We start from the raw sequence: 57671 nt of genomic DNA on the forward strand, positions 1-57671 counted from the left end.
ACAGACTCTTTCGTTTGCTGCGCTGTCACTTGTTTATCATCATCCCCTTCTGGTGAGGCGATGGCTTCTCCGTTTGAAAAATCGATAAAGCAGAGCGGCGGAAATAACACACACCACCAGTTGGCACCGTCTCCTTCTCCAAGCGTAATTAAAATGGCTTCATATTTCCCAGCAGGATAGACGAGATTTCCATAGAGCTTTGTTGGAAATGAAGCTTTTTGAAAACTGACCGATACGGATTGATCAATGTGCTGTTCCTTCAATTTCGCTTTAGCAATACGATTGATTTCTGGCAGCTTTGATCGAATGACACGTCTTGCTTCTTCAATGGATGTGAGGTCTTTGACCCACTCCGTCATATTCGCATTGACCTCGTCACGAATACTTCTTTTCACATCCTGATCCGCTGAACGATCACTATTTGCTAAAATGCGTAATCGAATCGCTTCATCTGGTATGACAACAGGCTGATTTGCAGAAGCAGCGGCTGTCTCCTCCTTGCCAAGGTTTGCAAAAGCACCGCATAATAATAGAAACATATAAAGACAAATCATCGTTTTACTTTTCAACATTGTGTGTTCCCCCCACTTTTTCTCTTCGCTACAAACATTGTGTCCAGGAAACTCATTTCATAAACAGTCAATATGAATTTTTTAATAGATTATGAGTCAAAACAAAAAAGCCGTTCTCATTAAGAACGACTTTTGAGTGAGGATTGGTAGTCAGAAGGGTATAGTCTCCCATCCCAATCTCGGCTGATTTTTAAACCAGATTCTGTTTTGATGACAGTCATGGCTCCTTTTTTCTCGATTTCTTTTTTGACTTTTCCTTTTTGATCGATAAATTGGATCACCATTTCATAGTTAAATTCAATTCTGTCATCGCTTTCATCTGAAGGCGAAAACATAATTTTTTTCAGCTTAATTTGACAATCTTGATCCTTCGCCGCTTCTAATATGCTCGGGAACATGCTGTCTTGTGTATATTCTTGATATTCATGTTCGGTTAAATAAACCTTCAGCTTCTCTTTCATGTCAGATAGGTCATCCGTTCGATTCACTGTGTATTGTGCTTTTTTATAGCTTTCTCCAAATGCTGCTGCCTCTTTTTTAAAGCTCGGTTTACCACAAGCACTCACAATCAATAGTACACTGACGATGACCAACACCATCGCATACCTTTTGTTCACACCATTCGCTCCTTCAAAACAAATTTATGTAAAAAATCATGATCAGAATGTTCATTCTTCTATATATACGTTTCTCTTTTACCATAAGTTTCATCTTTACATAATAAAATAGTCCGGCTTTCTTCAGCCGGACTTTCCGTTTTGAATGTGTGCGCAAACAGCTCGATCTTTTCCGTTAATATCTTTGACGATGCAGACATCCGCTTTAGGAAATGCCTGCTCAAGTAGCGCTGTGACATCTTGACCTTGCGTATGTCCAATTTCAAAGACAACAACTGCTTGATCACTCAGCACGCTGGGAAGATCATGAACGAGACGCTGATAAAACCACAAGCCATCGCGTCCGTCCGTCAGCGCATTCACCGGCTCATGCTTCGTCACAACCTCAGACAGACTGTCCATTTCTTCCGCCGCAATATAAGGTGGATTGGAAATAAATACATCTACTTTAATGCCTTGAGCTATAACCGGTTCAAGCAAATCTCCATGTAAAAAATGAACGTCTGCACCGAGCGCTTGTTGATTGCGTTTTGCTACCGCAAGCGCTTCTTGTGAGATATCAGTTGCTGTGACAGATAGTGATTTTTTTTCAAGAGCCAGCGTAATCGCAATGGCTCCGCTTCCTGTGCCAACGTCAACTGCTTTGAGCGGCTGACCGGGCGGGAAAACGTCACCTACCAAATTGAGCGCCGCCAGAACAACTTCTTCCGTTTCAGGACGAGGAATAAGAACATGCTTGTTCACCTCGAAAGGACGTCCGTAAAAGAATTCAATACCCGTTAAATGCTGAACAGGAACACCCGCCTTATGCTGTGTCACAAATTTGCTGAACAGTTGATCTTGCTCCTCAGGCAGCGCATCATGAAATCGTGCAAGAAGCTCACTTCTGCTCCAGCCGAGCACATGCATCAACAGGAGTTCTGCTGCATTTTGGTCTCTGCCAGCTTCCGTTAACAAAGAAGAAGCCCATTTAAGGGCTTCGAAGATTGTTCGCTCTTTATTTTGCATCTTGAAGCTTTCTTGCTTGGTCTTCCATAATTAGTGCATCAATGACCTCGTCAAGTTTTCCTTCTAAAATTTGATCAAGCTTTTGAATCGTCAATCCGATGCGGTGGTCTGTTACACGGTTTTGCGGGAAGTTGTACGTACGGATACGCTCTGAACGATCCCCTGTTCCAACCGCAGATTTACGTGTTTGATCATATTCAGCCTGTGCTTCTCGCTGGAATTTATCATAAATTCTCGCACGAAGTACTTTCATGGCTTTTTCTTTGTTTTTAATTTGTGATTTCTCATCCTGACAGGACACAACAACACCTGTTGGAAGGTGAGTTAATCGAACAGCAGACATGGTCGTATTGACACTTTGTCCGCCAGGTCCGCTTGATGCAAATGTATCCACACGGATATCTTTTTCATGGATATCAATTTCAACTTCCTCAGCCTCAGGTAATACAGCGACTGTCGCAGTAGATGTATGGATCCGTCCGCCTGATTCTGTTTCTGGAACACGCTGCACGCGGTGTGCACCATTTTCAAACTTTAGTTTGGAGTATGCGCCTTTCCCGCTGATCATAAAGATGATTTCTTTATAACCGCCTGTGCCAGTGACACTCGCTTCCATCACTTCCGTTTTCCAGCCTTGCATTTCAGCATAACGGCTGTACATACGGTAAAGGTTTCCTGCAAAAAGAGCAGCCTCTTCTCCACCCGCTGCACCACGAACCTCCACAATAACGTTCTTATCGTCATTCGGATCTTTCGGGATCAGCAAGATTTTCAGCTCGTCTTCTAAACGTTCCGTTTCTACTGTGAGCTCTGAAATTTCTTCTTTGACCATGTCGCGCATCTCGGCATCCAGCTTCTCTTCGAGCATTGCTTTTGCATCATTCAGCTGGTCGTATGCCGCACGATATTGTCTATATACCTCAACAGTTTCTTGAATATCAGATTGTTCTTTCGAATATTCACGAAGCTTCTTAGGGTCGTTCACCACTTCAGGGTCACTTAAATATTCATTTAGCTTTTCATAGCGTTCTTCAATTGATTTTAAACGGTCTAACATGGTCTTCACCTCTGTTTTGTGCGTAACAGTCTAATTATAGTATAGCGGGGTATGACAGTCAAAAAAATTTCCAAAACAATTGAATTCCTGCAATTTTTCGCTAGAAAACACGATCTTTGGCGATTGGTTACTTGTTTTGTCTAACGTGAAGGAACAGGAACTCTTAAAAGAGAATGGTACTTGTAATTGAAAAAAGGGAGGGCATTTGGTTTGAATACAAATGAGGTTGCAAAGGAAATTGGTGTTTCTTCAAAAACGATTCAGCGCTGGGTCAAACAGCTCAACATCCCTGTCGCCCGGAATGAACTTGGACATTATGAATTTCATGAAGATATCGTACAGCTGCTCAAAGAGGTCAAACACCAAATGAGTGAAGGTGTGATCCTCCAAGACATTCAACTGCCAATCCATAAGGAAACCGTTCGTCAATCAGCACCTGCTGCCGAAACTGATGTCTCCATACAACGGATTGAAGCATTAGAAAAGCAAGTGAAAGAGCTTATTCAGCAGCAATTACACGTCACTGATGTAGAAGACCGCCTGCAAGAGCTTGAACGGAAATTGGCTAAAAAAGCAGATGAAGGTGTATCGTATCAGCTGCTTCAGCACCGCAGAGAAATTGAAGACTTATCCACAAAATTTGACCGCCTCGCCGCAGCCTTGAAACAACCGTCACAAGTAGAAGAAAAAAAGGAAATCGCACACCCCGACATCAAAAAAAAGCGTGTACTCTTCCCTCTGTTTCATTCATTTCGCTAAGAAAGGCTGCCTCGTTTGGCAGCCTTTCTACTATATTATACGGTAAGTGCAATAATGATCGGTAATGTGATGAGTGACATGATGGCACTGATCACAAATGCGGATGCAGTTTCCGCCTCTTGTTTTTCAAATCGTGTTGCGATCATTGCTGCAACAGCTGAACCTGGGAAGGCTACAAGTAATACAGCTTTTGTAATTTCATCAGCCGAAAGACCCATAAGAACAGCAATAAAATACATAAGTAATGGTTGTACAGCTACTTTTAGCAATGCAATACTGAAGGCTGGCAAGCTTAATTTAATTTTGCGAATACCAACAGTGACACCGACTGCGAATAACGCAACCCCTGATGTGACGCTGCCAATTTCCTCTAACATTTCATGTCCGATTGCAGGAAGTTTAAATCCTAAAAGAACAAGAATGATACTGGCTAACGGTGCAAGTGCAAGCGGCTCTGATAAACCGTGCAAAATTGCTTTTGTCGTCATTTTTAGGAAGCTTTCGCCTTCTTTGGCTTTTCCTTTTGTTTTTTCACCGACAGTTGACACAATAATAGCAATTGGATCAAGCAATGCATTTACAACTATTCCGGTAATCGCAATCGGAATTGCAACCTCTTGAGCTCCAAATAAACTGCCCAAGACCGGAATCCCCATAAATGCAAAGGTCGGTTGTGCTGAGTTTAACGAGAAAACAGAAGAATCTGTTAAATCATATTTAAAAGCAAATTTCGTAACTAAAAGGATAATGATATAAAAACCAACGATTCCGAAAATCAATGCAACGAAAAATGGAATTTGACTATAGAATTTATCTTTTGGTGTTGACAGAATACTGGCGATAAAGTGCGCTGGTAAAGCATACTTTGTAACAAGTGTACTTACACCTTTTGCAGATTTAGCGTCATAGCTGCCGAAGTTCCCTGCGAACCAACCCAGCGCGATAACGAAAAAAATCGGTGCTAGGAGGATCAAAATATTTAAAAAGTCCATCTTACTCTTCCTCCTTAAATCCTTTACATGTTTCTTATTTATTGCGGCATTGCTTAGATTACCCGAAGCAATGCCGCGTTACACATTTTATTATGCTCTTACAATTTTTTTATATTCAGGAATCCACATTGCGTCTTTCACAGCTTGTTCGATGTTGTCAGGCGTTTTTCTTGCGACACCATCTTCAATTGCTGCTTTCGCTACTTCAACAGCTACATGAATTGACACTTCTTGCAATTTATCAATACTTGGAAGAAGACCAGCACCTGGTTTCTCATGATCAACCATTTCAGCAATTGCATTCGCAGAAGCAACGAACATGCCTTTTGTGATGATTTTTGATTCTGTTACGATTGAACCAAGACCAAGTCCAGGGAAAACGAACGCATTGTTTGATTGTCCGATTTCATGTTCAATTCCGTTATACTCAACGTTTTCGAACGGGCTTCCTGTTGCAACAAGCGCACGGCCGTCAGTCCATTTGAATAGATCCTCTGGCACAGCTTCAGCAAGCGGTGTTGGGTTAGACATTGGCATGATCACTGGACGCTCTGTATGAGCTGCCATTTCTTTAATGATTTCTTCAGTGAATGCGCCGCCTTGACCTGATGTACCGATAAGGATGGTCGGCTTCACCCTACGAACAGTTTCAGCAAATGAGATTTGCCCTTTTTCATCGCGTGCCCAACCTTCTACTTCATCAGAAGTACGCAGGTATGGTTTTTGGAAATCAAGCACTTCATCTTCAAATTGATCTGTTAGCAATCCTCTGTAGTCTAATGTCCAGAATGCATTGTTTGCTTCTTCTTCTGTTAGACCTTCAAGAACCATTGTGTCACGCATTTGATCTGCGATTCCAATACCAGCTGATCCAGCTCCGAAGATGACAACACGGTGATCTTTCAATTGAGTACCAGTTTTCTTGACAGCTGCAAGAACACCCGCTAAAGTAATGGCACCAGTACCTTGAATATCATCGTTGAAGGTTAAGATGTTATCGTTGTATTTTTTCATGATGTTACGCGCATTTTTGTTTCCAAGGTCTTCCCAGTGAAGCAATGCTTTCGGGAAGAATTTAAGTGCTGCTTTCACATAAGCATCAATGAATTCTTCGTATTTTTCACCTTGTACACGTTTATGATGGTTCCCAATGTATAATGGATCATTCAATAATTTTTCATTGTTTGTTCCAACATCTAATACAACTGGAATCACGCGGCTAGGATCAATACCTGCTGCAGCCGTGTAAACAGCTAATTTACCGATTGCGATGTTGATACCACCAACACCCCAGTCACCAATTCCAAGAATACTCTCAGAGTCAGTTGCAACGATGAGGTCAATATCTCCAGCAGTTGCGTGCAAGTTTTCAAATGCTTTCTCGATTCCGTCAATGTCGTCGATTGAAAGATAGACACCATGAGGTCTTCTGTATTCATGGCTGTATTCTTGAATCGCTTCACCAACAGTTGGTGTGTACACAACTGGAAGCATTTCACGAAGCTTTTCTGTTAGAAGCTTGTAGAACAATACTTCGTTACGGTTTTGCAAATCACTTAAGTATACGTTTTGACGAAGACGATCCGGCTGAGCTAGAAACTGCTTGTACGCTCTTTCCGCTTGCTGTTCTAAAGTTAGAACCGTTGGAGGAAGTAAACCTTCTAGTCCAAGCTCTTGTCTTTCTTCTTCAGAGAAAGCAACGCCTTTGTTCAACGTTGGAATCGATAATACATCTTTACCTGTCAAAGTGGTTTCGAGGTACCCTTCTTTTGTTTTCTTCACGTTGTTCATCAAAAACTACCCTCTTTCTAAAATATAAATAAAGTGAACTATTAATCCAAAGAACGATTAAGGAGAAAAATCCTTAATCAAAAAAATTATGACAAGAAATCGAACTTTTCGTTTAAATGCTTTACACTACAGTTAGTCATTTTATGCCTGCTTATGACAAAACGCAAGCGTTGAAAATTAGATAATTTAATCGTAGTGTTATTTAATTTATTTAAGTACAAATGATGGGTGTTCAGCCAAAATCTCGAAAAACGAAACACAGCGGCATTTGCTATTTTTTTATTTGTCAAGTGTTGTACCAACATCAAGTCTTGGTACTTCATGGTGATGTCTGCATCGTGCTTCGTATGATTCCTGCGCACCTACTAAAATAATAGGATCATCATAGGATGCGGGTTTACCGTCGATCAAGCGTTGTGTTCTACTCGCTGGGGAGCCGCATACCGAACAAACTGCTTGAAGTTTTGTTACAAGCTCTGCACATGCCATTAAATGCGGAACAACACCAAATGGCTCTCCTCTGAAGTCTTGATCCAGGCCTGCAACAATGACTCGATAGCCTTGGTCAGCCAATTGAGTGACAATGTCAATGATTGTCTCATCAAAAAATTGCACCTCATCAATGCCAATGACATCGGTTCTTTCTGATATGTGCGTTATTATGTCTTTTGGTGAGGCTACTGCAATCCCATCTAATGATGAACCGTTATGTGACACAACTGAGCTTGTACTATATCGGTTATCAATCGATGGTTTGAATATTTTTACTTCTTGTTTGGCAAAGGTGGCCCTTTTGGCTCTCCGAATCAATTCTTCCGACTTTCCAGAAAACATACTGCCGCAGATGACTTCAAGCCAACCGCTTTGTTTCATCACATACATAAGGTCTTCTCCCCCGTTTTAAAGTTCCATCAATCCACGTAAAAAAACAGGCAAGAACGGATTCCTGCCTGTTTATTGTATCTATTATTACTTAAGACCGTATTTTTTGTTAAAGCGGTCAACACGTCCATCAGCAGAAGCGAATTTTTGACGGCCTGTATAGAAAGGATGGCACTCAGAGCAAATCTCGATGCGTACCTCTTCTTTTACTGATCCAGTTTCAAACTCATTTCCACAAGCGCATTTGACTGTAGCTTTTTTGTAGTTAGGATGAATTCCTGTTTTCATCTACTGTCATCTCCTTCCGCCCTGAATCCAATTCGGAAACAGAGTTAATATCTCAGAAATAAATTCTGAAACGCACATGATAAAATTATAACAGTGTGAGTCTATGATTGCAAATGTATTTTTTCAGAGAAACTATCTTCTTGATGCAGACATATTGGCTTGTTTCCATTCTTGCGTTAAAATATCGAAAAATTCTTGGTTTGTCTTTGTTTTTCTCATTTTGCGCATGAACTTCTCAGCGAAGTCAGGTGTATCTGACATCGATTTTCTCATCGCCCATAAACGATCAAGATGCTCTTTTGGCACAAGCAGTTCTTCTTTTCTCGTACCAGAACGGCGAATGTCGATCGCAGGGAAGATTCTTCTTTCGGCCAAAGAACGGTCCAAATGAAGCTCCATGTTCCCAGTTCCTTTAAACTCTTCATAAATTACGTCATCCATACGTGATCCTGTATCAACAAGTGCAGTGGCTAAAATCGTCAAGCTTCCGCCTTCTTCAATGTTACGCGCAGCACCAAAGAAGCGTTTTGGACGATGGAAAGCCGCAGGATCAATACCGCCTGAAAGCGTTCGGCCGCTTGGCGGAATCACAAGGTTGTATGCACGAGCAAGCCTTGTGATGCTGTCCATTAAGATGATGACATCTTTCTTATGTTCAACAAGACGCATAGCACGCTCTAAAACAAGCTCTGCTACTTTAATGTGGTTTTCCGGTACTTCGTCAAAGGTTGAACTAACAACATCCCCTGCAACAGAACGTTCGATATCTGTTACTTCTTCTGGGCGTTCGTCAATCAAAAGGACAATCAGCTCTGCCTCTGGGTGATTTTCAGAAATGCTGTTGGCAATTTCTTTAAGCAAAATGGTTTTCCCAGCCTTAGGCGGTGCAACGATTAAACCACGCTGTCCAAATCCAACTGGCGCCATCATGTCCATAATTCTAGTAGACAGGTGATTAGGCTGTGTTTCAAGAATCATTTGACGGTCAGGAAATAGCGGTGTGAGTGCAGGAAAGTGAACACGTTCCTTTGCTGATTCTGGGTCGTCCCCATTTACCGCTTCTACATGAAGGAGGCCATAGTAGCGTTCATTCTCTTTTGGAGGTCGTACCTTTCCAGACACTTTATCTCCATTTCGTAAATCAAAGCGTCTGATTTGTGAAGCTGAAATATAAATGTCTTCAGAACTTGGGGAGTAGTTAATCGGTCTTAAGAAACCAAATCCCTCAGACTGAATAATTTCAAGAACCCCTTCCATAAATAAGAGATCCTCTTGCTCAGCGTTCGCCTTTAAGATGGCAAAAATTAATTCTTTTTTTGTTAGTTTGCTGTAATAAGAGATTTTGTATCGTTTTGCTAACTCATACAGCTCTTTTAATTTCATATTTTCCAAAGATGAAATCGATACATCTTTCAATATGGACACCACACTTTTCTAGTCAATGTATTTCTTTACAAATGCATGACCATTGTATTTGATTAGCTTTTAATTCCGTTGTTGTTGGAATGACCTCGCTCTGATGGTAACGCTCCCACTCGTTTTATCGTGAAAGATAGGAACAATGTGAAATAGAGCTTTGTCAACATAGAGAAGGATAATGAGTATATCGTCATGATGCGGCAGTATTTAAACTTGTTGAAGCTTAAAAGAAGTAAATTCGCAGAAAATTTCGCAGCACTCTTTAGTTTTACCTCATTTGCAGAGAATATTCAACTTTTAAAAGAAAATGATATACATTTGACACCTATATGAAAAGCGGGTAATGAATACCCGCTTTCAGATTACGGACGAATGACAAGATTCGGTTTTTTCTTTAAGCTGTGTCTGCCGTCTACGAAACGAACCGTACCTGATTTCGCACGCATGACAACACTATGTGTTGTTCCAACAGAGCCTTTGAATTGAACACCTTTAAGTAATTCTCCGTCCGTTACACCTGTCGCTGCAAAAATGGCGTCATCTCCTTTTACGAGATCTTCCATTCTGAGGACTTTCCCAACATCCAGCCCCATTTTCTCACAGCGTCTTAGTTCTTCTTCACTTTGAGGAAGAAGCTTACCATGAATTTCACCACCAAGTGCCTTTAACGCAACAGCAGAAAGGACACCCTCAGGCGCTCCGCCTGAACCAAATAGAATATCAACACCTGTGTGATCAAATGCTGTATTAATGGCTCCTGCAACGTCACCATCGTCGATCAGTTTAATTCTTGCTCCTGCTTCTCTCAGTTCAGCAATAATTTTCTCATGTCGATCTCTGTTTAAAATCGTTGCAACCACATCTTCAATATCTTTGTTTTTTGCTTTTGCAACAGCGCGAAGATTATCAATGACAGGCGCTTCAATGTCGATGCAGCCTACCGCTTCTGGACCTACTGCGATCTTATCCATGTACATATCAGGTGCATTCAGCAGGTTGCCATGATCTGCAACTGCAATGACAGCTAAGGCATTCCAGCCGCCGCTTGCCACAATGTTTGTTCCTTCTAATGGATCAACAGCGACATCCACGCGAGGTCCATATCCGTTCCCAAGCTTTTCCCCAATATAAAGCATTGGTGCTTCGTCCATTTCTCCTTCGCCAATGACCACTGTTCCCTTCATCGGAATGGTATCAAATACATCACGCATTGCACTTGTTGCAGCATCATCCGCTTCGTCTTTTAATCCTCTTCCCATCCAACGGGCAGATTTTAATGCAGCTGCTTCTGTCACCCGTACTAGTTCCATCGATAAACTTCTTTCCATTTTTGTCCAAATCTCCTCTCACAGTCAAAGCCTTATGAATTTTGAAGTTCTTCTATTTCTTGGTCATTCAGCTTTTCACGCCAGATGGTTGCACCCAAGCCTTCAAGCTTCTTCTCAAGCAAACTATATCCTCTGTCTATATGTTCAAGCCCTGTGATTTCGGTCACACCGTCTGCCATTAACCCTGCGACAACAAGACAAGCGCCTGCACGCAGATCACTTGCTTTAACCTTTGCTCCTTGGAGCTGTGTTTGTCCGGTAATAATAGCAGATCTTCCTTCGACCTTCATGTTTGCACCCATTCGACGCAATTCGTCAATGTGCTTAAAGCGGGCTGAGTAGATCGTATCTGTGACCACACTCGTGCCTTTTGCTTTTGTTAACAGCGCCGTCATCGGCTGCTGAAGGTCAGTCGGAAAGCCCGGATACACAAGGGTTTTGATATCGACAGGCTTGAGTCCTTCGTTTCTGCCAACGATCAGCATCTGATCGTTGCTCGTTTCAATGGTGAACCCCATTTCTCTAAGTTTCGCCGTAATTGATTCTAAATGAGTTGGGATCACATTATCAAGTACAACTTCATCACCCATCGCTGCACCAGCTATTAAAAATGTTCCTGCTTCGATGCGGTCAGGGATGATTGAATGCTTACAGCCATGAAGAGATTCTACACCTTCGATTCGAATGACATCGGTACCCGCACCTTTGATTTTGGCTCCCATGCTTGCAAGCAGTGTCGCTACATCAATAATTTCGGGTTCCTTTGCAGCATTTTCAATCACGGTTTTTCCTTCAGCCAGTACGGCTGCCAGCATGATGTTGATCGTCGCACCTACACTGACAACATCAAGATAAATCCGGGCTCCGACTAATTTTTCAGCACGCAAATAAATCGCACCCTGCTCGTTTGTCACCTCGGCTCCAAGTGCTTCAAAGCCTTTGATATGCTGATCGATCGGCCTAGGTCCTAAATGGCATCCTCCTGGCAGTCCGATGACAGCCTGCTTAAATCTGCCCAGCATGGCGCCCATTAAATAATAGGATGCACGCAGTTTCTTCACTTTTCCATTAGGAAGCGGCATACTGATCATGGAAACAGGATTCACAACCATTTCACCTTTTTCAAAAGTGACCTTTCCGCCAATTTCTTCTAACAGATCTCGTAATGTGTCGATATCTGATATATGCGGAAGGCCTTCAATGGTTACTGGAGAATCAGCAAGAATCGTGGCAGGAATCAGTGCCACAGCACTATTTTTCGCACCACTAATATGTACGGTCCCGCGCAAGGGATCACCGCCGGCAATGTTTAACTTTTCCATATTTGTCTCCCTTCTTAAAGAAGATCACTGTTGGAGTTATACTGTTTGTGGATGTCGCGCTTTAAAAGGTCTTGTCCAAAATTTAGCCAATATCAAGAGAAAGAATACAGGTTAAACGAAATTTGTCGGAAGAAAAATAATCGAAGCTTTGCGAGGCTGTGATGTTCTCTTCTTTGCACAAAACATTTCTTAGCGTTTATAAGGAAAACTGCGGCAAACGAGAGACGATCCCGCCTGCCACAATCATTTATTTATTCCAGTCTGCTAAAAATTGCTCAATGCCTGCATCCGTTAATGGGTGTTTCGTCAGCTGCTTGATGACTTTCAGCGGCATTGTGCCGATATGAGCACCTCTAAGCGCAGCTTCTGTCACATGCTGCGGATGACGAATAGATGCAGCAATGATTTGTGTATCTAATCCATGAACATCAAAAATAGTTTTCACTTCGCTGATGAGATCAAGACCATTTTGGCCAATGTCATCTAAGCGGCCAAGGAATGGAGAAACATACGTCGCACCAGCTCTAGCTGCTAGAAGTGCCTGGTTTGCACTAAAAATCAATGTGACGTTTGTTTTAATTCCAAGGTCTGTTAATGCTTTGACAGCTTTAAGGCCATCTGTAGTCATTGGAATTTTGACCGTGATATTCGGTGCGATGGCAGCTAGCTCTTTTCCTTCTTCAATCATTTCCTCTGCTTTTAAGGAAATCACTTCTGCACTGACAGAACCTGATACCACGTCAGTGATTTCGCGAAGGCGGTCGTGGAATGAGACGTCCTTTTCTTTCGCTACTAAACTAGGGTTTGTTGTGACGCCTGCTAAAATGCCAAGCTCGTGCGCCTCTTTGATGTCTTCAATATTCGCTGTATCTACGAAAAATAACATAACTGTGCCACTCTCCTATCAATAAATTGTCTGAAATGTAAATTTGATTGCGCTTTCTCAAGATATGGAGAAAACCGCCTGTGACTCAGGCGGCTTTCGGTTCTCATCAAATTATGCTTGGTTAGAAGAACCAAATTCGCGCATTTTGCCGATAACAGTCGCTTTAATTGCGTCACGAGCTGGTCCAAGATATTTACGTGGATCATACTCTTCTGTTTTTGCAGCAAGTGTTTCGCGTACTGCTTTCGCAGAAGCAATTTGGTTTTCAGTGTTTACATTGATTTTTGCTGTACCAAGTGAAATTGCACGCTTGATGTCAGCAGTTGGGATACCTGTTCCGCCGTGAAGAACAAGTGGAAGACCAGTTGTTTTACCGATTTCTTCCATTTCAGCGAAACCAAGGTTTGGTTCACCTTTGTATGGACCATGTACTGAACCTAATGCAGGTGCAAGGCAGTCAATACCAGTGCGTTCTACAAGCTCTTGGCACTCTTTTGGATCAGCATAAATAACGCCTTCAGCGATGACGTCATCTTCTTGCCCACCAACAGTTCCAAGTTCAGCTTCTACAGACACACCATGGAAATGTGCAAGTTCAACGACTTTCGCAGTTGTTTCCACATTCTCATCGAATGGATGGTGAGAAGCATCGATCATGACAGAAGTAAATCCTGCATGAATCGCTTTTGCACAAGATTCAAAGCTTGAACCGTGATCTAAATGAATCGCAACAGGAACTGTTACATTATATTCTTCGATTAACGCTTTAACCATTGCGACAACTGTTTTGAAGCCGCCCATGTAGCGTCCTGCTCCTTCAGATACTCCTAAGATAACAGGAGATTTCTCTTCTTCAGCAGCTTGTAAAATCGCTTGCGTGAATTCTAAGTTATTTAAGTTAAACTGTCCAACAGCGTAACCTTTTTCCTTTGCGTCTTTCAACATTTCTGTCATTGAAACTAAAGGCATGATGAAAAATCCTCCCTATGTAGCTAATTTGCTTGCTAAAAAAAGCTCTCCACCCTAGCATGACCAGAATTTCTCGCCATATGTAAACTTTCAAAGTCAGATCGCTTTCTTCTTCTTTTCTAGAATACCAATTATTCGACAAATCGGCAACAGAATGACTCGATTCAATCATTTCCATCTAGCCATTTGTTTCAAGCGGCAGGTATTCTTTAACAGCATCTCGGATTTCATCAATATCAAAAGGCTTAGCGAAGTGCGTCAATGCACCGAGTTCTTTGGATTCTTGGATCATATCTAATTCTCCATAGGCTGTCATAATGATGACACGAATGTCTTCATCAATTAATTTCATTCGTTTTAAAATTTCGATACCATCCATTCCGGGAATTTTCATATCAAGCAGGACAAGGTTCGGTCTATGGTTTTTCACAATATCTAATGCCTGAAGTCCATTGGCAGCTTGAAAGGTTTGATAGCCTTCTTTATGAAACACTTCATTCAATAATATTCTAATACCGTACTGATCATCGACAATTAAAATTTTCTCATTCATCTGTTACACCCCATTGCTTTCATTTTTCGCCATAAAAAGAGCTGTTGTTAAATAATTCTGTTTGATTTTCACATTTCCTTTAATTATAATAGTTTACTTTACGACATTTTCTGAGCATTTTTCCTAATATTCTCTTTATATTCTATTATAAAATGATCTGACCGAAGGAGGAAATGAGTCTTGTTAAAAATTTTTACGACCCAGTTATCAGGTATTTTTTCACGTATTGGAGAAAAGCAGGCTGAAGCGATTGAGGACGGTGCACGCCTTCTTGCACAGGCTGTGGTCAGTGGACATGCCGTTTATTTTCATGGAAAGAATGAACTGGCTGCTGTCGCCCTAGAGGCATCTGAAAGCAAGGAGCCATTTCCCGGTGCGAAGGTACTGCCCCTCGATCAAAAGGAGCGCAGCTTACTTCATCCAAGTGACAGGGTGCTGCTATTTTATTCAGACCCAGAAGATCCAGAAATTCAATCTCTTGTCAAAGAACTGCACGAACAAGGGACACCCGTTGTTGGTGTAGGACCGGCACAAAAGGAGCCGTCCACGATTGAAGAGCATTGTGATGTCCACATTGATTTCCAGCTCAAGAAACCGCTTGTGCCCGCTGAAGATGGGACAAGGTTTGGTTATCCTGCTTTAATGACCTGCTTATACGTCTACCACGCTCTATCGTTTACTGTGAAGGAAATCGTTGAGGAATATGAATAAAAAAACTGCCGAGAAGTGATATTCTCGGCAGTTTTTTGTTTTATTTTGATTCAGATGCTTGGAGTGAAGCACCAACGAAATCTCTAAATAACGGCTGTGGTCTTGTTGGTCTTGAAACAAATTCTGGGTGGAACTGAGAAGCAAGGAACCAAGGGTGATCCTTCAGCTCAATAATTTCAACAAGACGTCCGTCTGGACTTGTACCTGAGAAGACAAAGCCTGCTGCTTCCATTTGCTGTCTGTATTCGTTATTAAACTCGTAGCGATGACGGTGGCGTTCGTAGACCACTTCGTCATTGTATGCAGCAAATGCTTTTGAGTCTTCATTTAATTTACAAGGGTATAGACCGAGACGAAGTGTTCCGCCTAGATCATCTACATCCTTCTGTTCTGGAAGAAGGTCAATGATTGGGAATGCTGTTTCAGGATCAATTTCCGCTGAATGAGCTCCCTCAAGGCCTAATACGTTTCTCGCGTATTCGATAGATGCCACTTGCATTCCTAAGCAGATTCCGAAGAATGGCACTTTGTTTTCACGGGCATATTGCGTAGCAATGATTTTCCCTTCTACTCCGCGGTCTCCGAAGCCTCCAGGAACAATAATACCGTCAACATCTTGTACGAAATCAGCGATATTCTCTGCTGTCACTTCTTCTGCATTGATCCATTTAATTTGAACATCTGCATCAAACGCATAACCAGCATGACGAAGTGATTCAACGACTGAAATATAAGCATCTTGCAGCTCAACATACTTCCCTACAAGACCAATTGTGACTTGTTTCGAAAGGTTTTGCACTTTATCAACAAGCGCTGTCCACTCTGTCATGTCCGCATCTTGGCAGTCAAGTTTCATATGTTCACATACTAGCTTGTCCAGCCCTTGTTTTTGTAAATCAAGCGGAATGGAGTATAGCGTGTCTGCATCCTGACATTCGATAACAGCTTTTGTATCAATATCACAGAATAGCGCAATTTTGTCCTTCATATCTTGCGTCATTGGCATTTCCGTTCTGACCACGATGACGTTTGGCTGAATACCAAGACTGCGAAGTTCTTTTACACTATGCTGTGTTGGTTTTGTTTTCAATTCACCCGCTGCACGGATGTAAGGAACAAGGGTACAATGAATGTACATCACGTTTTCACGGCCGATGTCACTCTTCATTTGACGAATGGCTTCAAGGAATGGAAGGGATTCGATATCTCCTACTGTTCCGCCGATTTCTGTAATGACCACATCTGCACCCGTTTCTTTTCCGGCACGGTACACGCGGTCTTTGATTTCATTTGTAATGTGGGGAATGACCTGTACTGTTCCACCTAAGTAATCACCGCGGCGCTCTTTCTTCAGAACAGTAGAATAGATTTTACCAGTTGTGACGTTGCTGTACTTATTTAAGTTAATATCAATGAAACGCTCGTAGTGACCTAAGTCAAGGTCTGTTTCCGCACCATCATCTGTGACAAAAACCTCACCGTGCTGGTATGGACTCATTGTCCCTGGGTCTACGTTGATGTATGGATCGAATTTTTGAATGGTAACATCCATCCCTCTATTTTTCAGAAGGCGGCCTAACGATGCAGCCGTGATTCCTTTTCCAAGTGAGGAAACAACTCCTCCTGTTACAAAAATATACTTTGTCATTTCGTATGCTCCTCTCTTTTTTACCCTTGCATGTCTACACATGCACAGCTTCATCCTTTTTAGAGTGTATCCCTAAATCTCTTGAAAAATAAGAAAGCTCCCTTTCAAATAAATGAAAGGGAGCGTAAATGAACGTATCTTTACGTACTCTTTTTTAGAGAGCCCAAAATACATACTACATAGTTCGCTCAGGAAAGTCAAGACGGTTTTGTCCTGTTTTGAGGACCGGTTTGAGAGGGTTATTTCTCTTCCTCATCATCGTCTAAATCGTCTTCATCAATCTCCGTTAAGCCGTCATCATCATCATCATCATCTTCGTCGAAGTCTTCAAGATCTTCTTCGATTTCTTCATCATCGTCTAGGTCGAGATCATCGTCGTCTTCTACAAGATCAAGGTCTTCTTCAAGCTCGTCGATTTCTTCTTCCTCTTCGATTTCATCGAAGTCGTCTTCAACGACAGCTGCTTTTGATTTTTTCTTTTTCGCTTTTGTTTTCACAGCTGGCTGAACTTCTTCTTCGATTTGATCAACTGGATACCAGCTGCGAAGTCCCCATCTCTGATCACCTAACGAAATAAAGCGGCCATCTATATTTAAGTCTGTATAAAATTGAGCAAGTCGATCATCAAGATCGGATTTTTGTATTCCTTGCAAACGGACAATTTCATCTATTAACTCGGAAAACGTAATTGGTGTTTTGCTGTCTCTGAAAATTTCATAAGCAAGTTCAACTAAAGACATTTGTTTGAGCTGTTCCTGTGAGTATTCTTTCAAACTCAAGGTCAGACACTCCCTTTCTATTACATGTATGTATCCATTTATCAGTGAAATAATAAGTATTTATACCTTATTCTTACGACAAACCATACCTCTCATTATAAACAAATTAGGGGAGTTTATGCCACCTTTATTGATGTTAATTTTTGATTTTTCTCACGGGGAGCACCTAGAGTGTGTACGGCATGCTTTTTGTCGTTCCGTTTTTTCTCGTCTGTTTTAAAATGGGATGTTCTGAATGAGTGAGACAACGATAGGAATCGTGAATAACATTCCAGCAGACATGAGTACGATTAGTTTTCTGCGGCTGTTTTCTTTTTCTTCCTGCTTTTTTGGAGATTTCGAAAGCTCCGCGGACACCATGATCCAGATCACCATCGTGACGATTGCCAAAATGCCCATAAATGTTGAGTTCATCATCATAACCTCCATATTGATATTTTCCCTAATTTTAACATAACACGATGATGTTATGGATGAACATTGACAATGCGCTTACATTTGAAAACTGCATGACGAACGAAAACAGACCACCTCACGTTCAGGCGGTCTTTGCTTGTTTTCTACATATCTAGCAGTTTCCTTGAGATGACCAGACGCTGGATTTCCTGAGTTCCTTCATAAATTTGAGTGATTTTCGCATCACGCATGTATCGTTCGACTGGGTAATCCTTTGTGTAGCCGTACCCGCCGAAGATTTGAACCGCTTCTGTCGTCACCTTCATCGCTGTATCACCGGCAAAGAGCTTGGACATGGCTGATTCCTTTCCATACGTTAGGCCTTTCGTTTCAAGCCATGCCGCCTGATAAGTAAGCAGCCTTGATGCTTCAATCGCTGTTGCCATATCAGCCAGCTTAAAGGCGATCCCTTGCTGCTGAATGATTGGTTTGCCAAATTGTTTACGTTCCTTGGCATAATCAACCGCCGCATCAAGAGCGCCTTGAGCAATCCCAACCGCCTGTGCAGCAATGCCGTTTCTGCCGCCATCGAGTGTCATCATGGCTATCTTGAACCCTTCTCCTTCTTGACCGAGCCGGTTCCTTTCATGAATTCGGCAATCTTCAAATCGAATTTCAGTTGTTGGCGAAGAACGTATGCCCAGTTTGCTTTCCTTTTTGCCAACGGAAAAACCAGGTGTCTCTTTTTCTACAATAAAAGCAGTTGTATTTCGAGATGAAGCTTCTTGGTCTGTTACGGCAAACACAATATAATAATCTGCAATGCCTCCATTTGTAATAAAGATTTTCGCCCCGTTCAGGACATATTCACTGCCTGCCTTGACGGCCGTTGTCTTCATTCCGCCAGCATCTGAACCAGAACCGCTCTCAGTAAGTGCGTATGCTCCCATCTTCTGCCCTTCTGCAAGCGGTTTTAAGTAGGTCTCTTTTTGTTCCTTTGTTCCGAATGTATAGATTGGCCATGAAGCAAGAGATGTATGAGCGGACAGGGTGACACCTGTAGAGGCGCACACTCTTGAAAGCTCCTCAACTGCTATGACGTAGGCTAAATAGTCACTGCCAATTCCGCCCACGTCTTCCGGCCAAGGGATACCCGTTAAACCGAGCTCCGCCATTTTGCGAAAAATAGATGGATCATATGTCTCTGTGTCGTCTCGCTTTGCTGCTGTTGGCTCCACTTCATTTTTCGCAAAGTCTCTCACCATTTTTTGAATCATTTCATGTTCATCACTTAATTGGAACTGCATCGTGAGCCACCTCGTTTCATATTAGCTGTTTACAGATGACCAGCCTTTGAATTTCACTTGTTCCTTCATAGATTTCACAAATTTTCGCATCACGAAAGTAACGTTCTGCTTGATAGCGATTCGTATAACCATCCATGCCTAGCAAATGGATCGCTTCTGTACTGATCTCTACCGCCGTTTTTGAAGCAAATAGCTTTGCCATTGATGCTTCCTTTGTGACCGGTCGATTTGCCTCTTTGAAAGAAGCCGCTTGATAGACGAGTAGTTTGGCTGCCTCAAGCTTCGCCGCCAAATCGCCCAGCCGAATGGTCGTTTCAAGACCTGCTGGATGCTTCTTTAAATAGACCACTGCCTCGGTTAAAGCGGCTTCTGCAATGCCAAGGCTTTGAGCCGCAATTCCGATTCTCCCTGCATTTAGGCTGGACATGGCAATTTGAAAGCCCTCTCCTTCTGCACCGAGCAGCTGATCTTTTGGAATCCGCACGCCATCAAAATGAAGCGTGACTGTTTTTGAACCGTGCAGTCCCATCTTTTTCTCATCTTTTCCAATCGTAAATCCCGGCGTATCTTTCTCGACAATGAACGCCGATATATTTTTTCTCGCAGAAGCTGGATCGGTCACCGCAAAGACAAGATACAGTTCTGCTTCTCCGCCGCTTGTGATAAAGATTTTCGTCCCATTTAATACATAATCGCCGCCCCTCCGCTCTGCTCTTAACTGAATACTGGAGGCATCTGATCCGGCCTTTGGTTCAGTCAGACAAAAGGCGCCCAGCTTCTTCCCGGATGCAAGCGGCGGCACATAAGTTTCTTTTTGTTCCTTCGTTCCAAAAGTCAAAATAGGCATCGTCACAACAGATGTATGAACGGACACAATGACACCGATGGTCGCACTCACTTTCGATAATTCATGGATTGCAATGATATACGTTGTAAAATCTGCTCCTAAGCCTTGATACGAAGCTGGTATTGGAATTCCTAGATAGCCTTTCCGCCCCATTTCACTTAAAAGGGTGTTTGGAAACCGGCCTTGTTCCATGGCTTCTACTTCAGGGAATATACGCTGGCGTGCAAATTCTGCTGTCTGTTCTCTCCAGAGACGCTGTTTATCCGTAAGCAAAACATCCATCTTGACTCCCCCTATGAGTGGTCGTGGTATGTGTAAAAACCTCTCTTTGTCTTTTTGCCCAGCCAGCCTGCATTCACGTATTTTTTCAAAAGAGGACAAGGCCGATATTTGCTGTCTCCAAGTCCCTCGTGAAGGGTATTCATAATAAATAAACATGTATCCAGTCCGATGAAATCAGCTAGACGAAGCGGCCCCATTGGATGATTCATCCCAAGTGTCATCACGTCATCAATGCTTTCTGCATCTGCTACGCCTTCATACAGGGTGTAAATGGCTTCATTGATCATTGGCATCAATATGCGATTTGATACAAACCCCGGGAAGTCTTCCACTTCAATTGGGGTTTTGTTTAATGTCTTCGCTGTTTCATAAACAACTTGATATGTGTCATCACTCGTTTGCAGTGCTCGAATGACTTCAACCAGTTTCATGACAGGAACCGGATTCATAAAATGCATGCCAATCACTTTCTCCGGTCTGCTCGTCACAGCTGCTAATTCTGTGATCGACAAGGAAGACGTGTTTGTCGCAAATATGGCCTCAGCCTCTGCAAATTGATCAAGTGTTTCAAAGATTTGTTTTTTCACACTCATTTGTTCTGATGCGGCTTCTATGACTAAATGAGCCTGTTGCATGTCTTTTAAATCTGTGGAAACGGCAAGCCGCTGCGTAATATCTCGGACTGCCTGATGTGCCAGCTTTCCTTTTTCTGCCCGCTTCGTCAGTTGTTTGGTCATGGAGGAAATCGCTCGATGAATCTGCTTTTCTGATACATCATGGAGCAGAACTGTATAGCCTGACTGAGCAAACACTTGGGCAATGCCTGATCCCATTTGACCAGCCCCAACGACCATAACGGTCTCTTCTATACTCATCAATAAACGCCTCCCTTTTCATCTACCTTTATCATGATGGCGTCTCCTTGACCGCCTCCGCTGCAAATCGCCGCAATGCCAAGGCCTCCGCCTCTTTGTCTTAATGCATGAATCAATGTCAATATGACGCGTGTTCCGCTTGCCCCAATCGGATGACCGATTGCGACAGCCCCCCCGTTGATATTCATTTTCCGCCGGTCGATCCCGGTTATTTTTTCACATGCCAAAGCCACAGCTGAAAAGGCCTCATTGATTTCAAACAAATCAATATCCTCTAGGCGCTTTCCTGTTTTCTTTAAAAGCTTCTCGATAGCAAAGGCTGGTGTTTTCGGAAAATCCTTCGCCTCTACAGCAATCTGAGCATGACCGAGAACGACTGCCATTGGCTTTACGTCATGCCGTGCAGCATACGTGTCTTTCATTAAAAGGAGCGCACTTGCACCATCATTGACACCTGGTGCATTTCCAGCGGTGATGGTCCCCTTCTGATCAAAAACAGGCATGAGCTTTGACAGCCGTTCATATGACGTATCACGCCGCGGAGACTCATCTTCTGTGATCAGCCGTTCTCCCGTTTTTATTTTGACGGTGACGGGGGTGATTTCATGTTGAAAAAAGCCGTTTTTTTGCGCTTCGATGGCCCGTTCATGACTTCTGAGTGCCCACAGATCCTGCTCTTCGCGCGTGATGCCGAGCTCCATTGCAGCCATACTTCCATACTCACCCATATGAACGCCTGTAAACGAACAGGTTAACCCATCTAAAATCATCGCATCTTGTACTGCACCATCTCCCATTTTGTAGCCCCATCGCGCTTTTTTTAGCAGATAAGGAGCGTGAGACATAGATTCCATACCGCCCGCTGCGATGACCTCAGCATCTCCGGCTCGAATGATTTGATCTGCTGCAGTCACACTGCGCATTCCGGATGCACAGACTTTATTGATGGTTTGTGTTGGAACAGACCAAGGAAGATCAGCATATCTTGCTGCTTGCCTTGAAGGAATCTGCCCTTGCCCTCCTTGTAACACACATCCCATGATGACCTCATCTATTTCATGAGAACCCGAAACTCTTTCCAGTGCAGCCTTGATCGCTATACCGCCTAGTTCTGCGGCAGTCAAACCACTGAGAGCACCGCCTAGTTTTCCAAATGGTGTTCTTGCTCCAGATACAATGACCGTCGTACTCATATATGCCCCTCCCCGTTTGTTACCGCTTACATATCATTTAGGCAGCTGATGAAGCAGCGCCATGGATAAGCCGATGAACATCCTATTCATCGGCCTGTCATGTTTACGACACCTGCTTTCCAGGCTCACCAAACACTGATTTTTCAAGAAGTTCGGCGACATCAAATGTGCCTACCTGCTCCTCTACTTCCTTCGCCTTCGTCCCATCTCCCAGCATCGTTAAGCAATAAGGACACCCTGAGCTGATGATGGACGGCTGTACCTGTAACGCCTGCTCCGTTCGTGCAGTGTTAATCCGGGTACCCGTCTCTTCTTCCATCCACATTAAGCCCCCGCCTGCTCCGCAGCACATACCAGTTTCACGATTGCGCTCCATTTCTTTCAGCGTCACACCAGGAATGGCTTTTAAAATGTCTCTTGGCGGGTCGTACACTTCGTTATATCTGCCTAGGTAGCAAGAGTCGTGGAAGGTAATCACTTCGTTTACTTCATGTACAGGTGTTATTTTCCCTTCTTTCACTAACTCTGCCAGTAATTCTGTATGATGGTACACTTCTGCCTCAAGTCCGAAGTCTGGATATTCATTTTTAAATAAGTTGTAGGCGTGTGGATCAATCGTGACGATCTTTGTAACGCCGTTTTTCTGGAATTCTTCAATGTTTTTTGCAGCAAGCTCTTGGAATAAAAATTCGTTTCCGAGTCTTCTTGGTGTATCACCTGAGTTCTTCTCTTTATTGCCTAGGATCGCAAAGGTGACCCCCGCTTCATTGAGGAGCTTCGCAAAGGCAAGCGCAATCTTTTGGCTTCGATTGTCATAAGCCCCCATTGAACCAACCCAGAATAAATAATCAAAAGTTTGCTCTGTTTTTTTCAGCTCTTTCACTGTCGGCACATGCACATCTTCTCTCAGTTCACGCCAATTTTCTCTTTCTTTCCGGTTCAGCCCCCACGGGTTCCCTTGGCGCTCAATGCTTGTCATGGCACGCTGTGCATCTGCGTCCATTTTTCCTTCAGTCAAGACAAGATATCTGCGCATATCAATAATCTTATCAACGTGTTCATTCATGACAGGGCATTGGTCTTCACAGTTTCGGCACGTCGTACATGCCCAGATTTCTTCTTCTGTAATGACCTCTCCAATAAGAGAAGGATGATATATCGAGCTGGCAGCCGACTCTTCCGCACCTGCTCCTCTCGCCTGCAGTGCCAGCTGGTTTCCTGTAGTCTGCTTGAAGGCAAGCTGCGGGACCCAAGGTGTCTTTGATGTAATAGCGGCCCCTTTATTGGTTAAATGATCTCTTAACCTTAATATCAAATCCATCGGAGACAGCATCTTCCCTGTCCCTGTTGCCGGGCACATATTCGTGCAGCGCCCGCATTCCACACAAGCGTAAAGATCGATGAGCTGAGACTGACGGAAGTCTTCAATTTTCCCCACACCGAAGGTCTCTTGTGTCTCATCTTCAAAATCGATTTTTTGCAGCTTGCCTGGCGGGTCTAATCTGCTGACAAATACGTTCACAGGCCCTGCAATTAGATGGGCGTGCTTTGACTGAGGAACATATACTAAGAATGTCAGCAAAATAAGAAGATGCACCCACCATGCGGCATAAAAAACAATCGCAGCCGCAAGAGGTGAAATTCCGCCCAGCAAGAAAGCAATACCAGAAGCGATTGGCTCAGTTGGTGATAGAGAGTGTCCATGCCAGATGATGTTCATGCCGTTCCCAAGTAAGACTGTCAGCATTAAGCCGCCAATAAATAAAAGCACTAGACCTGATTTGAAGCCTCGTTTTAAACGGATAAGCTTCTCCACGTATCTTCTATGGAAAGCCCATACAACGGCCACTAAAATGAGAAGTGTGACCACCTCTTGGAAAAACGTAAAGACGCCGTACACCGGACCTAAAGGAAGCCCGCTGTCTGGAATAAGCCCCTTCAGAATAAAATCAAGGGCTCCAAACTGTACGAGGATAAATCCGTAGAAAAACAGCACATGAATGATGCCGCTCTTCTTGTCCTTTAACAGCTTCTTTTGCCCAAATACATTGACCCAAACACGCTCTAAGCGTTTCTTCATGTCTTGTTGAAACTCTTCTTTTTTACCAAGACGAATATACGCCGCTCGTGTTCGAATGAGATAAACAAACAAATACACTGCGTAAGCGGTCACCGCCGCAAATGCGATCAAGTTGATGATTAAAAGGCTATTCATCTTGCTCCCCCTTTCATTCCCCAAAACCCACTTTGTTCCGTTTCCATGTTGTACCTCTATCATAAATAATGAATGAGTATTCAGTCAATATTTTTTACGCGTTTGGGTACACTATTGAAATATGCAAAAAAGGAGGAAGTTTCATGATCGCATTGATCATCCTACTCGTACTCATTGCCATCGTTTTGCTCGTGATGTTAGACCTTTATATGGGAAGGAAATATTTTTCTACTCACGCATTTGAACGGTCTTTTGACCAAACAAGCGGCGATGCTGCCTTTTATCATGATGGCGAACCATTTTTCGATCAGCTGCTTACCGATATACAGCAGGCCTCTTCTTCTATTCATATGATGTTCTTTATTGTAAAGAACGACAAGATTGGTCAAAGGGTCTTACAAGCATTGAAAGCCAAAGCGGAGCAAGGAGTATCCGTCTTTTTGCTGACCGACCGATTAGGCTCTTATCCGTTTGATCAAAAGGCGATTGACATGCTAGAAAGAAGCGGCATTCAATTTTACTTTTTAAATAAGCCTCGTTTCCCTTTTTTGATTTACCGTCTAAACATGAGAAATCACCGTAAAATTACGGTGATTGATGGGAAAATTGGCTATATTGGCGGATTTAATATAGGTGATGAATATGTTGGGAAGAAAGGCCGATTTGGCATTTGGAAGGATTATCATTTGCGGATGACTGGACAGGTTGTCGCAGATCTCCAGCATGTGTTTCTGAATGATTTGTACCGTTCGTCTGGCATTCATCAGCTGCAATATGAGGTTTTCCCTGCATTGGAACCGGGAACATTACAATGCACAACACGCGCGACTGCTGGCTTTTCTTTAGAAGCTTTATTTCTCCAAGATATTCAGCAGGCGAGGAAACAGATCATCATCTGTACGCCTTATTTTATTCCATCAGCCCCTCTTCTGAAGGCGCTGCTTGATGCACGAAAGCGGGGCGTCACAGTTGAAATTATCATTCCAATGAAAGCGGATCATCCACTTGTCAAAGAGGCTGGCTTTCATTATTTGAAGGACCTCATTGCCTCTGGATGTCTTGTTTATCGTTTTTATAAAGGGTTTTATCATTCTAAAGCCATTTTGATTGATCACAGCCGCTGTATGATTAGTACCGCGAATTTTGATAAACGCAGCTTGTTTTTAAACGAAGAAGTAGATGTAGCCATTGATGATCCTGCTTTTACTGTACACGTAGAAGAAAAGATTCGGGAGCATATGGAGGTTTCTGAGATCCTGACAGAAGAAACATTGTCAAAGCGTCCGCTTTTCACTCGGCCGCTTGAGTGGGTTGCCGCCATGTTCTCGTATTTTTTATAAAGGAGATGACCTATGCGTTATCGATTTGGTTATGTATCCAATGCCGTCACCTTGTGGGAAGCTTCTCCTGCCAAGTCGCTGACCTTTGCAAGATACAGCAAGCTCGCTAAGGGAGAAAGAAAAGAGGCTTTATTGCGAACAACGAAGGCCAATCTCGTGAATACATTAAGAACGCTTTATTTCGCCATTGCTCATGATATCCCGCTTTACCGTTTTTCAAGCTCGATCGTCCCGCTCGCGACCCATCCAGAGGTGCGCTGGGACTTTGTGACACCTTTTCACAAAGAATTTCTTGAGATCGGCAAGCTGGTGAAACGGCACGGCTTACGGGTCAGTTTTCACCCCAATCAATTCACCTTGTTTACTAGCCCCAAACCTTCCATTACAGAAAATGCCGTCATCGATATGACGTATCATTATCAGATGCTTGAGGCGATGAAGCTCGATAAGGAAGGCTACATGAACATTCATGTAGGCGGGGCGTACGGCGATAAAGAATCGGCTCTTCAACGCTTTGATGAAAATATCAAACAGCTTCCAGCTCATATCAAAGCGAGAATGACACTTGAGAACGATGACAAAACATATACGTCGCTCGAAACGCTTGGTGTATGTGAAAAGCATGACATTCCGTTTGTTTTTGATTACCATCATCACGTGGCAAATAAAGATGACGATGCCGCACTCGATGACATCCTGCCAAGAATGTTCGACACGTGGACAAACACTGGGATTCCGCCCAAAATCCATTTGTCTTCACCAAAATCAGAAAAAGCTATACGCAGTCATGCAGATGGAGTAGATATGAATTTTGTCTTACCGCTTTTTCAAGCATTAAAACCGTATGGCCGTGATGTAGATTTCATGATTGAAGCAAAATTAAAGGATCAGGCTCTGCTCCGTCTAGTCGAAGAGCTGTCTGCGATAAGGGGCAATCGGCGGACGGGCGGAGGAACCATTGAGTGGAAATCATAAAGAAAGGTTTACCTTTGTGCAAATGGGGGTAACAAAGCTATTGTGAGAAAGTAATTAACAGGAGGATATGAAGATGTCTCAAATCTATTCAATCCGAATCGCTGCGAAAGCGTTGAATTTACATAAGCTTATTTCTCTTTATGAAAAGTGCCAGCAGGCTCAGCATCGTATATATGTGTATTCTAAAAAAACAATGTGCAGCATTAAGAACATCGTAGAGCTTGAAACCTTCAGGCTCACTCATTTAGAGTCTGACTACTTAATTGTCGTAGAGGGGAAAAAAGCGCAAGATCTCCTTCAGCCGTTTGAAAAAGAGACGGTTTCATAAAGAAGAGCAGCCTCAGCCTGCTCTTTCAGATTGGTTGACAAATGGCTAAAATGATGTTGATTTTAGCCATTTGTCTTCTTTTCAGCGTGATAGAAAACCTTTGCAGCCTAGGAAGGACGAGTACCGGCGCGGAGCGAATTTGACATTCGTGAGCACCGGCACGCAGGCCTGACACCGAATGCGAGGATTTGTCTACATGCTGGGAGAGCAGCCGCGGGCTGCTCTTTTGCTATATCCACTCTTTTGTTAACCAAACTTGTTTGGAGGATGCATCCATTTTCACTTGTGCCCCGATTGGCATCGTAAGCATTGGGTGCGTATGGGCACAGTCAAAATCAGCGATGAGTGGTCTTTTTGTCTCTCCGAGCACCTCAAGTAAAATCTCGTAAGGTTCTTTGCCCGTTCCTTCATCATCAAACAGCTCATGTTTTCCTAAAAGAATCCCTGATACCCGTTCAAACACTCCATTTACTTTCAATAAAGAGAAGTTCTTTTCTACAACCGACGCGGTTTTCATACAATCTTCAATGAGAAGGATGTCTCCGTTTTTCACCGCTGGCATGAATTCACTTCCCCATATGCCGTACATCGCATTCAAGTTTCCGCCGATCAATCTGCCTTCTGCCTGTCCCTCTATGGCGCACAGCCAATCATTCGGACGCTGTTTTTTGTCACGCGTCTTTTCTTCCCAATTGATTCGTTCATCTGTCCAAAAAGGCGGTTTTTCAATCTGATAAGGAATGGTTTGTTGGGACATCAGGATGTCCTCAAATGACTGATATGTATTATTAACAAACGGTTCAAACTCGCCAAAAGAAGGAACAAGCGCAGGCCCGTAGAAAACAGGCAGTCCCGTTTTTTCGTACGCCGCTAGTAGAATCGCTGTCGCATCTGAATAACCGATCATGATTTTCGGATGTTGTTTCAGCAGGTCAAAATCAAGATAAGGCAGCAAACTATTTGAATTCGTCCCGCCAATCATTGACATGATGCACGCCAAGTCCTCTCTAGCCATCAGCTCATTCAGCTCATCTGCTCGTTCTTGAATTGTACCTGAACGGTAGTAATCCTCTTTCCCTGTTAATGATCCTGGAACCACAATGAATCCTTTTTGCTCAAGCCACTTCTTCGCCCGCTCATACCTAAGAGGCGAGGTCGCTGATGCAGGACTAGAAGGTGAAAATATACCGATCTTATCGCCCTTTTGTAATCGCCGAAGCCCCTTCATTCCATCAGATCCTTCCTACACGCATTTTTTCTATCCTAACAAAAAAAGCCCTTTAACAAAAGAGCTCTCAGATTGTTGACAAAGGGCTAAAATGATTTTTATTTTAGCCCTTTGTCTTCTTTTCAGCGTGATAGAAAACCTTTGCAGCCCTAGGAAGGGCGAGTACCGGAGCGGAGCGAATTGACATTCGTGAGCACCGGCACGCAGAACTGCGGGTGAATACGAGGGTTTGTCTAGCGCTGATCAATGACCAAACTGCGCTTCATGCAGTCTGCTGTACACGCCGCCCATTTGGATGAGCTCTTGGTGGCGGCCTTGTTCTTGGATGCCTTCCTCTGTCACGACGATGATACGGTCGGCGTGTTTAATTGTTGCCAGGCGGTGGGCAATGACGAGTGTTGTCCTGCCGACAGCCAGTTCGCTCAGTGCATCCTGTATAGCTTTTTCTGTTTCTGTATCAAGTGCTGATGTAGCTTCATCTAAAATAAGAATCGAAGGATTTTTTAGGAACATCCGCGCAATTGACAAGCGCTGCTTTTGACCGCCTGACAATTTGACGCCGCGCTCGCCTATCACCGTATTTAATCCTTCCGGGAAACGCTGAACGAGTTCCTCTAAATGTGCACGACGTACAGCCTCCCAAATCTCTGCATCGCTGGCTTCTAGGTTGCCGTACGCGATGTTTTCTCGAATGGTGCCTGAGAATAAAAAGACATCCTGCTGCACAATGCCGATCTGCTGTCTTAAAGAAGACAAGGTCATCGATTTTGTACTCACACCATCAATCGTAATCTCCCCTTTATCCACATCATAAAAACGTGGCAGCAAACTGCAAATCGTCGATTTCCCGGCTCCTGAAGGACCGACAAACGCAACAGTTTCTCCTTGTTTGATCTTCAAATCGATATCCTTTAACACATGGCTGTGCTCATCGTAGCCAAATGTCACGTTTCGATATTCAATTTCACCTTTTAGCCCGAATACATCACGAGCTCCCTCTGTATCCTTCACATCTGGCTCTGTTTCAAGTAAATCGACATAGCTTTTAAAGCCCGCAATTCCTTTCGGATACATTTCAATCACTGTGTTGATTTTATCAATCGGTCTGAATAAGACGTTTGTAATGAGAACAAACGCGATAAATCCACCTGCCGTTAATTGCCCTTGCAGAACAAACCATGTCCCTGCCAGAAGGACAAACAGTGTCACAAGACGGGTGAGAATGTAACTGATTGAGCCGTTGACCGACATGATTTTATATGAAAGAAGCTTCGCTTTTCGAAAGCGGTTGTTGTTTTCAGCAAAACGCTTTTTCTCGAAATGTTCGTTGGCAAAGGCTTGAACAAGACGAATGCCGCCAATATTGTTTTCAACCCTTGCATGAAAGTCTCCAATGTCATTGTTCAGCTGCGTAATCGCCTGCGTCATCTTCTTATTAAAATGAAGGGCGAGCCAGATGATGACAGGCATGATCAAGAAGGTTAAAATAGCAAGCTGCCAGTTAATCATCAGCATGACAGCAAAGGCGCCAAGAATCGTCATAATCGCAATAAACAAATCCTCAGGTCCGTGATGAGCCACCTCACCAATGTACATGAGGTCATTTGTCATCCGAGACATAAGCTTACCCGTTTTGTTGTTATCAAAGAACTTAAATGAGAGACGCTGAAAATGATCAAACAGCTTCTTCCTCATATCTGTTTCAATATTGATACCTAACATGTGCCCCCAGTACGACACAATAAACTGCATAACCGAGCTGAGTGCATAAATGATAAACAGAGCAAGTGCGGTCCAGGCAATGACCGTCCAATTCCCTGTTGGTAATAATGTATCAATGAAGTAGTTCACGATCAGCGGGAAACCAAGTTCCATTAATCCAACTGCGACAGCGCAAAAGAAATCTAAAAAGAACAGACCGCGATAGGGCCTGTAATAAGCGAAAAAGCGTTTTAGCATATGTAAAAGAACCTCATTTCCTCTATAATTGATAATCATTTTCAATTATAGAGGAATCCTCTTCAAAATACTAGATCAGGAAATGATTTCATTGACTGGAAATCCTCATAATACGCCAGAAAACAACCGGGCAAATGATTCCTTCAACCGCTCTTTTAAGCCTCTTTTATAAAAATGTACAGGACCCATTTGCTCACATTCCTTCATATCTTCCTCATAGTGGGCCATCAATTGCTCAATTGGCTTTTTCGCAGTTGTAAAGACATTGACCTCAAAATTGAGCTGAAAGCTTCTCATATCGACATTCGCGGTGCCGACAGAGGCTAGTTCTCCATCAGCAATCATCACCTTTTGATGCATAAACCCTTTTTGATAGTGATACACCTTGATGCCCTCTTTTAGAAGCTCAGAAAAATAGGATCGTGTGGCATATTGCGTGAGAAAACCGTCATTGATCTCTGGTACCATCACCCGTACATCCACCCCTCTTGTGGCAGCGATTTTGAGCGCAGTGCGAATCGATTCGTTTGGTACAAAGTAAGGTGTGGCAATCCAGACAAATTGTTTCGCATTAGAAATGAGAGCATCATATAAATCACTCATACTTTCTTTCATATCAGGTCCAGTTGGTACAACCTGAATGACATCATCGCCTGTCACAGAATGCGGCGTATGATACTTCGGATCATCAATTAATACTTCATCTGATACGTATTCCCAGTCGAGCATAAAAACGGAATGAAGGGTCTGAACAGCCTCACCCTTTAACATGGCATGCGTATCACGCCAAAAGCCAATCTTTTCATCCCGTCCTACGTATTCCTTGCCGACATTTAACCCGCCGACAAACCCTGTCTCTCCATCAATAATGACGATTTTCCGGTGATTTCGGAAATTGAATTTTTGATTAAAGAATCCATATTTTAAAGGTAGAAAAGGAGCGACCTTGACCCCTGCCTGCTTCAAGCGTTTAATATCTTTTCGCGAGAAGCGGATGCTGCCAGCCGCATCATATATGAAACGGACCTCTACCCCTTCTTTCACTTTTTCAATCAAAATCTCCATCATCCGGTGGCCGAGGAAATCGGATTTGAACATGTAATATTCAATATGAATGAACGATTTTGCCTTTTTTAACTCTTCAAAAATTCTGGGGAACGTCTCCTCCCCATTCTTTAAAATCTCCATATCACTATTTGTGTTCACATGCATACCTGTTGCTTTTTCTGTGTAATGAAAAAAAGCACGCTGATTATCGGTTAAACGTGACTCATTCGGCTTACTCTCAAGCTCAGAGATTCTGCGTAATTTCTCGCGGTTATACATTCTCTTTGATTTGAATAAATGACCCTTTACATAGAGCTGCCCTGAGAACAGATAGAACATATAGCCAATGATCGGGAAAAAAATGAGCACATATATCCATAACAGCGTGTGCTGTGATGTACGGTTCTCCAGCATGAGTGAGATGATACTAAATAAAATAATGGCGATATAAATCGCTGCGTACAGCTGAACGCTCCACGCCGGCACAGTCCACCAATACACCACATATGCCCCGAATATCATAAAATATAAAAATAAAAATTCCAGTCTTCTCTTTTTCACATTCTCCGCCCTCATTCTGTCTTTTTCTCTTCCATACCCTTTGCACAGCTTGTATGAAACGCACGACCCATTCCTTTTTCCTAGCCTTTACAGACTTGAGCTATTTGATCCGATATAATGGAGAAATATGTGATGGAAAGGAAGATTTGTTTATGCATACACCCTCTCCTTTAAAAAAAGGCGGCCATATTCGTGTCATTGCCCCAAGCCGAAGTGCCAGCATTTTATCAAAAGAAGGAATTTCTCAAGCGAAAAAACGTTTAGAGTCTTTAGGCTTCACTGTCTCTTTTGGACAGCATGTGTTTGAATGTGACATTCATTCCTCATCGTCTATTGAACACCGCTTGTCTGATCTGCATGAGGCGTTCAAAGATGATGAGGTTGATGGTATTTTGACAGCCATCGGAGGCTTTAACTGCAATGAGCTTTTGCCTTATATTGATTACGATTTGATCCGACAGCATCCTAAAGTCCTTTGCGGCTATAGTGACATCACTGCACTTGCAAACGCCATTACAGCGAAATGTGATATGATGACATATTCTGGCCCCCATTTCTCAAGCTTTCAAATGGAGCAGGGACAGGAAGAGCAGACCGCCATGTTTCAAGCTTGTTTGATGAACGGCGGCGAACCGTTTGATGTGATTCCTTCGACAAAATGGAGTGATGACGCGTGGTATCTAGATCAAGCGAATAGGCAGTTTCATCCGACGAAATGGAACATATATCAGGAAGGAACAGCTGAAGGCACCTTGTTTGGCGGAAACCTTTGTACACTGAACTTACTGCAAGGGACATCGTTTATGCCGAATGTAAAGGATGCGATCTTATTTGTCGAGGATGATGATCTGGTATTCCCTGAAATGTTCGCCAGAGACCTTACCTCCCTCTTGCAGCATGCACAATCAATCAAAGGGTTGATCATCGGACGCTTTCAGAAGAAATCCAACATGACAGAGGAACATTTAAGATTCATCCTAGATAAGCATCCAATGCTCAAACACATCCCAGTGATTTACGACGTCGATATCGGACATACACAGCCAGTCTTCACCTTCCCGATTGGTGGAAACGTTCAGCTAGCGTGTACAAATGGAGACGTGAAGCTGCGCATTCATTCATAACTTAAGGCCAAAAAGCACCCGAATAGGCGGTGCTTTTTTCTATGCCACCATCTTTTTTAAAGTTTTTTTAGAAAAAGTGATCCAACCCTTCATTCCCTTCGTTAAGTAGATGTAAAAAGAAAAGAGAGGAGGCAAAAATATGTTCTCTGATGTACTTAGCCAATTATTTGATTCTATTTCTAACATAATTAATACGCTTGGTTAATTTTCAAAACCCCGCTATCTCTTGAGGATAGCGGGGTTTTATACGAAAAAGCCCCACTCATTCAATAGAGTGGGGCTTTCTTTCATTTCATTACATCTTCTCCGGAGCCGATACACCAATTAGTTTTAATGCATTAGCAAGCGTAATTTGTGTTGCTTTCATGAGTGAAAGACGTGCTGTTGTTTTTGTTTCGTTTTCTGCGTCAATGACCTTCTCGGCATTGTAGAAGCTGTGAAGGGCTGATGCAAGGTCATAAATATAGTTCGTCACGCGGTGTGGAATACGCTTTTCAGCTGCTTCTGCTACAACTTCTGGGAAGCTGCCAATGATTTTCAGAAGATCGTATTCTTTTTCCGATTGAATGTGAGAGAAATCGGCTTTTTCAAGGTTCGGTTCATAGCCTTTTTCTTCACCTTGACGCAGCATGCTGCAAATTCTCGCATGCGCATATTGTGCATAGTACACAGGGTTTTCGTTAGACGTAGAAATCGCTAAGTCTAGGTCAAAGTCCATATGTGTCGCCGCACTTCTCATCGCAAAGAAATAACGAGTCGCATCTAAGCCGACTTCTTCAATCAGATCACGCATTGTGACGGCTTTTCCTGTACGTTTACTCATCTTCATCTTTTCGCCGTTTTTGTAAAGATGCACAAGCTGAATGATTTCTACTTCAAGCTTGTCAGCTGGATATCCAAGTGCTTGGATCGCCGCTTTCATCCGAGGAATATAGCCGTGATGGTCCGCTCCCCAAATGTTAATGAGCTGGTCAAAGCCTCTGTCCAATTTGTCTTTATGATATGCGATGTCTGGAAGCAGGTAAGTGAAGCTGCCGTCTTTTTTAATCAGTACACGGTCCTTGTCATCGCCAAAATCAGTTGAACGGAGCCATGTTGCGCCGTCTTCTTCAAAGACATAGCCTTTTTCACGAAGTGTTTCCAGCGCTGGTTCGATTTTTCCGTTTTCATATAAAGAGGTTTCTGAATACCATACATCAAATGGCACACGGAAATTCTCAAGGTCTACACGTAATTTTTCTAATTCGTATTTCAAGCCGTATTCACGGAAGAACTTCATCCGCTCTTCTTCCGGCTCATGAACGAAACGGTCACCAAATTCATCCGCAAGCTTTTGTCCGATGCCTTTGATGTCTTCTCCTCTGTAGCCGTCTTCAGGCATTTCTTTTTCAAGACCGAGTGCCTCAAAATAACGTACTTCTACAGATAAAGCGAGGTTATTGATTTGATTTCCTGCATCGTTGATATAGTATTCACGGCTCACATCGAACCCTGCTTTATCAAGGATGTTGCAAAGGGAATCTCCTACAGCTGCACCGCGGGCATGTCCAAGGTGAAGGTCACCTGTTGGGTTGGCTGAGACGAATTCGACTTGCACCTTTTGACCGCCGCCTGTATTCGTTTCGCCATAAGCTTCTTTTGCCTCAAGAACAGCTGGAATGAGCTTTGTTAAATACTGATTGTTCATATAAAAGTTAATGAATCCTGGACCTGCGATATCCAGTTTTTCAATGGAAGCTTTCCCTTTATCAAACGCATTGACGATGTCCTCTGCGATTTGACGAGGTGCTTTTTTCGCAATGCGGGCAAGCTGCATCGCCATGTTGGTAGAGTAATCACCGTGAGTTTTGTCTTTCGGCACTTCTAAAAGGACATCTGGCACCTGGCTTTCATCGGCAAGTCCTGCTTTGACGACTGCCGCTATGATTTCTTCTTTTAACGCATCTTTGACCTGTTCTGCGATATTCATGAACGTAAATCCTCCTTATACGAAATCGATAATGTATGTAAATGCTTTTGATCTTCTCCTGTCAGCATATCGTACGTAATGTGCAGCAGCCCCTTGTCCACATCGAGATCAATACCATGTGTGTGCACATCTAGCTGAAGTGTACCGAATGGCATCTTGTAATGTGTGACGGTCGTTTCTCCAATGAGAAAGCGCTGCTTCATTTGAATAGCCCCTGATCTCATCACAAAAATTTCTTTTTCACTCATTTTCACAACGGTTTTTACTTGACCCATTTCATGTTCTTCATGATAAGTGAGATACGTTTTGTCATTCTTCTCTTGGTACGTTCCAGTCGTGCGGAATTCGATCGTTTCAGCCGGCTCCGTCTCTGGTTTCATCACTGACTTTACATGAATTGAAATTTGGTTTTGTGTCATTTTGCACTTCCTTTGCTAAGACCCGTTTAACTAAAATAGTATACCATAATCACGATCGCCTATCATACCATCATTTCTCTTCTTCACGGCGATTAAACTTCGTTTTTCATCTTCAGACATCCCTTTAGAAAAAAAGAAAAATACAACTGACCACTACGACAAGTCCAGCCTTTACACCTAAGTCTTTTCTTTTCATTAAGTAAAAAAGAGCCTGTATGCCTGAACTTGCCAAAAATGCCTGAAAAAAATCAAATGGTGCGATTTGATCCTTTTTAAATAACTGCATGAATAACGCAATGGCCGTCAGATAGAAAAAGCCTCGATCGTGAAACAGCCCCAGCATCTCTACCTTCGCTTCCTTCTTTGAAGCAAAAACAGGCGGATCAGCTGCGAGCTCTCGTTTCAATGTGAGAAAGCCTGCCCCTAACACACATAAAGCGAGGAACACCATCAATATTGACGAAAACATGAGCTCCCTCCTTTATTTTTTGACCAATGTAAAAAAAAGAGCTTGTCCACATGAGATGACAAGCTCCTCTATCAACTGATTATTTCACAAATCCAAGCAGCATTTCGCGTAAAAGCTTACTCGCTGTATTCGCTGTTTGGTCAGAGTGATCATATACAGGTGCTACCTCGACAAGGTCTGCCCCGACGACTTGGACGTCAGATCCTGCAATTGCATGAATGGATGCAAGCAGCTCTTTTGATGTAATACCGCCAGCATCTACCGTTCCTGTACCAGGTGCATGAGCTGGGTCAAGTACATCAATATCGATCGTCACATATACTGGACGCCCTTTTAGCTTTGGCAATACTTGCTTCAATGGCTCCAGTACTTCAAATTTAGAAATGTGCATCCCCGCTTCTTTTGCCCATTCAAATTCTTCTTTCATCCCAGAACGGATGCCGAAAGAGAATACATTTTCAGGTCCAATCAGTCCTGCAACTTTACGAATCGGTGTTGAATGTGAAAGCGGCTCACCCTCATATTCCTCACGAAGATCCGTATGTGCGTCCATATGGATGATGGCCAAATCAGGGTATTTCTTATACATTGCACGGAAAACCGGCCAAGACACAAGATGCTCGCCGCCCATTCCTAATGGAAACTTCCCTTTTTCTAAAATGCTGTCAACATACTCTTCAATTAAATCTAAGCTTTTTTGTGCATTCCCAAAAGGAAGTGGGATGTCACCCGCATCAAAGAATGGCACCTCATGCAGCTCACGATCTAAATAAGGGCTGTATTCCTCTAAACCGATCGATACTTCACGAATGCGGTTCGGACCGAAACGTGAACCTGGGCGGTAGCTGACTGTCCAGTCCATCGGCATGCCGTATAAAATGACCTTTGCATCTTCCCATGTCGGATGACTTCCAATAAACACTTTTCCTGAATAAGCCTCGTCGAATCTCATGCAAGATTCCTCCTTTTACGCTTCAAAAAATGCGCAAATCGTCATTTGCGCATGTCCATTTCGCTTGATTTATTTGATTAAGTCGCTCACAAATTTCGGCAGAACGAATGCCGCTTTGTGCAATTCTTTTGTGTAATATTTCGTCTCAATATCAAAGAAACGGCTGTCTTCTACAGCAAGTGGATCATATTTTTTAGAACCGATGGTGAATGTCCAAAGACCGCTTGGATACGTTGGAATATTCGCTGTGTAAAGCTTCGTAATAGGGAAAATTTCTTTTACATCACGCTGTACATTTGTAATCAGCTCAGGTGTGAACCAAGGGTTGTCCGTTTGTGCAACGAAAATACCGTCTTCTTTGAGTGCTTTTGCGATTCCTGCGTAAAATCCTTTAGAGAACAGGTTCACAGCTGGTCCAACTGGCTCAGTAGAGTCAACCATGATGACATCATACTCGTTGTCAGCTTCAGCAATGTGCATAAAACCGTCTCCGACTTTGACATCTACACGAGGATCGTCTAGTTTCCCAGCAATAGAAGGAAGGAATTTCTTCGAGTACTCGATGACCTTTCCGTCAATATCAACAAGTGTCGCTTTTTTCACACTTGGGTGTTTAAGGATCTCACGAATGACACCGCCGTCTCCTCCGCCTACAACAAGAACATTTTCCGGGTTTGGATGAGTGAAAAGAGGAACATGTGCCACCATTTCGTGGTATACAAACTCATCTTTCTCAGACGTCATCACCATGCCGTCTAAAAACAGCATATTGCCAAACTCTTCTGTTTCCACCATTTCTAAATGCTGAAAATCTGTTTGTTCTGTGTGAAGGGTTTTGTTCACCTTCAATGTAATACCAAAATTCTTCGTTTGCTTCTCTGTATACCAAAGTTCGCTCATTGTTCATCTTCCTCTCATCCAATAATAAACAAACATCTATTGTTAGCGCCTTTTATCGGCTTTGACTATATCGATTGTCCAAGAAAAAAGTATAGTGGATTCATATCAAATTGTAAAGAACCGCATGAGTTCTCTTCATTTTTTAAAGCGCTCCTGCAATCGCTTGTTTAAAACGGTTTTCTTTGTTCCATACTGATAAAAAACCGTCAAAATGGGGGCTTTGCATGGACACAATCATGAGTAATAAAAAAATCCGCATGACCGTGAAAACGATTCGAGCCTGTTTTTTTATCGGCTTGCTCGCTTTTCTATTTGCAGGTACCGTCTTTTTGACGATTCTATTAATAGCTAAATGGCAAGGTGCCCCTTCTGTTCAAGTTCCCCAATCCACAACCATTTATGCAGCCGATGGCTCAAAGCTTGGAGAATCCAGCTTTGGAGAAAAGAGATATTGGGTGCCATTAAAGGAGATGTCTCCTCATATCAGACAGGCAGTTGTCGCTGTTGAAGATAAAACCTTTTATGAGCATCATGGCTTTGATGTGAAACGGATGGCAGGTGCTGCGGTGGCCGATATTCGTGCCATGGCTAAGGTGCAAGGTGCCAGCACGATCACCCAGCAATATGCACGAAATCTGTATTTAGATCATGATAAAACGTGGAAGCGGAAGTGGAATGAAGCCTTTTACACGATTCGTTTAGAACAAAACTATACAAAAAATGAGATTTTAGAAGGATACTTGAACACCATTTATTATGGTCACGGAGCGTACGGTGTGGAAGCAGCGTCCCGTCTGTATTTCGGGAAAAAAGCAAAGAACTTAACCCTCGCTGAATCTGCCCTGCTTGCCGGTATCCCAAAGGGGCCTTCTCTCTATTCCCCTTATGTGAATGAGGAGAAAGCCGGCGCAAGAAAGAATATGATTTTGAGACAAATGCACGAGGATGGCATGATTACGAAAAAAGCAGCCGATGACGCTGCGAAAGAAAAGCTGTCCTATCGCCCTTTGCAAAAGAAGCAGCTGCAAGCAAAGCAAGCCCCGTATTTTTATGACGATGTGATTCGAGAGTTGAAACAAAGTTTGGGGTTAACTGAGGAACAGATTGAAACCTATGGGCTTCATATCCAAACGACTCTCAATCCAGAATTACAGAAAATCGCAGAAAAGACGTTAAAAAATACGATGAATTCCAAATCAGAAATCCAAATCGGCTTTGCCGCCATCCATCCTCAAACAGGGCATGTACTTGCCCTCATAGGCGGGAGGGATTATGAGAAAAGTCCATTCAATCGGGTGACACAAGCAAAAAGGCAGCCCGGTTCAACCATGAAACCCCTTCTTTATTACATTGCCTTGCAAAACGGGTTTACACCCGCAACCGTCATGCGCAGTGAGGAAACGGTGTTTGAATTAGATGATCAAGGCAGCGATGCCGCTTATTCACCAAGCAATTATCACGGCTATTACGCCAATGACGGCATTACAATGCTTCAAGCTTTAGCACTGTCTGATAATATTTACGCTGTAAAGACCCATCTATTTTTAGGAATGGAACAGCTTGTACGTGCAGGCAAGACATTTGGAATCAAGGAGAAACTAGATCAAGTACCCTCTCTTGCCCTGGGCACGTCTCCTGTGAAACCCATTGAAATGACCAATGCTTACGCCATGCTGGTCAATGGCGGAAAACGCGTCAAACCAACCTTTATTACGAAAGTAACCGACGCAAAAGGTAATGTGCTTTTTGAAGAGAAACAAAAACGAGAACAAATCCTCGATGAAAAAGCAGCATTTGTCACCACCGACATGATGTCAGGCATGTTCAATGATCAATTAAACGGCTATACAAGTGTCACTGGCCGCACCATTATAAAGGACCTTACAAGAACATACGGAGGAAAGTCTGGGACTACAGGCGCCGACAGCTGGATGATCGGCTTCTCTCCCCAGCTCGTCACAGGTGTATGGACAGGCTATGATAAAGACCGCACCATTGACTCAGTCGAAGAAACGGCCTATGCGAAAAAAATATGGGCTTCCTTTATGGAATCAGCTCTCTCGAAGCAGCCAGCCTCTTCCTTCATGCCGCCAGACGGTGTCAAAGGGGTATATATTAATCCAAAAACCGGCGACCTCGCAGGTCCAGGATGTGAATCAAAGGTATTCACCTATTTTATAGAAGGAACGGAGCCGACAGGTGTCTGCTATGGTGCTGAGGACAAAGCCTCTGAGCAGGAACCAGTTCAAGATCAAAAGCCAAAGAAATGGTGGGAAAAGTGGCTGAAACGTTAAAAAAGGCATGAAAAACCCCGAGATCTGCATCTCGGGATTCTCCATGTCCTAGCTTTAACACCAGTTTACTCAAAAACCGGAGAGAATTGGTAGCCATCCGCCAATCTTCACAAAAATTTCACAATTATTCAGGGACAGCCAATCCTTCTTTTAATTCATCTGTTGATGCGTCCCAGAGCGCTTGATTATGACCTTTTAAGAAATCAGCCAGCACCTTTTTGGATACGTCATCCATATGACTAACGACAATTTTTCGCTTCATCGATTTATCCATTAAATTCACATGCTCTGGAAGTGACTTATACCCGCGGCGGATCGAACGGTCAACAGTCATTTCACAAGCCGTCACACCTGCATAATAAGGCCCTTCTTCTCTGCGGTCAATCGTCACCCATACAAGCCAATACGGTTTTCCGTTCGGCACCTCTTCTTTTGTTTTCAAAAATTTAATTCCTTTTTCGACGGCACTTCTTGCATGCATGGCACCAATATCAATGACAGCTTCCTTTTCCTCTACATCAATAATGACTGGCGAGATATTATCAAGGCTGAGGGCACCTGCCCCAAAGCCTCCATGTCCGTCGGTTGCATCTGTTTTTTTAATGATGTTAAAACCAATTGGTTTCTTCTTTTTACCTTCCATTTATTAAACCTCCTAAAGCAGCGGCTTCAAAATAAGATTAAACCAGTGTATGATTTGATCCCGCATTCCGATCAATGGACCAAACACAAACTGTCCCAGCGGTGTGATCACGAATATGAGAAAAATAATGATCCCATATTGTTCAAATTGCGTCATTTTCGCCCGGATACGGGGGCTGACGACGTCCTCAATAATCCGATACCCATCCAGCGGCGGAAGTGGTAATAAGTTAAATAGGAACAAGATGACGTTTAAGTTAATAAAGATTAAAAAGAAATTATCGACTCCCGGCTCAAAGCGCATAATCCACTCCCCGCCAAATTTCTGAAGAAGCACATACACAAAAAAGCCCAAAAACGCCAGCACCAAGTTACTTAATGGCCCAGCAATGGAGACACAAATCCCTGCTAAGCGCGGTTTTTTAAAATGGTAACGATTCACTGGTACAGGTCTCGCCCAGCCAAACCCGGCCACAAAGATCAAAATCGTCCCGAATACATCGAGATGCTTCAGTGGATTTAACGTCAGTCTCCCTTGATTCTTAGCCGTCGGGTCTCCGAATCGGTACGCAACATATGCATGCGCCAGCTCGTGCATCGTAAATGCAACAACAAGCGTAATGGCGACATATGGAATAAGTTCTAATGGATAAACAAGAAATTGGTTCAAAGGCATGAATCCCTCTTTCTTTCTATACAATGATTTACTTCATTCAGTATACTATAAGAAGTCCCTTAAACTAAAGGGAAGCGTAGCATTAAAGGAAAAAGGAGGTTTTCGCCATGCCGATTGTCACCGTTCAAATGCTTGAAGGAAGAACAGACGAGCAGAAAAGAGCTCTTGTGGAGAAAGTCACTGATGCCGTTGTAGAAACAACAGGCGCAGGTGCAGAAAAAGTCTCTGTTATTATTGAAGAAATGAAAAAAGAACACTATGCCGTAGCAGGAAAACGAATGAGCGATCTGTAAGCATATAAAAAGGACAAACACTCAATGTGTTTGTCCTTTTGTCTCTTATTTTATCTGTACCAAGCTTTATTACGGTTCACTTGATTTTTATGAGCCGCATCGAAGAAATCGACTGTGTAAGAATAATCATAATTCATTAGGCAGACAATGCCGCTTCCTTGAGGGTCGTGCGGTAAGCCAAAGTTATGACCGTATTCATGCGTAGCCGCTTTTGCAGTGTTCGCTGTCCCTTGATCAAGGTTAACGGCGAATGCACTTCCGCTTGGTGCACTATTGTAAACATAAGCGATTCCGCCAGCATCAAAGTTTGGATTTGCTGTAAATCCAGTGACAAAGTCATATCCTCTGCCATCAAAGCTGCGCGCAAGGTTAGACAAAATTTGCTCTGCATTTGAACCCGAAGACGTCCATGATCCTACTGCTTGTACGACAAAGTCCACATCATGATCACGGTTAAACGTGACATCTGCTTGCTCGATGATGCTGACAATCCGTGTTTGCCAGTCACTATATTTCGCACGATACTGCGCATCAGCGACAGCATAAACAGTGACCTTCTGACTGCCTGTGCTTGCCTTTGTTGAAATTGAATCTCCTGTATTGGCCTTAAAGGTTCTTGAGCCTACCTGCTTACCAGACTCATCTAATACCTTTGTTGTCACATCTCGTTCAATTGGAGGTGCTGTCTTCAAATCTTTAAAATCCTTTGCTTTTGGCAACCCCTCACTAATATGGGTTTCGAACGGCGCATGACCATGATCATGCCCATGACCTGCACTCGCTACTGGTGCTGAAGCTGAACTTACCCCCGGTAACAAACTACCTACCAATAAAAATGACAAAAAGACTGAACGCTTTTTCATTCCTATCCCTCCTTTGTTTTTCACAAGGTTATATATTCACTGAAAATTCACCATTTTCCTTCTATTCAGTCAAAAACAGGGAATTAGATGCACAGGAAGAAAGTCGAATTACGTCATTTTCACTAATTTTTCGGATATTTTGACACACATTTCATCGAAAAATAGCGCTTTTGGTCTGGGTCATTTACTTAGTAAACACTCATGTTTTTAAGAAATAATATCATGGACCTAATGTCACATCTGAAAGAAACAAAAAATGATATTAGAAAAGATAAAGTCACACTTTACTGATACCAATTATACTTCTCTGCGGTTCTGCCTTATGATGAAGAACATAAAACATTGCTACCTCAAAAACGAAAGGGACGATCGGCATGTCTGGAAAAAAGCACATACAATTTGGATTAATGTTACATGGCCCAGGAGGTCACATGAATGCATGGAAGGATGAATCGGTGCCAGCAGATGCAAGTGTTAACATTGATTATTATCAAGAGATGACCAAAAAAGCGGAATCAGCGGGTTTCCGTTTTGTCTTTGTGGCAGATGGCTTATATATTCATGAACATTCGATTCCTCATTTCTTAAACCGATTTGAACCATTAACCATCTTATCTGCACTTGCCACAGTCACGAAACAGATTGGACTTGTGGGTACTGTATCCACTTCATACAGTGAGCCCTTTACCATTGCCAGGCAATTTGCTTCCTTGGACAAATTAAGTAAAGGCCGGGCAGGCTGGAATGTTGTGACTTCCCCATTAGAGGGCTCTGCTGAAAATCACATCATCCGTTCGCATCCTAGCCACTCACTTCGATATGAAATTGCAGAAGAGTATTTACATGTAGTGAACGGGCTTTGGAGCTCATGGGAAGAAGATGCTTTTGTAAGAGATCGATCAACAGGTGTCTTCTTCGACCGAGATAAATTGCACACCTTAAACCATCATGGCAAACACTTTTCTGTCAAAGGTCCTTTAAATATTGAGCGCTCTGAACAAGGGCAGCCCGTGATTTTCCAAGCAGGCGCTTCAGAGGCAGGAAAAGATCTAGCCGCAAAAGAAGCAGACGCTGTATTTACAAATGCCGATTCACTTGAAAAGGCAAAAGCCTATTACCGCGACGTGAAAAATAGAGCCGAAGCGTTTGGTCGAAAACCATCCGAGATCAAAATATTCCCTGGCATCCACCCGATTACAGGAAAAACAGTCGAAGAAGCTGAAGAAAAATATGAAGCCATTAAACATCTAGTCTCTATTGAAGAAGCTCTGCATTATCTCGGCCGATTCTTTGACCATTTGGACTTCAGTCAATTCCCGCTTGATGAACCTTTTCCGGATATAGGTGACGCTGGGTCAAACAGCTTCCAATCCACAACAGAGTCCATTAAGAAAATGGCCAAAGATCAAAACCTGACCTTAAGAGAAGTCGCTTTACAAGTGACCACACCAAAAAGTGCTTTTTTCGGCACTTACGAACAAGTAGCTGACAAATTAATTCAATGGATCGAAGAGGACGCCGCAGATGGATTTATTTTTGGCGCTCCAATTTTAGCAAGCGGTTTATCCGAATGGACGGAGCACGTCATTCCGATATTAGTCGAAAGAGGATATTACGACCCAAATTATCCAGCTCATACCCTTCGCGAAAACTTAGGTCTGCCGATGAAGAAGAATCAGTTTCTGAAACAAACAGTAAAATAAATTTAAAAGAGGGGCTAGCATAAAGGCTAACCCCTCTTTTTATGATGGTTGGTGCTGGTGCAATCGACTTTCAATGAGATCAATAAACTGGAGCACAGCTCTTCCAGGCGTATCATTTGTTTTCCTCAATAGACCAACTGGCGGGGAAACTTGAATGCCCTTTATTTCTAATACCTTCGTACCGGGGAGTGTAAAAGAATGAGCCGTTCGTGTAAACAGAGATACTCCTAAGCCCGCCTGAACATAGTGTTTATGGGACATGCTGCTAGTAATCTCTAATTTCTTGTAATTTGTCCCAATGACATCGACGATTTGTTGTTCAATTTGGATACGGATGGGGCAATTGTGAGGTGTGAATAGTATAGTCTCATTTTCTAAATCAGTTACCTCCACTGCATCTTTTTCCGCCAATCGATGGGAGGACGGAACCAGCAGGACAATATCATCTTGAAAAAGCGGCTTATAGCTATTTTCCATCGAAGCTTCTGGTGCACCGCAAATCGCAAAATCAATCTCATCATGCGAAAGCAAGGAACTCAGGGTATTCGCATCTGCTACTTGTACCGAAAATTCTACATTCGGAAACCTTTCCTTGAATTCTGCAAGGAGCGCCGGGAATTCTAAACTGGCAGTAGGCTCAGAAACACCGATGCGAATGAATCCCGCAATGCCCACTTCTAAATCTTGAAGCGTTTTCGTCAGTTTCTCATATTCATTGAGTAAAGAATTGGCTCTTTCATAAAAAAGCTGTCCTGAAGCTGTTAACTTTAAGGTCTTCCCTCTCTCTAGAAGCTTCTCTCCAATTTCCTCTTCTAAATGCTTGATGTGCAAGGTAATGGTTGGCTGAGAATAATTCAGTGCTTCTGCTGCTTTTAAAAAATTCCCATATTTCACAATGGTGGCAAAGGTGCGGATCGCACGAATCTCCATAAAACCCCTCTTTTCTCTATATTTTAAATAACTGAATCGTGTATTTATGATTACTAATTATACTTTTCAATTGGTTTGCCTTATTATAATTTATATTATCAACTATTCCAAGTTGTTTAGAAGGAATTATGTGAAATGGAGGAGACAAATTGACGAAAGTAACGATTATAGCAGGCGGACATTCCGTCCAATCTCGATTAACCGGTGTTTTGCATCATGTTCAGCAGCATTTAACGATCAATGGAATCGATGTACATATCATTCAAGTTCACCAGCTGCCTAGCAGCGCACTAATACGTGCGGACTTTTCAAACGAAGAAGTTGTCAAGGCCATTGAACTTGTGAATGAGAGTGACGGTGTCATTGTGTTAACGCCTGTCTACAAAGCGTCATTTTCCGGTATTTTAAAAACGTTTTTAGATTTACTTCCACAGAAAGCGTTACAAGGAAAACCCGTCCTTCCGTTTGTTTTAGGAGGAACCTACGGCCACCTGCTCGTCATTGAATATGCTCTTAAACCGATTATTCATCAACTTGGTGCAACGTTTGTGCAATCTGGCGTGTATGTTGTGGATCAACAGGTCACAAAGCAGGAGTCAGGTGATTACTTACTTGATTCAGATGCCACAAACAGGTTAAACCTCGCATTATCTCAATATCAAAGTCTGATAGGAGGAACAGCCAATGTCGTTCACCCTTAGTATTCTTGATCAAAGCCTTGTCGGTGAAAACGAGAACGCAGAGACGGGCATTCAGCATACTGTCAGATTGGCTGAAGCAGCGGATCAGCTTGGCTATCACAGGTTTTGGGTGTCTGAACATCACAATAACCCTCAAGTAGCAGGTTCTTCCCCTGAAGCTCTTGCCGGCTATCTCTTAGCAAAAACAAACAACATACGAATTGGGTCTGGCGGTGTCATGCTTCAGCATTACAGCCCGTTTAAAGTGGCTGAAACATTTCACGTCCTCGCATCATTAGCGCCTGGAAGAGTCGATTTAGGTGTTGGGAAAGCGCCTGGAGGACTTAACCTATCGACACAAGCTCTTCAGGAAGATTATCAGGCGTCACGGAAGGATTTTTCTCAAAAATTAGTGGATCTCAAAACTTATCTGACGGAACACACAAATGAATTGAATGCTCAGCCCATCCCTCGTTTATCACCTGACATGTTCCTTTTAGGGGGAAGTATAGAGAGCGCTGAATTTGCAGCAAAACTTGGTATCTCCTTTGTCTTTGCCTTTTTTATTAATGGAGATGAAGCCTTATTAAAAGAAGCAAGAGAGGCCTTCCAAACATATCAGAAAGCGGGCACCCGCCAGCAATTCCTTCTTGCTATCACCGTTTCTGTAGCCGATGATCCCGAGCAAGCACTCTCACATATCAAACAAAAGGAAACAGTAAAGGTCTCCTTTTCTGATGGAAGAAAGCTGAATGTCACATCGTTAGAGGATGCAGAAAAACTGGTGAAAGAAACGGAGAAGGAACAGTACAACATTCACGTACAAAAAACCGGTTATACCGCTGGCACAAAAGAAACCGTTCATCACAGGCTGACTGAGCTGGCAAAGTCATACGATATCAATGAATTCATCGTGCTGTCGCCGATCGTAAATATTGATGAAAGGATCACGTCTATCACTTTATTAAAAGAAGCACTTGATCAAGAACAAACAAACCAAAAACCAAACAATCAAGAGGTGAACGTCTAATGTCAAACAATCAAAAAATCATATTATGGAGCAAAAATGGATGCAGTTATTGCAAGGACATTCAATCCTACTTCAACGATCAGCAGATCCCTTTTTCAACGATTGATGTCACAGAACATGATGATTACAGAAACATTTTAGAAGCAAAATACGGTGTCCGCTATGTGCCTGTAGTTGAGATCAGTCATGATCCCCACGTGTATCAAGCATTGCTGAATCCAGATATCGAGACTTTAAAAAAAGCGTTAATCTGACATTACATTTTGAATGGAGGTTTGTCATGAGTCGAGATATTTTTCGCATCGCTACCGAAGAAGATGCGCCAGCTTTTTTAGAATTGCTGTCCAGTGCATTTAAACCGCTTGGTGAAATGGGCATCGATTGGCCCTCCACGAACGCTACACTTGAAATGGTCACAGAAAACATCACACAGTCCGCTGCCGTTGTATTAGAACGAGACGGACGGCTCATATCCACCATCACCATACGTTTTCCTTGGGAGAGCACTGAGCCGGTCTCAGGCTATCCATTTGTCTGGTGGTTTGCGACAGCTCCTGATTTAGCCGGTCAAGGGATTGGAAATAGGCTGCTCGATTATGTAGAAAACACCTTGCTCCGGCAGACATATAAAGCGCCTGCTTATACACTAGGCACTTCTGGCCGGAAACACCCTTGGCTTTTAGAGATGTACGAACGAAAAGGATATACAAAATATATTGAACGCGAGGCTGAAAATGGAGATTTAGGTGTTTTGATGTATAAAGTGCTTATCCCTGAACGCTTTGATCCAGCCATTTTAGGGGCACCACCCACAGAAGAAAAAGTCGAAACGACTTCTACATAGGAGGTGATTCAACGTGGGTGAGTTTTTCAAATGGGAGTATGTAGTCACACTTTTTCCTAAAGTATTATCAGCCCTTCCAACGACCTTGCTGATTGTTTTATTTGCCACTTTGATTGGCAGCTTTCTTGGATTCATCCTTGCTTATTTTCGAATTGAGCGCATTCCTGTTCTGCATCAACTCAGTGCAGTCTATGTCTCATTTATTCGCGGAACGCCTATCCTGGTTCAAATGTTTATTGTCTTTTATGGTCTGCCAGGTGTGCTCGCAGCAATTGGCCTTGATATCTCCATGTGGAACAAATTGATCTTTCTTTATATTACATATGGACTCAATACAGCTGCCTACTTTTCAGAAATATTCCGATCAGCCTTATCAAGTGTCCCAGCATCTCAATATGAAGCGGCTGCCTCAATTGGGCTGACGAAATGGCAGATTTATAGAAGAACACTCATTCCTCAAGCAGGAAGAATTGCGCTCCCGAATATCGGCGTGGCCATTGTGAACTTATTACAAAACACCTCCCTCGCCTTTACACTAGGCGTGATGGATATTATAGGAAAGGTCCAAACATTAGGGGCTTTATACTATCGCGTATTAGAAGGATACTTTATTGCTGCCGTCATTTTTATTATGTTAAGTATGCTGCTGGAAAAAGCGTTTGATCTATTGGAAAAACGGATCAATACACCGAAAACAAGAAAACAGCGTCAGACGACATTCGTTTCCTTAAAAAGACCCGAAACGGCCTTCACTGTCGAAAAGCGTGCGAAGTAAAACGAGGAGGATTTCACATGAAAAATAACAAACGATTCAAAAAACATTACATCATCGGTCTGCTTACACTTGGCTCATTGCTGCTTGCTGCCTGCGGAAATACAGAACAATCGAATGAAGTCAAAGCAGAAGCAGCGAATAATGATCCAGATGCGAAAGAAATCATCGTTGGCACAGGGAACGCTTATCAGCCTTTCGTTTACTTAGATGAAAACGGTCAACTAACAGGCTATGAGAAGGCTGTATTAGACGAAGTGGATCAGCTGCTTCCACAATATAAGTTTAAATATGAATCCTTCGAATTTAAAAATATTCTGCCCGCTTTAGATGCTGGTAAAGTAGATCTCGCTGCCCATCAATATGAAATCAATGATGAGCGCCAGAAGAAATATCTATTTGGAAAAGTTGGCTACACAGATTATACAAGCTATGTGGTTGTTGATAAAGCATCCGGTCATGATTTTCAAAGCCTTGACGATTTGGCTGGACACAAAGTGCACACCTCTACAGGAAGTAATTTCGCTTATCTTCTAGAGCAATATAACAAAAAGCATGATCGGAAAATTGACATTGTCTACGGAGATGGCGGGAACGAAATTCTCGTCAAAAACCTTCAAAATGGCACAGTCGATGCGGCATTGCTCACAAAGTATGACGTCAACAAACTAAACAAACAATTCAATGCCAATCTAGTCACCTCTGGAAAGCCTGTAAACGTATCTAAAACATATTATCTATATCAAAAAAACAATACAAAACTTCAAAAAGACATTGATCAAGCATTACAAAAACTGATCGATAACGGCAAGCTCGCTGAATTGTCTAAGAAAATATTGGGCGGAGACTTTACTACATCATAAGAAAGGAGCGATCTGAGTGGATTTTGATGTTGCCTTTATGCTGCAGGCCTTTTTAGCCGCACTTCATTATTTGCCAACGACGCTGCTATTAGGCTTTCTCCCGCTATTATTTGGCTCTGTCTTTGGATTTGGTATTGCCCTTATCCGTTTTTATCAGGTGCCTGTATTGTCTCCATTGTTCAAATGGTTTGTGGCTATTTTTAAAGCAATTCCTGTTGTCCTCATTCTGCTCGTATCTTATCTTCTTTTTTCTGATTCGCTGGATCGTTTGGCTGCATCTCTTTCTCTTCAGATTCGTTTCAGTGATTTGGACAGACGATGGATTGCCATTTTCGCCCTTACTTTATATGCCGTAAGCGGGTTATCTGAAATATTTCGAAGCTCTCTTGCATCTATTCCAAAGGGGCAATTCGATGCTGCTCTATCCGTTGGTTTTACCAGCAAACAGATCTTACGAAGGGTCATTATACCGCAAGTCTTTCCCATCGCCCTTCCACTTTTGAACAACATGCTGATCAGTTTAATCAAAGCCTCTTCTCTCGTTTCTATGGTGTCTGTGGTCGATATTTTAAACGGCGCTTTAATCAAAGCCAATGTGAACTATCGTTATCTTGAAGCCTACATCGCCGTTGCTCTGATTTACTGGGCACTGTGTGCCTCTATCGAAGCCATTACAGCCTTATACGAGAAATATGGACACAAAAACAAAAGGAGACGATTGGCATGATTGATATCAAACAGGTGCATAAAGCGTTCGGTAAAAACCAGATTCTGAGAGGAATTGATTTAACGGTAGAAAGAGGCGAAGTGGTCGTCATTTTAGGTCCGAGCGGTTCTGGGAAATCAACCTTTCTGCGATGCTTGAATTTTCTTGAGCGTGCGGATCAAGGAGAAATCAGCATTGATCACACGACCGTCAAGTTCAATCAAGCAAGGCCTAAAGACATTCTCGCACTTCGCAGAAAAACCGCCATGGTCTTTCAGCAATACGATCTATTTCTTCATAAAACAGCACTTGAAAACATCATGGAAGGTTTAGTCATTGCCCGTAAACAACCGAAAGATCAAGCCTATGACACAGCTCTCCAATTACTCACAAAGGTCGGACTACTAGAGAAAAAGGATGCCTATCCGCATCAATTATCTGGCGGACAGCAGCAGCGCGTCGGCATTGCACGGGCACTGGCTTTGAATCCAGAAGTCATTTTGTTCGACGAACCGACCTCAGCATTAGATCCCGAACTTGTAGGAGAAACGCTTGATGTCATTAAACAGGTAGCCCAAACCGGTGTCACCATGATCATCGTCACCCACGAGATGAACTTTGCCTATGATATTGCCGATAGGGTCATTTTCATGGAGGATGGGGTCATTGTCGAATCAGGTACGCCGGAAGAAGTCTTTGAACAGACGAAAGAAGAACGTACAAAACAATTTTTAGCGAGATTCTCTTATCACCATTCATAAAATACAAGTCGATCCATGCGGTCGGCTTGTTTCTGCGCAAAATAAAAACCAGTCTGTTCTAGCCATGAGCCATCACACACTGGTTCTTCTCGTTAGTTCAATTCCTTCAACTGATCAATATAAGCAAGGGCCGCCTCAAATTCTTCGTCCGTATAGCGCTGCTTGCTTTTAATGGTGAAGACCTTTTCCTTCACCTCATCTTCTGGCAGGTTATCAAAATATAAAATCGTTGAGACAAGCTCTAGGAAACGGGATGATTGCTCGTTCATCTGCTGCGTCAGCGCTTTGAGGTCAGGCATGTCCACTTCACACTGATCGAGAAACTCTTTCCCATTGTCCGTCAGCGAATAGCGATATTGATAGTATCCGCCCTTTTTTTCCTTCATTTCGTCCAAGAATCCAAGGTTGCACAGCTCTTCAATTCTGAGCGTCAACTCCTCTGAATAGGGGCCATAAAAATGAAAATCGTATTTCTCGTAAAAAGGCAAATCTAGCTTTTTTGCTATGTAAATCATCTTTTGCAGCTTCTTCCGACCAACGATTTCCCCTGATTCAGAGAATACCTTCATCAACTTTGCATGCTCTTTCAACAAATTCCCGACATCTCCTTTTTCAGTACTTCCTTATCCCAAACCAAGCAGCTTCATGATCGCCTTCTTTTCTTCAGCTTTTTCCGACATATCTACAATTAAGTCCATCGGGAAATAAAGTTTATGATCGGTTCTTCGTTTACCGGAAATGGCGTCAACAATATCTGACTGTCTCGACAGTTCTTTAATATGACCGCTTTGCGTCAAAAGGTGGATCGGCAGCCTCTCTTCTTCCTCCCCTGGTCTGTAGAAGTCATAGGGCAAGTCAGAGGAAGAATCGACCACTAAATAATAGTCAGGATCAATTCCGGCCTCCTTGAACAAGGCGGTCAGCTTGAAATATTTCGTCATTTCTTCATTTGGATTAAACTCTGTATATTGGAACAATCGACGGTTCATAAAACGGCGGCACAAATCAGCCAGCACGTGATCTTCTTCATCTTCCCACGCCTGAAAATAAAATAAAACAATGGATTCATCCAGCTTAATATAGTCCTCTGTGGTGACATTCCCCTCAAAGATTGAATAAAAGTGAACGGGGGCATGTGTGAAAATATAACCAGTTTCATGCAGCTCTTTTGCACGGTGAAGAATTTTCGTTAAAATGACTTCCGCACTGCGTGTCACTGGGTGGAAATAGACTTGCCAGTACATTTGATAGCGGCTCATAATATAATCTTCAACCGCATGCATCCCGCTCTGCTTCATCACAATCTGATCTTCTCTCGGGCGCATCACACGTAAAATACGTTCCATATCAAAGTGGCCGTAGCTGACGCCTGTATAGTAGGCATCACGCTGCAAGTAGTCCATTCGGTCGGCATCAATTTGACTTGAGATCAAACTGACCACCTGTTTGTTTTGATACGTTTTGGCAATGACTTCAGCCACATGCTTCGGAAAATCATCACTCACCCGGCGGAGCACTTCATTGACTTCCGTCTGCCCTAAAATAATATCTCTTGTAAACGATTCATGGTCTAAGTGGAAGACCTTTTCAAAGGAATGAGAAAATGGACCATGTCCGAGGTCATGAAGCAAGGCTGCACTAAGTACAAGCTCGCGCTCCCCTTCATCCCATTCAGGCCGCCCTTTAAACACATCATCCACAATTCGTCTCACAATCTCGTATACACCGAGTGAATGATTGAATCGGCTATGTTCTGCACCATGAAACGTCAAATAAGTAGTTCCTAGCTGTTTAATTCGTCTCAGGCGCTGAAACTCTCTTGTTCCTATTAAATCCCATATTAATGCATCCCTTACGTGAACATAACGGTGTACAGGATCTTTAAATACCTTTTCCTCAGATAATTTCCCTTTTGGATACGCCATCGTTTCGTCCCTCTTTTTTTAAGACGTGTTTCTATTATATCGGGTAACTTTTCCCGAAAACATCCTTGAATTTGCTGGTGAATGTGTTCTCAAAGATTGCACGGACGTAAAAAGCCCGACCTGACAGGGACGGACCTCTTTTTAGGTCGACTGAACACATTCAGTGACATTTATTTGACTTTTTTTTGAACCTTTTCGAGTAATTCATCTTCTGTTGGTGCGGATAATGGGCGATTGTTCACAAACGCAAAAGCCTTTTTTCGTCCTGGACCACAATAGGATTGACAGCCGATCTCAATTTTTGCATCAGGGTCAACCGATTTGAGTCGAGGCAATAACGTCTTTAGGTTCGTCGCATCACAATCGTCACATACGCGAAACTCATTAGCCATGGTCTTACGCTTCCTTTCAATGATGATACTTCATTCTATATGAAACAGTTGGACAGCCAATCGTGAATAATATACCACCCAACATTGTACATCGAAGCGCCTGGACTTGCAAGATGCTTTGCCGCCCCCATCATCCGCTTACATAAAAGCTAGTATTTTCCACTATCCTTTTAGCAAACTTGTATAAACCTTCTTGAACTTGGCTAATCTAATACCATCAAATCATATGGGGGTTTAAACACATGTCAAAACAAAGACAAGATGCTTGGTCAGAGGAAAATGATCTCCTCCTGGCAGAAACCGTCTTACGTCACGTCAGAGAGGGCAGCACGCAGCTAAATGCGTTTGAAGAAGTTGGAGACAAGCTGAACCGCACCTCAGCGGCATGCGGATTTAGATGGAACGCTGTCGTCAGACATCAATATGAAAAAGCGTTGGCACTTGCCAAAAAACAGCGAAAACAACGGATGCGCGCACTTGGCAATGGCCAGCCAGCGAAAAAACGATTACTTTATCAGCCGCAAGTAGAAGAAACGGTGACTCAAGAGGAATTCTCACAGGAATTGGAGCCAGCAAAGGAAGAAACATTTGCACCAGCAGCTGAAACGGCTGAACAGCTTCAGTTTGTGGATCAAAGCTACAATGAAGAGTTAGCTAGTTTATCACATTTATTGTCACAGGCTGCTCCTGCCCCAAATACCGCAGAGAAAAAGCCGGAAGCAAATCCATTTAGGCAGCATCAAGAATTAACCATCGACGATATCATTGATTTCTTACGCCGTTATGAAGGCGATGGTCAGCAATCCACTGCCTTACGTATGGAAAACAGCCGCTTAAAACGAGAAAACAATGAGCTTTCTCATAAAGTCTCGCAGCTAGAAGCTGAAGTGAAGAAGCTTGAAAAGGATCAGCTCACGATTCAAGAAGATTATGAAACACTCGTCAAAATCATGAACCGTGCAAGAAAACTAGTTTTATTTGAAGAGGACGATAGTGCCGCACCAACCTTTAAAATGGACCGGAACGGCAACCTCGAAAAAATGGCAGAATAACAAAAAGTGCTCCCCGCCTCGGGAAGCACTTTTTTAAATGCCCAAAAATAGCATCACACTAAAAAGGACATTGATCAAAAACACAAACATAAAAATATACCTGACCTGCCTTACCTGAAAATCACCAAACATAAAAATATAAAGACCTGCAATGCCAAGTGTCAGGACAGGCTGAAGAAATGGCACTAAAAGCGAAATACCGTAGCCGGCTCCCATGATGACAGGAAGCCATAGTAAATAGAGGTAACCGCCGTTTTTGGACTTCAAGAAACCACTCCCTCTCTTTCTTCTATCTGCTTGATTTCAGGCTGAACAAACTTGAGTCCGGCCATTGTGCGGCCGCGTTTTTGTGATGTCCAGACTGCAATCGCCGGCTGATCTGTCAGAGATTCTGTGTCAATGGTGATCAGCACTTTCTCATGTAATTTAATGACTTCTTCAGACTCTATTTTACACCCAGATACACTAATATCATGTATGTTCACCGGCACCTTCTCTTCTAACCGGCCCTCATAGGACAGCGTGCCTGTCACGCTTTGCAACGGTCTTCTCACCCATTTGCGCCGCAAGGCCCTTGGTACTTTCTCCGTTTCTCTTATAAAGCGGAGAAATGTCCGAACAGCATAGGATTTTTTCTCACGATCCGTTATCGATACATGCTCTCGTGTGAATAAGAAACGGATCAATGATAGGTACTCTGATTTTTCTGTATCAGTAAAAGCAACACCAACCATCAGCTTGTCTCCATCTGGATGGCTCCAAACCACATCACACGCCACACTTTGATCCTCTGAAAAGTACAATTGCATTTGTCCTTGATTTAAAGAAGAAGCTTGATCCAATGGAATGGATAGACGCGCACCTGAATCACTCATGTCTAGTAGAAAACAAGCAATCGATTCTTCTTGACGATCAGAACAGAGCTGCCCCTCTTTTTCTATGACAAACCGCTCTGATTTTCGATAACGCGGACGGTCAAACGCCACAATCAGTGCCATAAATAGACCTGCACCGTTATAAAGCACCCAAAAAATATTAATCAACGTGAGATCAGCATTCATCGTCCCATTTACCTTCATATCGTATCCTATTTTCACAAGGACAAGCAATGAGAGCAGCAAGAAGATCAAATGAGGAATCATCGTTTTCAAATGAAAATGTCTCTTGTCCGTTTGAATTCCCTTCGGCGTGACAAGGAATTCAACCCTCTTCTTCAAAAACAGCTCACTTAAAGCTACACCAGCCAAGTGGAATGCCATAGAGCTTTCGTAAATATGACTCCAAAACATACTTCTTTTTTGATTCGACACCAGTTTAAACGCTAAATACGAACTAAAGAACGCCGGCAGCCAAAACATAAAAATGGACTGGAAATCGGCCCAGAAACTTTGAATACCAAACAATAAAAACAAAATCGGTGTAAGAATGTAAATCATTTTAAACAAACCGTTAAACCAATACACAATGCCATCTAAATAAAGAACTCGCTGCATAAGCGTTAAGCCGCGCACCTTCAATGGATTAAACTTACGGGCGCACTGAATGTTCCCTCTCGACCACCGGTCTCTCTGCTTTAACAAATCAAGCCAGCTTTCAGGTGCGAGCCCGACGGCTAATACTTCTCCGACAGACACAGATTTGAACTTCCCTTGGAGAAGCATTCCGGTCGCCATGTCTTCTGTAATCACTCCAGTAGCAAATCCGCCAATTTCCTCTAAGGCCGTTCTTCTAAATACAGTATTACTCCCGACATACATCACCGCATTGAACCGATCCTTACCAGCCTGGAGGGTTTGCATAAAGAAGTCCTGTTCATTTGGAATTCGATCTTTCGAGAACATATTATATTGGAAAGGGTCTTCGTTATAAAACGCCTGTGGAACTTGAACAAACGCAGTCGCTCCATCATGAAAGTAAGGCACTGTCTTTTCTAAAAAGGCAGGAAGGGGGACCATATCAGCATCAAGTGTGAGAATCAGCTCCCCATTCGTTTGAGACATCGCATGGTTTAAATTACCCGCCTTAGCAAACTTGTTATCTGTTCTTGTCAGATAATGAACGCCAAACTCAGATGCAAGCTGCTCCACAGACTCCCTCTTGCCATCATCACATAAATAAATATGGACGCTGTCTTTTGGATAAGAGAGATTCAAACAGCCTGCAACCGTGCGTTTCAGCACTTCAATCGGTTCATTATATGTAGCTATGAAAATATCAACTGTTGGCAGCCTGTCAAGATCACTGATCGTGACTTGTTTCCGATTTGAAGGCTTCCAAACAAGTGTATAAAACACAAGCAGCTGTAAAAATCCAATACATTCACAGGCAACAAGCAAGATGCCCATTATCATATTAAATGTACCTTCATGCGGCAGTGTAAAGAAGAGACGCCAGCAAATATAGGCAGCATTTGTTAACACACAGAGCACAATGATGATTTTTTTAACAGTAGAGGCCAGCGGCTGAATACGATACATCACATACAACACAGACAAAACACAAAGCATAAACAGCGGGTAATACGTGGTGAATAATGACAACAAATTTACCTTCTTTCTTACGCCATAAATGACTATCACATATAAAATTCCATAACAAAGGAGGGGATTTTTTCATCACATTGCCCCTCCAAATCTATTCAAGCAGCCAAATCAACTATTATTTCCATAACCTATCTAATTGATTTGAATAAAAATCAATCGCTTTTCGATAACTTAAAATAGCAGGATCTTTTGTCGTTTCAGTTAAACAGTTCAGTAATATTTCCATCGCTTTGCTATGTTCCTTTAAATTATACAAAGTCATGGCATAGAACGTTTGAATGGCTTTGTTGTCCGGATAAGTTTCCATCCCTTTTAGGAATATCTGTTTTGACTTTTCATATTCTCCTAAAGTTCTGTATGTACTTCCTAACCCTAGTAAAGCGTCTTCTAGTTCTTCTGAAGACAATCCTAACTCAATGGCCCTTTCATAAAAAAAGACAGCTTGCCTTTCCTCTCCTAACAGGTCATAACTCCAGGCACATTGATAATGAATAGAGGCATCGTCTGGATACTCCTCTGCAAGATGAGACAGCAATTCATTTGATTCTTGAAGATGTCCACTTTTTCGAAGTTCAATGGCTTTTTCAAGCTTTGTTTCCATCACTTCACCTCTACTCTTTTCAAGATAAAAAGACTGATATTTACGAAAACACCTTTTCATTCCGCTCAATCATCCGCGTCATGTTCTTCTCAAATTCCAGCTGTTCTTCTGCGTTCAATCCTGATGCTGTCAGC

59 protein-coding genes (2 of these 59 only partly in view) are annotated in these 57671 nt (G+C 42.8%); 18 read left to right on the forward strand and 41 right to left on the reverse strand.

Annotated elements, in window-relative coordinates; genetic code table 11:
• The 4 genes from spoIIR to prfA all read right to left on the reverse strand — a co-directional run.
• On the reverse strand, positions 1–569 hold the 5' portion of the coding sequence (gene spoIIR, locus NSU11_RS17795) for a stage II sporulation protein R (RefSeq protein WP_281237594.1). It extends 85 nt beyond the left edge of the window; the window shows 569 of its 654 coding nt (coding positions 1–569); it begins with the start codon at positions 567–569; its stop codon lies off the left edge, out of view.
• A 122-nt stretch (positions 570–691) separates the two neighbouring features.
• Positions 692–1171, reverse strand: a complete 480-nt coding sequence (locus tag NSU11_RS17800) for a hypothetical protein (protein WP_122631700.1) — start codon at positions 1169–1171, stop codon at positions 692–694.
• A gap of 141 nt (positions 1172–1312) precedes the next feature.
• Entirely contained in the window at positions 1313–2197 is an 885-nt protein-coding gene (gene prmC / locus NSU11_RS17805; RefSeq protein ID WP_342493702.1) for a peptide chain release factor N(5)-glutamine methyltransferase, read from the reverse strand.
• Positions 2187–3254: a peptide chain release factor 1 gene (gene prfA / locus NSU11_RS17810; protein ID WP_122631635.1), complete on the reverse strand. Its 1068-nt coding sequence runs from the start codon at positions 3252–3254 to the stop codon at positions 2187–2189. The genes prmC and prfA overlap by 11 nt, the downstream gene beginning before the upstream one ends.
• A gap of 210 nt (positions 3255–3464) precedes the next feature.
• Between prfA and racA the strand changes: the two genes are divergently transcribed.
• The gene (gene racA / locus NSU11_RS17815) at positions 3465–4013 is read left to right on the forward strand and encodes a chromosome-anchoring protein RacA (RefSeq protein ID WP_133744468.1); all 549 of its coding nucleotides are present in this window, start codon (positions 3465–3467) and stop codon (positions 4011–4013) included.
• 35 nt (positions 4014–4048) lie between these two features.
• Here the strand turns inward: racA and NSU11_RS17820 are convergent, their stop codons facing one another.
• From NSU11_RS17820 to NSU11_RS17865, 10 genes are all read right to left on the reverse strand, one after another.
• Positions 4049–5005 carry an AEC family transporter gene (locus NSU11_RS17820; protein ID WP_024423743.1) on the reverse strand — a complete coding sequence of 319 codons (957 nt, stop codon included), beginning with the start codon at positions 5003–5005 and terminating at the stop codon, positions 4049–4051.
• A 90-nt stretch (positions 5006–5095) separates the two neighbouring features.
• Entirely contained in the window at positions 5096–6796 is a 1701-nt protein-coding gene (gene malS / locus NSU11_RS17825) for an oxaloacetate-decarboxylating malate dehydrogenase (RefSeq protein WP_024423744.1), read from the reverse strand.
• 279 nt (positions 6797–7075) lie between these two features.
• Complete coding sequence (locus tag NSU11_RS17830; RefSeq protein WP_024426350.1) at positions 7076–7678, reverse strand: thymidine kinase; 603 nt, start codon at positions 7676–7678, stop codon at positions 7076–7078.
• An 87-nt stretch (positions 7679–7765) separates the two neighbouring features.
• Entirely contained in the window at positions 7766–7966 is a 201-nt protein-coding gene (gene rpmE / locus NSU11_RS17835; RefSeq protein ID WP_003215407.1) for a 50S ribosomal protein L31, read from the reverse strand.
• 132 nt (positions 7967–8098) lie between these two features.
• Positions 8099–9382, reverse strand: coding sequence for a transcription termination factor Rho (gene rho / locus NSU11_RS17840; RefSeq protein WP_008354975.1), 1284 nt, complete (start codon positions 9380–9382; stop codon positions 8099–8101).
• 365 nt (positions 9383–9747) lie between these two features.
• The gene (gene glpX, locus NSU11_RS17845) at positions 9748–10713 is read right to left on the reverse strand and encodes a class II fructose-bisphosphatase (protein ID WP_012011567.1); all 966 of its coding nucleotides are present in this window, start codon (positions 10711–10713) and stop codon (positions 9748–9750) included.
• A gap of 32 nt (positions 10714–10745) precedes the next feature.
• Positions 10746–12035, reverse strand: a complete 1290-nt coding sequence (locus NSU11_RS17850; protein WP_024423746.1) for a UDP-N-acetylglucosamine 1-carboxyvinyltransferase — start codon at positions 12033–12035, stop codon at positions 10746–10748.
• A 247-nt stretch (positions 12036–12282) separates the two neighbouring features.
• Positions 12283–12921 (reverse strand): fructose-6-phosphate aldolase, encoded by a 639-nt coding sequence (gene fsa, locus NSU11_RS17855; RefSeq protein ID WP_024426351.1) that lies wholly within the window; start codon positions 12919–12921, stop codon positions 12283–12285.
• A gap of 111 nt (positions 12922–13032) precedes the next feature.
• Positions 13033–13890: a class II fructose-bisphosphate aldolase gene (locus NSU11_RS17860; RefSeq protein WP_024423748.1), complete on the reverse strand. Its 858-nt coding sequence runs from the start codon at positions 13888–13890 to the stop codon at positions 13033–13035.
• A 178-nt stretch (positions 13891–14068) separates the two neighbouring features.
• Complete coding sequence (locus tag NSU11_RS17865) at positions 14069–14443, reverse strand: response regulator (protein WP_003214681.1); 375 nt, start codon at positions 14441–14443, stop codon at positions 14069–14071.
• 180 nt (positions 14444–14623) lie between these two features.
• Between NSU11_RS17865 and NSU11_RS17870 the strand changes: the two genes are divergently transcribed.
• Positions 14624–15154, forward strand: coding sequence for a DUF2529 domain-containing protein (locus NSU11_RS17870; protein WP_024423749.1), 531 nt, complete (start codon positions 14624–14626; stop codon positions 15152–15154).
• 40 nt (positions 15155–15194) lie between these two features.
• On the opposite strand, the gene pyrG is transcribed toward NSU11_RS17870, so the two are convergent.
• The 8 genes from pyrG to NSU11_RS17910 form a co-directional block, all read right to left on the reverse strand.
• Positions 15195–16802: a CTP synthase (glutamine hydrolyzing) gene (gene pyrG, locus NSU11_RS17875; RefSeq protein ID WP_024423750.1), complete on the reverse strand. Its 1608-nt coding sequence runs from the start codon at positions 16800–16802 to the stop codon at positions 15195–15197.
• 239 nt (positions 16803–17041) lie between these two features.
• Positions 17042–17581 (reverse strand): DNA-directed RNA polymerase subunit delta, encoded by a 540-nt coding sequence (gene rpoE, locus NSU11_RS17880; protein WP_311164939.1) that lies wholly within the window; start codon positions 17579–17581, stop codon positions 17042–17044.
• 216 nt (positions 17582–17797) lie between these two features.
• Positions 17798–17995 carry a hypothetical protein gene (locus NSU11_RS17885; RefSeq protein WP_044330930.1) on the reverse strand — a complete coding sequence of 66 codons (198 nt, stop codon included), beginning with the start codon at positions 17993–17995 and terminating at the stop codon, positions 17798–17800.
• Between the two features lie 146 nt (positions 17996–18141).
• Complete coding sequence (locus NSU11_RS17890) at positions 18142–19284, reverse strand: acyl-CoA dehydrogenase (RefSeq protein ID WP_311164940.1); 1143 nt, start codon at positions 19282–19284, stop codon at positions 18142–18144.
• A gap of 16 nt (positions 19285–19300) precedes the next feature.
• Entirely contained in the window at positions 19301–20413 is a 1113-nt protein-coding gene (locus NSU11_RS17895) for an acyl-CoA dehydrogenase family protein (protein WP_311164941.1), read from the reverse strand.
• An 11-nt stretch (positions 20414–20424) separates the two neighbouring features.
• Positions 20425–21288, reverse strand: coding sequence for a 3-hydroxybutyryl-CoA dehydrogenase (locus NSU11_RS17900; RefSeq protein WP_024423755.1), 864 nt, complete (start codon positions 21286–21288; stop codon positions 20425–20427).
• The gene (locus NSU11_RS17905) at positions 21288–22481 is read right to left on the reverse strand and encodes an acetyl-CoA C-acetyltransferase (protein ID WP_311164942.1); all 1194 of its coding nucleotides are present in this window, start codon (positions 22479–22481) and stop codon (positions 21288–21290) included. The genes NSU11_RS17900 and NSU11_RS17905 overlap by 1 nt, the downstream gene beginning before the upstream one ends.
• A 103-nt stretch (positions 22482–22584) precedes the next feature.
• A complete protein-coding gene (locus NSU11_RS17910; RefSeq protein WP_311164943.1) occupies positions 22585–24696 on the reverse strand; it encodes a heterodisulfide reductase-related iron-sulfur binding cluster in 2112 nt (703 codons plus the stop codon).
• Positions 24697–24839: 143 nt separating this feature from the next.
• On the opposite strand from NSU11_RS17910, the gene cls (NSU11_RS17915) reads away from it, so the two are divergent.
• From cls (NSU11_RS17915) to NSU11_RS17925, 3 genes are all read left to right on the forward strand, one after another.
• Positions 24840–26036 carry a cardiolipin synthase gene (gene cls, locus NSU11_RS17915; protein WP_120207874.1) on the forward strand — a complete coding sequence of 399 codons (1197 nt, stop codon included), beginning with the start codon at positions 24840–24842 and terminating at the stop codon, positions 26034–26036.
• A gap of 12 nt (positions 26037–26048) precedes the next feature.
• The gene (gene uvsE / locus NSU11_RS17920) at positions 26049–27011 is read left to right on the forward strand and encodes a UV DNA damage repair endonuclease UvsE (RefSeq protein ID WP_025093868.1); all 963 of its coding nucleotides are present in this window, start codon (positions 26049–26051) and stop codon (positions 27009–27011) included.
• Positions 27012–27084: 73 nt separating this feature from the next.
• Positions 27085–27339, forward strand: a complete 255-nt coding sequence (locus NSU11_RS17925) for a hypothetical protein (RefSeq protein ID WP_024423759.1) — start codon at positions 27085–27087, stop codon at positions 27337–27339.
• Positions 27340–27568: 229 nt separating this feature from the next.
• Here NSU11_RS17925 and NSU11_RS17930 read toward each other — a convergent pair whose 3' ends face one another.
• The 3 genes from NSU11_RS17930 to cls (NSU11_RS17940) form a co-directional block, all read right to left on the reverse strand.
• Positions 27569–28567, reverse strand: a complete 999-nt coding sequence (locus tag NSU11_RS17930; RefSeq protein WP_025093867.1) for a S66 peptidase family protein — start codon at positions 28565–28567, stop codon at positions 27569–27571.
• Positions 28568–28810: 243 nt separating this feature from the next.
• The gene (locus NSU11_RS17935) at positions 28811–30526 is read right to left on the reverse strand and encodes an ABC transporter ATP-binding protein (protein ID WP_125585845.1); all 1716 of its coding nucleotides are present in this window, start codon (positions 30524–30526) and stop codon (positions 28811–28813) included.
• Between the two features lie 105 nt (positions 30527–30631).
• Positions 30632–32134, reverse strand: a complete 1503-nt coding sequence (gene cls, locus NSU11_RS17940) for a cardiolipin synthase (protein WP_263904849.1) — start codon at positions 32132–32134, stop codon at positions 30632–30634.
• A gap of 152 nt (positions 32135–32286) precedes the next feature.
• Between cls (NSU11_RS17940) and NSU11_RS17945 the strand changes: the two genes are divergently transcribed.
• Complete coding sequence (locus NSU11_RS17945; RefSeq protein WP_171464759.1) at positions 32287–33258, forward strand: S66 peptidase family protein; 972 nt, start codon at positions 32287–32289, stop codon at positions 33256–33258.
• A gap of 295 nt (positions 33259–33553) precedes the next feature.
• Here NSU11_RS17945 and argS read toward each other — a convergent pair whose 3' ends face one another.
• The 5 genes from argS to speE form a co-directional block, all read right to left on the reverse strand.
• Complete coding sequence (gene argS / locus NSU11_RS17950; protein WP_024426363.1) at positions 33554–35227, reverse strand: arginine--tRNA ligase; 1674 nt, start codon at positions 35225–35227, stop codon at positions 33554–33556.
• Entirely contained in the window at positions 35224–35646 is a 423-nt protein-coding gene (locus NSU11_RS17955) for a DUF1934 family protein (RefSeq protein WP_171464760.1), read from the reverse strand. Before NSU11_RS17955 ends, argS begins: the two co-directional genes overlap by 4 nt.
• A gap of 124 nt (positions 35647–35770) precedes the next feature.
• Positions 35771–36115: a hypothetical protein gene (locus NSU11_RS17960; protein ID WP_024426364.1), complete on the reverse strand. Its 345-nt coding sequence runs from the start codon at positions 36113–36115 to the stop codon at positions 35771–35773.
• Between the two features lie 79 nt (positions 36116–36194).
• Positions 36195–37067, reverse strand: a complete 873-nt coding sequence (gene speB, locus NSU11_RS17965; protein WP_024423766.1) for an agmatinase — start codon at positions 37065–37067, stop codon at positions 36195–36197.
• Positions 37068–37136: 69 nt separating this feature from the next.
• Complete coding sequence (speE, locus tag NSU11_RS17970) at positions 37137–37967, reverse strand: spermidine synthase (RefSeq protein WP_025093862.1); 831 nt, start codon at positions 37965–37967, stop codon at positions 37137–37139.
• A gap of 224 nt (positions 37968–38191) precedes the next feature.
• Here speE and NSU11_RS17975 point away from each other — a divergent pair, with 224 nt between their 5' ends.
• Positions 38192–40261, forward strand: a complete 2070-nt coding sequence (locus tag NSU11_RS17975) for a transglycosylase domain-containing protein (protein ID WP_198456632.1) — start codon at positions 38192–38194, stop codon at positions 40259–40261.
• 124 nt (positions 40262–40385) lie between these two features.
• Here NSU11_RS17975 and NSU11_RS17980 read toward each other — a convergent pair whose 3' ends face one another.
• The gene (locus NSU11_RS17980) at positions 40386–40904 is read right to left on the reverse strand and encodes a YwhD family protein (protein WP_024423769.1); all 519 of its coding nucleotides are present in this window, start codon (positions 40902–40904) and stop codon (positions 40386–40388) included.
• 12 nt (positions 40905–40916) lie between these two features.
• Positions 40917–41573 carry a site-2 protease family protein gene (locus tag NSU11_RS17985; RefSeq protein ID WP_024423770.1) on the reverse strand — a complete coding sequence of 219 codons (657 nt, stop codon included), beginning with the start codon at positions 41571–41573 and terminating at the stop codon, positions 40917–40919.
• Between the two features lie 113 nt (positions 41574–41686).
• Between NSU11_RS17985 and NSU11_RS17990 the strand changes: the two genes are divergently transcribed.
• Entirely contained in the window at positions 41687–41872 is a 186-nt protein-coding gene (locus NSU11_RS17990) for a 2-hydroxymuconate tautomerase (protein ID WP_003214939.1), read from the forward strand.
• 50 nt (positions 41873–41922) lie between these two features.
• Here NSU11_RS17990 and NSU11_RS17995 read toward each other — a convergent pair whose 3' ends face one another.
• Complete coding sequence (locus tag NSU11_RS17995; RefSeq protein WP_025093861.1) at positions 41923–42735, reverse strand: zinc-dependent metalloprotease; 813 nt, start codon at positions 42733–42735, stop codon at positions 41923–41925.
• A 374-nt stretch (positions 42736–43109) separates the two neighbouring features.
• On the opposite strand from NSU11_RS17995, the gene NSU11_RS18000 reads away from it, so the two are divergent.
• The gene (locus NSU11_RS18000) at positions 43110–44438 is read left to right on the forward strand and encodes an LLM class flavin-dependent oxidoreductase (protein WP_149126181.1); all 1329 of its coding nucleotides are present in this window, start codon (positions 43110–43112) and stop codon (positions 44436–44438) included.
• Positions 44439–44477: 39 nt separating this feature from the next.
• On the opposite strand, the gene NSU11_RS18005 is transcribed toward NSU11_RS18000, so the two are convergent.
• Complete coding sequence (locus NSU11_RS18005) at positions 44478–45368, reverse strand: LysR family transcriptional regulator (RefSeq protein ID WP_048237680.1); 891 nt, start codon at positions 45366–45368, stop codon at positions 44478–44480.
• Positions 45369–45517: 149 nt separating this feature from the next.
• Here NSU11_RS18005 and ssuE point away from each other — a divergent pair, with 149 nt between their 5' ends.
• The 8 genes from ssuE to NSU11_RS18045 are packed head-to-tail and all read left to right on the forward strand — an operon-like array spanning position 45518 to position 51024.
• On the forward strand, positions 45518–46069 hold the full coding sequence (ssuE, locus tag NSU11_RS18010; protein WP_149126180.1) for an NADPH-dependent FMN reductase: 552 nt from the start codon (positions 45518–45520) through the stop codon (positions 46067–46069).
• Positions 46053–47078, forward strand: a complete 1026-nt coding sequence (locus tag NSU11_RS18015) for an LLM class flavin-dependent oxidoreductase (RefSeq protein WP_149126179.1) — start codon at positions 46053–46055, stop codon at positions 47076–47078. Before ssuE ends, NSU11_RS18015 begins: the two co-directional genes overlap by 17 nt.
• On the forward strand, positions 47078–47332 hold the full coding sequence (locus tag NSU11_RS18020) for a glutaredoxin family protein (protein WP_025093857.1): 255 nt from the start codon (positions 47078–47080) through the stop codon (positions 47330–47332). Before NSU11_RS18015 ends, NSU11_RS18020 begins: the two co-directional genes overlap by 1 nt.
• A 26-nt stretch (positions 47333–47358) precedes the next feature.
• Positions 47359–47922, forward strand: coding sequence for a GNAT family N-acetyltransferase (locus NSU11_RS18025; RefSeq protein ID WP_149126178.1), 564 nt, complete (start codon positions 47359–47361; stop codon positions 47920–47922).
• Positions 47923–47935: 13 nt separating this feature from the next.
• Positions 47936–48697: an amino acid ABC transporter permease gene (locus NSU11_RS18030; protein ID WP_024426374.1), complete on the forward strand. Its 762-nt coding sequence runs from the start codon at positions 47936–47938 to the stop codon at positions 48695–48697.
• A gap of 17 nt (positions 48698–48714) precedes the next feature.
• On the forward strand, positions 48715–49557 hold the full coding sequence (locus NSU11_RS18035; protein WP_024426375.1) for a transporter substrate-binding domain-containing protein: 843 nt from the start codon (positions 48715–48717) through the stop codon (positions 49555–49557).
• Positions 49558–49573: 16 nt separating this feature from the next.
• Positions 49574–50284: an ABC transporter permease subunit gene (locus tag NSU11_RS18040; RefSeq protein WP_034621843.1), complete on the forward strand. Its 711-nt coding sequence runs from the start codon at positions 49574–49576 to the stop codon at positions 50282–50284.
• Positions 50281–51024, forward strand: a complete 744-nt coding sequence (locus NSU11_RS18045) for an amino acid ABC transporter ATP-binding protein (protein WP_024426377.1) — start codon at positions 50281–50283, stop codon at positions 51022–51024. The genes NSU11_RS18040 and NSU11_RS18045 overlap by 4 nt, the downstream gene beginning before the upstream one ends.
• A gap of 92 nt (positions 51025–51116) precedes the next feature.
• Here the strand turns inward: NSU11_RS18045 and NSU11_RS18050 are convergent, their stop codons facing one another.
• The 3 genes from NSU11_RS18050 to NSU11_RS18060 form a co-directional block, all read right to left on the reverse strand.
• Positions 51117–51617 carry a YwgA family protein gene (locus NSU11_RS18050; RefSeq protein ID WP_024426378.1) on the reverse strand — a complete coding sequence of 167 codons (501 nt, stop codon included), beginning with the start codon at positions 51615–51617 and terminating at the stop codon, positions 51117–51119.
• Between the two features lie 30 nt (positions 51618–51647).
• On the reverse strand, positions 51648–52949 hold the full coding sequence (locus tag NSU11_RS18055; RefSeq protein WP_007497716.1) for an HD domain-containing protein: 1302 nt from the start codon (positions 52947–52949) through the stop codon (positions 51648–51650).
• 170 nt (positions 52950–53119) lie between these two features.
• Positions 53120–53341 (reverse strand): DUF1450 domain-containing protein, encoded by a 222-nt coding sequence (locus NSU11_RS18060; protein ID WP_003215259.1) that lies wholly within the window; start codon positions 53339–53341, stop codon positions 53120–53122.
• Positions 53342–53583: 242 nt separating this feature from the next.
• Here NSU11_RS18060 and NSU11_RS18065 point away from each other — a divergent pair, with 242 nt between their 5' ends.
• Entirely contained in the window at positions 53584–54393 is an 810-nt protein-coding gene (locus tag NSU11_RS18065; RefSeq protein ID WP_024423774.1) for an RsfA family transcriptional regulator, read from the forward strand.
• Positions 54394–54426: 33 nt separating this feature from the next.
• Here NSU11_RS18065 and NSU11_RS18070 read toward each other — a convergent pair whose 3' ends face one another.
• The 4 genes from NSU11_RS18070 to NSU11_RS18085 form a co-directional block, all read right to left on the reverse strand.
• Positions 54427–54660, reverse strand: a complete 234-nt coding sequence (locus NSU11_RS18070) for a DUF5970 family protein (protein WP_024426379.1) — start codon at positions 54658–54660, stop codon at positions 54427–54429.
• Positions 54657–56933: a glycosyltransferase gene (locus NSU11_RS18075; RefSeq protein WP_342493703.1), complete on the reverse strand. Its 2277-nt coding sequence runs from the start codon at positions 56931–56933 to the stop codon at positions 54657–54659. Before NSU11_RS18075 ends, NSU11_RS18070 begins: the two co-directional genes overlap by 4 nt.
• Positions 56934–57051: 118 nt before the next feature.
• Complete coding sequence (locus NSU11_RS18080) at positions 57052–57537, reverse strand: tetratricopeptide repeat protein (RefSeq protein ID WP_024426381.1); 486 nt, start codon at positions 57535–57537, stop codon at positions 57052–57054.
• A gap of 40 nt (positions 57538–57577) precedes the next feature.
• On the reverse strand, positions 57578–57671 hold the end of the coding sequence (locus tag NSU11_RS18085; RefSeq protein WP_044330979.1) for a lipoate--protein ligase family protein. It continues 752 nt past the right edge of the window; only the last 94 of its 846 coding nucleotides appear in the window; its start codon lies off the right edge, out of view — the gene reads right to left on this strand; its stop codon occupies positions 57578–57580.

This window comes from Bacillus sp. FSL R5-0712, from assembly GCF_038593285.1.
In the GTDB taxonomy this organism is placed as follows: Bacteria; Bacillota; Bacilli; order Bacillales; family Bacillaceae; genus Bacillus; species Bacillus safensis.

Coding starts and splice junctions, on each gene's coding strand:
- NSU11_RS17800 (WP_122631700.1), bottom strand. CDS start 1,171: ATGGTGTTGGTCATCGTCAGTGTACTATTGATTGTGAGTGCTTGTGGT.
- prmC (WP_342493702.1), bottom strand. CDS start 2,197: ATGCAAAATAAAGAGCGAACAATCTTCGAAGCCCTTAAATGGGCTTCT.
- prfA (WP_122631635.1), bottom strand. CDS start 3,254: ATGTTAGACCGTTTAAAATCAATTGAAGAACGCTATGAAAAGCTAAAT.
- NSU11_RS17820 (WP_024423743.1), bottom strand. CDS start 5,005: ATGGACTTTTTAAATATTTTGATCCTCCTAGCACCGATTTTTTTCGTT.
- malS (WP_024423744.1), bottom strand. CDS start 6,796: ATGAACAACGTGAAGAAAACAAAAGAAGGGTACCTCGAAACCACTTTG.
- NSU11_RS17830 (WP_024426350.1), bottom strand. CDS start 7,678: ATGTATGTGATGAAACAAAGCGGTTGGCTTGAAGTCATCTGCGGCAGT.
- rpmE (WP_003215407.1), bottom strand. CDS start 7,966: ATGAAAACAGGAATTCATCCTAACTACAAAAAAGCTACAGTCAAATGC.
- glpX (WP_012011567.1), bottom strand. CDS start 10,713: ATGGAAAGAAGTTTATCGATGGAACTAGTACGGGTGACAGAAGCAGCT.
- NSU11_RS17850 (WP_024423746.1), bottom strand. CDS start 12,035: ATGGAAAAGTTAAACATTGCCGGCGGTGATCCCTTGCGCGGGACCGTA.
- fsa (WP_024426351.1), bottom strand. CDS start 12,921: ATGTTATTTTTCGTAGATACAGCGAATATTGAAGACATCAAAGAGGCG.
- NSU11_RS17860 (WP_024423748.1), bottom strand. CDS start 13,890: ATGCCTTTAGTTTCAATGACAGAAATGTTGAAAGACGCAAAGGAAAAA.
- NSU11_RS17865 (WP_003214681.1), bottom strand. CDS start 14,443: ATGAATGAGAAAATTTTAATTGTCGATGATCAGTACGGTATTAGAATA.
- pyrG (WP_024423750.1), bottom strand. CDS start 16,802: ATGACAAAGTATATTTTTGTAACAGGAGGAGTTGTTTCCTCACTTGGA.
- NSU11_RS17885 (WP_044330930.1), bottom strand. CDS start 17,995: ATGAACTCAACATTTATGGGCATTTTGGCAATCGTCACGATGGTGATC.
- NSU11_RS17890 (WP_311164940.1), bottom strand. CDS start 19,284: ATGCAGTTCCAATTAAGTGATGAACATGAAATGATTCAAAAAATGGTG.
- NSU11_RS17895 (WP_311164941.1), bottom strand. CDS start 20,413: ATGGATGTTTTGCTTACGGATAAACAGCGTCTCTGGAGAGAACAGACA.
- NSU11_RS17900 (WP_024423755.1), bottom strand. CDS start 21,288: ATGAGTATAGAAGAGACCGTTATGGTCGTTGGGGCTGGTCAAATGGGA.
- NSU11_RS17905 (WP_311164942.1), bottom strand. CDS start 22,481: ATGAGTACGACGGTCATTGTATCTGGAGCAAGAACACCATTTGGAAAA.
- NSU11_RS17910 (WP_311164943.1), bottom strand. CDS start 24,696: ATGAATAGCCTTTTAATCATCAACTTGATCGCATTTGCGGCGGTGACC.
- cls (WP_120207874.1), top strand. CDS start 24,840: ATGATCGCATTGATCATCCTACTCGTACTCATTGCCATCGTTTTGCTC.
- uvsE (WP_025093868.1), top strand. CDS start 26,049: ATGCGTTATCGATTTGGTTATGTATCCAATGCCGTCACCTTGTGGGAA.
- NSU11_RS17925 (WP_024423759.1), top strand. CDS start 27,085: ATGTCTCAAATCTATTCAATCCGAATCGCTGCGAAAGCGTTGAATTTA.
- NSU11_RS17930 (WP_025093867.1), bottom strand. CDS start 28,567: ATGAAGGGGCTTCGGCGATTACAAAAGGGCGATAAGATCGGTATATTT.
- NSU11_RS17935 (WP_125585845.1), bottom strand. CDS start 30,526: ATGCTAAAACGCTTTTTCGCTTATTACAGGCCCTATCGCGGTCTGTTC.
- NSU11_RS17945 (WP_171464759.1), top strand. CDS start 32,287: ATGCATACACCCTCTCCTTTAAAAAAAGGCGGCCATATTCGTGTCATT.
- argS (WP_024426363.1), bottom strand. CDS start 35,227: ATGAATATCGCAGAACAGGTCAAAGATGCGTTAAAAGAAGAAATCATA.
- NSU11_RS17955 (WP_171464760.1), bottom strand. CDS start 35,646: ATGACACAAAACCAAATTTCAATTCATGTAAAGTCAGTGATGAAACCA.
- NSU11_RS17960 (WP_024426364.1), bottom strand. CDS start 36,115: ATGTTTTCGTCAATATTGATGGTGTTCCTCGCTTTATGTGTGTTAGGG.
- speB (WP_024423766.1), bottom strand. CDS start 37,067: ATGAGATTCGACGAGGCTTATTCAGGAAAAGTGTTTATTGGAAGTCAT.
- speE (WP_025093862.1), bottom strand. CDS start 37,967: ATGAGCGAACTTTGGTATACAGAGAAGCAAACGAAGAATTTTGGTATT.
- NSU11_RS17975 (WP_198456632.1), top strand. CDS start 38,192: ATGGACACAATCATGAGTAATAAAAAAATCCGCATGACCGTGAAAACG.
- NSU11_RS17980 (WP_024423769.1), bottom strand. CDS start 40,904: ATGGAAGGTAAAAAGAAGAAACCAATTGGTTTTAACATCATTAAAAAA.
- NSU11_RS17990 (WP_003214939.1), top strand. CDS start 41,687: ATGCCGATTGTCACCGTTCAAATGCTTGAAGGAAGAACAGACGAGCAG.
- NSU11_RS17995 (WP_025093861.1), bottom strand. CDS start 42,735: ATGAAAAAGCGTTCAGTCTTTTTGTCATTTTTATTGGTAGGTAGTTTG.
- NSU11_RS18000 (WP_149126181.1), top strand. CDS start 43,110: ATGTCTGGAAAAAAGCACATACAATTTGGATTAATGTTACATGGCCCA.
- NSU11_RS18005 (WP_048237680.1), bottom strand. CDS start 45,368: ATGGAGATTCGTGCGATCCGCACCTTTGCCACCATTGTGAAATATGGG.
- NSU11_RS18015 (WP_149126179.1), top strand. CDS start 46,053: ATGTCGTTCACCCTTAGTATTCTTGATCAAAGCCTTGTCGGTGAAAAC.
- NSU11_RS18020 (WP_025093857.1), top strand. CDS start 47,078: ATGTCAAACAATCAAAAAATCATATTATGGAGCAAAAATGGATGCAGT.
- NSU11_RS18025 (WP_149126178.1), top strand. CDS start 47,359: ATGAGTCGAGATATTTTTCGCATCGCTACCGAAGAAGATGCGCCAGCT.
- NSU11_RS18035 (WP_024426375.1), top strand. CDS start 48,715: ATGAAAAATAACAAACGATTCAAAAAACATTACATCATCGGTCTGCTT.
- NSU11_RS18045 (WP_024426377.1), top strand. CDS start 50,281: ATGATTGATATCAAACAGGTGCATAAAGCGTTCGGTAAAAACCAGATT.
- NSU11_RS18055 (WP_007497716.1), bottom strand. CDS start 52,949: ATGGCGTATCCAAAAGGGAAATTATCTGAGGAAAAGGTATTTAAAGAT.
- NSU11_RS18060 (WP_003215259.1), bottom strand. CDS start 53,341: ATGGCTAATGAGTTTCGCGTATGTGACGATTGTGATGCGACGAACCTA.
- NSU11_RS18065 (WP_024423774.1), top strand. CDS start 53,584: ATGTCAAAACAAAGACAAGATGCTTGGTCAGAGGAAAATGATCTCCTC.
- NSU11_RS18080 (WP_024426381.1), bottom strand. CDS start 57,537: ATGGAAACAAAGCTTGAAAAAGCCATTGAACTTCGAAAAAGTGGACAT.